The organism is Sphingobacterium sp. 1.A.4 (assembly GCF_002734245.1).
Classification (GTDB): Bacteria; Bacteroidota; Bacteroidia; order Sphingobacteriales; family Sphingobacteriaceae; genus Sphingobacterium; species Sphingobacterium tenebrionis.
On record NZ_PEAZ01000050.1, the window covers coordinates 1 to 43,700 of the forward strand.

38 protein-coding genes, 1 tRNA gene and 1 pseudogene are annotated in these 43,700 nt (G+C 38.6%); 21 read left to right on the top strand and 19 right to left on the bottom strand.

From position 1 onward, the window contains the following. Positions 1-230, top strand: a pseudogene (locus CRJ00_RS07775) (IS110 family transposase); the annotation flags it as partial. A 196-nt stretch (positions 231-426) separates the two neighbouring features. On the opposite strand, the gene CRJ00_RS07780 reads toward CRJ00_RS07775, so the two are convergent. Next, on the bottom strand, positions 427-1,128 hold the full coding sequence (locus CRJ00_RS07780) for a YjjG family noncanonical pyrimidine nucleotidase (RefSeq protein ID WP_099366310.1): 702 nt from the start codon (positions 1,126-1,128) through the stop codon (positions 427-429). A 119-nt stretch (positions 1,129-1,247) separates the two neighbouring features. Between CRJ00_RS07780 and CRJ00_RS07785 the strand changes: the two genes are divergently transcribed. From CRJ00_RS07785 to CRJ00_RS07810, 6 genes are all read left to right on the top strand, one after another. After that, positions 1,248-2,123: a sensor histidine kinase gene (locus CRJ00_RS07785; RefSeq protein WP_099366311.1), complete on the top strand. Its 876-nt coding sequence runs from the start codon at positions 1,248-1,250 to the stop codon at positions 2,121-2,123. Beyond that, the gene (locus CRJ00_RS07790) at positions 2,113-2,820 is read left to right on the top strand and encodes a response regulator transcription factor (RefSeq protein WP_099366312.1); all 708 of its coding nucleotides are present in this window, start codon (positions 2,113-2,115) and stop codon (positions 2,818-2,820) included. Before CRJ00_RS07785 ends, CRJ00_RS07790 begins: the two co-directional genes overlap by 11 nt. Positions 2,821-2,828: 8 nt before the next feature. Further along, entirely contained in the window at positions 2,829-3,344 is a 516-nt protein-coding gene (locus CRJ00_RS07795) for a hypothetical protein (RefSeq protein ID WP_099366313.1), read from the top strand. Beyond that, on the top strand, positions 3,344-4,381 hold the full coding sequence (gene hemE / locus CRJ00_RS07800) for a uroporphyrinogen decarboxylase (RefSeq protein ID WP_099366314.1): 1,038 nt from the start codon (positions 3,344-3,346) through the stop codon (positions 4,379-4,381). Before CRJ00_RS07795 ends, hemE begins: the two co-directional genes overlap by 1 nt. 241 nt (positions 4,382-4,622) lie before the next feature. Further along, positions 4,623-5,174, top strand: a complete 552-nt coding sequence (gene hemJ / locus CRJ00_RS07805; protein WP_099366315.1) for a protoporphyrinogen oxidase HemJ — start codon at positions 4,623-4,625, stop codon at positions 5,172-5,174. 70 nt (positions 5,175-5,244) lie between these two features. Further along, complete coding sequence (locus CRJ00_RS07810; protein ID WP_099366316.1) at positions 5,245-5,754, top strand: hypothetical protein; 510 nt, start codon at positions 5,245-5,247, stop codon at positions 5,752-5,754. A gap of 82 nt (positions 5,755-5,836) precedes the next feature. Here CRJ00_RS07810 and CRJ00_RS07815 read toward each other — a convergent pair whose 3' ends face one another. Then, positions 5,837-7,267, bottom strand: a complete 1,431-nt coding sequence (locus CRJ00_RS07815) for an NAD-dependent succinate-semialdehyde dehydrogenase (RefSeq protein ID WP_099366317.1) — start codon at positions 7,265-7,267, stop codon at positions 5,837-5,839. Between the two features lie 550 nt (positions 7,268-7,817). Here CRJ00_RS07815 and CRJ00_RS07820 point away from each other — a divergent pair. Both CRJ00_RS07820 and CRJ00_RS07825 read left to right on the top strand, forming a co-directional pair. After that, positions 7,818-9,095, top strand: a complete 1,278-nt coding sequence (locus tag CRJ00_RS07820; protein WP_144038121.1) for a hypothetical protein — start codon at positions 7,818-7,820, stop codon at positions 9,093-9,095. A 119-nt stretch (positions 9,096-9,214) separates the two neighbouring features. Continuing rightward, a complete protein-coding gene (locus CRJ00_RS07825; RefSeq protein WP_144038122.1) occupies positions 9,215-11,845 on the top strand; it encodes a hypothetical protein in 2,631 nt (876 codons plus the stop codon). Between the two features lie 134 nt (positions 11,846-11,979). Here CRJ00_RS07825 and CRJ00_RS07830 read toward each other — a convergent pair whose 3' ends face one another. Both CRJ00_RS07830 and CRJ00_RS07835 read right to left on the bottom strand, forming a co-directional pair. Further along, a complete protein-coding gene (locus CRJ00_RS07830) occupies positions 11,980-13,191 on the bottom strand; it encodes a bifunctional 3,4-dihydroxy-2-butanone-4-phosphate synthase/GTP cyclohydrolase II (RefSeq protein ID WP_099366320.1) in 1,212 nt (403 codons plus the stop codon). A gap of 34 nt (positions 13,192-13,225) precedes the next feature. Next, positions 13,226-13,615 (bottom strand): helix-turn-helix transcriptional regulator, encoded by a 390-nt coding sequence (locus CRJ00_RS07835; protein WP_099366321.1) that lies wholly within the window; start codon positions 13,613-13,615, stop codon positions 13,226-13,228. A 142-nt stretch (positions 13,616-13,757) separates the two neighbouring features. Between CRJ00_RS07835 and CRJ00_RS07840 the strand changes: the two genes are divergently transcribed. Continuing rightward, entirely contained in the window at positions 13,758-16,175 is a 2,418-nt protein-coding gene (locus CRJ00_RS07840; protein ID WP_180268449.1) for a TonB-dependent receptor, read from the top strand. A 29-nt stretch (positions 16,176-16,204) separates the two neighbouring features. Here the strand turns inward: CRJ00_RS07840 and CRJ00_RS07845 are convergent, their stop codons facing one another. Both CRJ00_RS07845 and CRJ00_RS07850 read right to left on the bottom strand, forming a co-directional pair. Continuing rightward, positions 16,205-17,668 (bottom strand): LptF/LptG family permease, encoded by a 1,464-nt coding sequence (locus CRJ00_RS07845; RefSeq protein WP_099366323.1) that lies wholly within the window; start codon positions 17,666-17,668, stop codon positions 16,205-16,207. 168 nt (positions 17,669-17,836) lie between these two features. Next, positions 17,837-18,214, bottom strand: a complete 378-nt coding sequence (locus CRJ00_RS07850; RefSeq protein ID WP_099366324.1) for an START-like domain-containing protein — start codon at positions 18,212-18,214, stop codon at positions 17,837-17,839. A gap of 332 nt (positions 18,215-18,546) precedes the next feature. Here CRJ00_RS07850 and CRJ00_RS07855 point away from each other — a divergent pair. Then, positions 18,547-18,620 (top strand) — tRNA-Met (locus CRJ00_RS07855). Between the two features lie 61 nt (positions 18,621-18,681). Here the strand turns inward: CRJ00_RS07855 and CRJ00_RS07860 are convergent. Both CRJ00_RS07860 and CRJ00_RS07865 read right to left on the bottom strand, forming a co-directional pair. After that, positions 18,682-19,794, bottom strand: coding sequence for a Fic family protein (locus CRJ00_RS07860; protein ID WP_099366325.1), 1,113 nt, complete (start codon positions 19,792-19,794; stop codon positions 18,682-18,684). 166 nt (positions 19,795-19,960) lie between these two features. Then, positions 19,961-20,725, bottom strand: coding sequence for a DUF3667 domain-containing protein (locus tag CRJ00_RS07865; protein ID WP_099366326.1), 765 nt, complete (start codon positions 20,723-20,725; stop codon positions 19,961-19,963). Positions 20,726-21,016: 291 nt separating this feature from the next. Between CRJ00_RS07865 and CRJ00_RS07870 the strand changes: the two genes are divergently transcribed. Further along, positions 21,017-21,367, top strand: coding sequence for a helix-turn-helix domain-containing protein (locus CRJ00_RS07870; protein WP_099366327.1), 351 nt, complete (start codon positions 21,017-21,019; stop codon positions 21,365-21,367). Positions 21,368-21,450: 83 nt separating this feature from the next. Beyond that, on the top strand, positions 21,451-21,741 hold the full coding sequence (locus tag CRJ00_RS07875) for a GNAT family N-acetyltransferase (RefSeq protein ID WP_099366328.1): 291 nt from the start codon (positions 21,451-21,453) through the stop codon (positions 21,739-21,741). Positions 21,742-21,774: 33 nt separating this feature from the next. Here CRJ00_RS07875 and CRJ00_RS07880 read toward each other — a convergent pair whose 3' ends face one another. The 9 genes from CRJ00_RS07880 to rplM all read right to left on the bottom strand — a co-directional run bounded on the left by CRJ00_RS07880 (position 21,775) and on the right by rplM (position 30,709). After that, the gene (locus CRJ00_RS07880) at positions 21,775-23,409 is read right to left on the bottom strand and encodes an ABC-F family ATP-binding cassette domain-containing protein (protein WP_099366329.1); all 1,635 of its coding nucleotides are present in this window, start codon (positions 23,407-23,409) and stop codon (positions 21,775-21,777) included. 1,041 nt (positions 23,410-24,450) lie between these two features. Further along, positions 24,451-25,053 carry an alpha-ketoglutarate-dependent dioxygenase AlkB family protein gene (locus CRJ00_RS07890; RefSeq protein ID WP_099366331.1) on the bottom strand — a complete coding sequence of 201 codons (603 nt, stop codon included), beginning with the start codon at positions 25,051-25,053 and terminating at the stop codon, positions 24,451-24,453. A gap of 3 nt (positions 25,054-25,056) precedes the next feature. Further along, positions 25,057-25,920 (bottom strand): methylated-DNA--[protein]-cysteine S-methyltransferase, encoded by an 864-nt coding sequence (locus tag CRJ00_RS07895; protein WP_099366332.1) that lies wholly within the window; start codon positions 25,918-25,920, stop codon positions 25,057-25,059. A gap of 65 nt (positions 25,921-25,985) precedes the next feature. Then, positions 25,986-26,729: an SDR family NAD(P)-dependent oxidoreductase gene (locus CRJ00_RS07900; RefSeq protein ID WP_099366333.1), complete on the bottom strand. Its 744-nt coding sequence runs from the start codon at positions 26,727-26,729 to the stop codon at positions 25,986-25,988. Between the two features lie 116 nt (positions 26,730-26,845). Next, positions 26,846-27,925, bottom strand: a complete 1,080-nt coding sequence (locus CRJ00_RS07905) for an AI-2E family transporter (protein WP_099366334.1) — start codon at positions 27,923-27,925, stop codon at positions 26,846-26,848. 119 nt (positions 27,926-28,044) lie between these two features. Further along, positions 28,045-28,881 carry a translation elongation factor Ts gene (tsf, locus tag CRJ00_RS07910; protein WP_099366335.1) on the bottom strand — a complete coding sequence of 279 codons (837 nt, stop codon included), beginning with the start codon at positions 28,879-28,881 and terminating at the stop codon, positions 28,045-28,047. Between the two features lie 161 nt (positions 28,882-29,042). Continuing rightward, entirely contained in the window at positions 29,043-29,849 is an 807-nt protein-coding gene (gene rpsB, locus CRJ00_RS07915; RefSeq protein WP_099366336.1) for a 30S ribosomal protein S2, read from the bottom strand. A gap of 18 nt (positions 29,850-29,867) precedes the next feature. Then, positions 29,868-30,254, bottom strand: a complete 387-nt coding sequence (gene rpsI / locus CRJ00_RS07920; protein ID WP_099366337.1) for a 30S ribosomal protein S9 — start codon at positions 30,252-30,254, stop codon at positions 29,868-29,870. A gap of 11 nt (positions 30,255-30,265) precedes the next feature. Further along, positions 30,266-30,709, bottom strand: a complete 444-nt coding sequence (rplM, locus tag CRJ00_RS07925; protein WP_094255220.1) for a 50S ribosomal protein L13 — start codon at positions 30,707-30,709, stop codon at positions 30,266-30,268. A 162-nt stretch (positions 30,710-30,871) separates the two neighbouring features. Here rplM and CRJ00_RS07930 point away from each other — a divergent pair, with 162 nt between their 5' ends. The 5 genes from CRJ00_RS07930 (at position 30,872) to CRJ00_RS07950 (ending at position 36,427) form a co-directional block, all read left to right on the top strand. Beyond that, entirely contained in the window at positions 30,872-32,578 is a 1,707-nt protein-coding gene (locus tag CRJ00_RS07930; RefSeq protein ID WP_099366338.1) for a tetratricopeptide repeat protein, read from the top strand. Beyond that, on the top strand, positions 32,556-33,341 hold the full coding sequence (locus CRJ00_RS07935) for a DUF4292 domain-containing protein (RefSeq protein ID WP_257213720.1): 786 nt from the start codon (positions 32,556-32,558) through the stop codon (positions 33,339-33,341). The genes CRJ00_RS07930 and CRJ00_RS07935 overlap by 23 nt, the downstream gene beginning before the upstream one ends. 108 nt (positions 33,342-33,449) lie before the next feature. After that, on the top strand, positions 33,450-34,727 hold the full coding sequence (locus tag CRJ00_RS07940) for a murein hydrolase activator EnvC family protein (RefSeq protein ID WP_099366339.1): 1,278 nt from the start codon (positions 33,450-33,452) through the stop codon (positions 34,725-34,727). A 75-nt stretch (positions 34,728-34,802) separates the two neighbouring features. Next, positions 34,803-35,012, top strand: coding sequence for a Sec-independent protein translocase subunit TatA/TatB (locus tag CRJ00_RS07945; protein ID WP_099366340.1), 210 nt, complete (start codon positions 34,803-34,805; stop codon positions 35,010-35,012). A gap of 113 nt (positions 35,013-35,125) precedes the next feature. Beyond that, a complete protein-coding gene (locus CRJ00_RS07950; protein ID WP_099366341.1) occupies positions 35,126-36,427 on the top strand; it encodes a lytic transglycosylase domain-containing protein in 1,302 nt (433 codons plus the stop codon). Positions 36,428-36,567: 140 nt separating this feature from the next. Here the strand turns inward: CRJ00_RS07950 and CRJ00_RS07955 are convergent, their stop codons facing one another. Together CRJ00_RS07955 and CRJ00_RS07960 are read right to left on the bottom strand one after the other, a co-directional pair. Next, positions 36,568-37,083: a phosphoribosyltransferase family protein gene (locus CRJ00_RS07955; protein WP_099366342.1), complete on the bottom strand. Its 516-nt coding sequence runs from the start codon at positions 37,081-37,083 to the stop codon at positions 36,568-36,570. 501 nt (positions 37,084-37,584) lie between these two features. Further along, on the bottom strand, positions 37,585-38,157 hold the full coding sequence (locus CRJ00_RS07960; protein ID WP_099366343.1) for a C40 family peptidase: 573 nt from the start codon (positions 38,155-38,157) through the stop codon (positions 37,585-37,587). A 480-nt stretch (positions 38,158-38,637) separates the two neighbouring features. Here CRJ00_RS07960 and thrA point away from each other — a divergent pair, with 480 nt between their 5' ends. From thrA to thrC, 3 genes are read left to right on the top strand one after another with little or no spacing between them, the layout of a single operon-like run. After that, the gene (gene thrA / locus CRJ00_RS07965) at positions 38,638-41,085 is read left to right on the top strand and encodes a bifunctional aspartate kinase/homoserine dehydrogenase I (RefSeq protein WP_099366346.1); all 2,448 of its coding nucleotides are present in this window, start codon (positions 38,638-38,640) and stop codon (positions 41,083-41,085) included. A 24-nt stretch (positions 41,086-41,109) separates the two neighbouring features. Next, entirely contained in the window at positions 41,110-42,066 is a 957-nt protein-coding gene (locus CRJ00_RS07970; protein WP_099366347.1) for a homoserine kinase, read from the top strand. Between the two features lie 11 nt (positions 42,067-42,077). Next, a complete protein-coding gene (gene thrC / locus CRJ00_RS07975; protein WP_099366344.1) occupies positions 42,078-43,412 on the top strand; it encodes a threonine synthase in 1,335 nt (444 codons plus the stop codon). The last annotated feature ends 288 nt before the right edge of the window (positions 43,413-43,700 follow it).

Here is a 43,700-nt window from a genome sequence, read left to right on the forward strand (position 1 = left end):
AGGGAAAGGGGCATATCTGCAAGATGGGGATGGGCCACGTCAGAAAGGTGCTGTACATGGCGGCAATATCCGCCATCAGGAGCAACACCGCCTGCAGTGAGCTTTATGGGAGGTTGATGGAAAAAGGAAAGCCATACAAGGTCGCAATCATAGCAGTGGTGAACAAACTGATCAAACAGGCATTCGCCATCGCAAAATCTGGAAAGGGCTACATCGCAAAAGCGGCCTAATCAGAATATTATTTGGAGAAAATTTAATTTATTATTTGGATATATACACAGTTCATTGCGAGGAGGCACGACGAAGCAATCTTTAGCTTGTCATCCTGAGCGTAGTCGAAGGATCTGTACGCTTATATCCGAACAGATGCTTCGACTACGCTCAGCATGACATTTGGAAAGATTGCTTCGTTCCTCGCAATGACGGTTAAAAAATCTCCTGCAATTCCTTCAGATCCACAATCATATACTCCACATCCTCCGGCTTATCCTTATCCCCTGGATTAAAAAATATCGCTTCCAAACCAGCGTTCTTCGCTCCGCGAACATCCGCATCTAAATTATCCCCTATCATCACCGCATGTTCCTTCTCCGCTTGCCCATTATCCAAAGCATGCTTAAAAATCCTAGGATCCGGCTTATTAATCCCAACAATCTCCGAAATCACGATCGTCTCAAAATAAGGGTACAACTTGCTATGCTCCAATTTCTTTTCACAGGCCTCTTTAAAACCATTTGAAATCAGATGCAACCGATACTTCCCCTGCAAATAAGCAAGAGTTTCATGCGCATGGGGAAATAAATTCGTCTTGGTCGGACAAATCGCCAAGTACTCCTCCTCAAAAGCCACAGGAAACAATCCTGGATCCACACCCAACTGACTAAACGTATCAGCAAACCTCAATTTCCTTAAGGTTGCCTTATCGATCTTGCCATGATGGTACAGGTCCCATAACCGATGGTTATTCACCGTATAGGTCTCAATAAATTCATCCGAATTCTGTCGCTGAAAAAGATCGTGGAAATTAAATTTATAATAGAGATCATGTAAGGTCTCTTCGGCGTTTCTATCAAAATCCCAGATAGTATGATCCAGGTCGAAAAACAGATGCTTTTTATCTTTGAACATGTACAAATATACAGGCTTTCCAAAGGGCAGTCAAACCTGTTTCTAAGCCTACTGTCATATTCTTTTGCGCGTTTTCGATTACATCCGTATTTAAGTACCTTTGCGGTTGGAATTTCATTATGAGGAAGGCATTATTTCTTTTTTATTTCTTGTTTTTTTATGCGATCACGCAATTGCTTTGGTGGGGATTCATCTTGATCAAATTTGAACCAGACCGGAAGGGTATGATCATTGGTGAAGGCTTGATCTTCTTTTTGATCTTTATCTGGGGTGCTTTTCGCCTTAAGAAACATGTTAGAAGGGAACATGAGAACAACCAACAACAGCAGAACTTCCTTTTGGCCATTACCCATGAGCTGAAATCGCCCTTGGCATCTGTAAAACTTTACATCCAAACCATTCTAAAACGCGATCTGGACAGGGAACAGCAAAAGGTCTTTCTTTCCAATTCCCTTAAGGATATCGAACGTTTGGACGACTTAGTGGAGAATGTGTTACTTACCACCAAGTTGGAGAATAGGGCTTACCAATTGCCAAAAGAAGTGTTCAACATGACGGAGTTGGTCGAGCAGGTGATCGATCGTTTGCAGAAGAACGCCTGTAAATCCCAGGTCATCAAAGCAGATCTGGATGAGGATATTGAAATCAAAGCGGATAAATTTGCGATTACGAACGTAATCACCAATTTGGTGGAGAACGCGGTGAAATATTCACCACCCTGCGCCACGGTCTCCGTCAATCTGAATAAACAAGGACAAAACCTGTTATTTTCTGTTGCCGATCATGGGGAAGGAATTCCCGATGACGAAAAAAAACTTATATTTAATAAGTTTTATCGCGTCGGCAGCGAAGCTACCCGTAAAACCAAAGGAACCGGTTTGGGGTTATATATCGTAAAAACAGTATTACAAAAACACAATGCTTCCATTCGGGTTAAGGACAATAAACCCTCAGGAAGTATTTTTGAAGTAACATTTGAAAACTATGCAAGCTAAACAACGTATACTTCTGGTTGAAGACGAAGAACATTTATTGGAAGCTATCAAATTGAACCTGGAGCTGGAAGGCTATCGGGTGACTACAGCTACGGACGGTAAAAAGGCCTTGAAACTATTTAAGGAGGAGCGCTTCAATTTGATCATATTGGATGTGATGATTCCAGAGATCGATGGATTTCAGGTTGCTGAAACCATTCGTCTGCAAAATTCTGAAGTTCCTATCATGTTCTTGACCGCCAAGAACAGTTCCGAAGACCGTATCACCGGTTTGAAAAAAGGAGCTGATGATTATTTGGTGAAACCTTTCAACCTGGAAGAACTTATTCTACGTGTTTCCAACCTGATCCGTCGTGGAATGAAAGGGGATGACCTGAAAGAACTTAATTCCTACACCATTGGTGATAAGACCATCTATTTCAATTCCTTCGAATTGCACCATGCAGATGGCAGCATTTCATCCTTGACCAAAAAGGAAACGATGTTGTTGAAATTATTGATCGAACGCAGGAATGAAGCTGTTTCACGTGAACAGATCCTCGAAACTGTCTGGAACTATGATGTTTATCCATCTACACGTACCATCGACAATTTCATCCTGACTTTCCGTAAATATTTTGAACCTGATCAGAAACATCCTATTTATTTCCATTCCATCCGTGGTGTGGGCTATAAATTCACGGACAACCAGAATTAAATTAGCAGATGACCAATAATGCACGTAAAATAGTAATCGCTATTGCGGTTGCTTTTCTATTGTATGCCATATATGCCAAGCATTATAATATTGCGGTTTACATATTTGGTGGGATCGCCTACCTGACCTGGAGTTATTTTAAGGAAGGTACGGTTTATCTAGCTACTCAAGCTTTCCATAAGCAGGATTACGAACGAACCAAAGCTCTATTGGCGGAGATCAAGAATCCCGATCAATTGCGCAAGGGACGTCGTAATTTCTATGAATTCATGATGGGAAACATCGCTTTGAAAGAGGAGCGGGTAGATGAGGCGGAATACCACTTCCAAATGGCATCCCGCTTGCCATGGCGAAAAGATAATGAAAAGGGCATGGTATTGATCAATCTGGCAAACATCAACCTGAGAAAAAAAGAATACGAACGGGTAACTACCTATTTGGATCTGGCCGAAAAGCTTAAGCTAACGGCGCGTCAGGTTTCCATCATAGAAAAAATCAGAAACGAAGTAAATAAACATATATAGTGAACAACAATTTAAAGAATGATCTATTGATCCGTGCTGCCTTATCGCAGCCTACGGAACGACCTCCTGTATGGATGATGCGTCAAGCAGGACGGTTCATGAAGGAATATTGGGAAATCAAGAACAAATATTCTTTCTTGGAGATGTGCAAAACACCAGAGATTGCGGCGGATGTAACGATGTTGCCGATCGATCTATTGGGGGTTGATGCTGCCATTTTGTTTTCGGATATTTTGGTTACGCCAGAGGCTATGGGAGGTGACCTTTCCTTCGAGCAGGGTGTAGGACCGCGTTTCGCAAACCCGGTTAGAAACCTTCAAGATGCAGAGAACTTGAATGTAGATTGTTTGGACAAATTGCAATATGTGGCTGATGCGATCAAGGTGATCCAACAACGTTTGGATGGAAAAGTGCCTTTGATCGGATTTGCTGGTGCACCTTTTACGATCTTGAGTTATTTGGTAGAGGGCGCTTCGTCCAAGGATTTTAAACGTACGAAGACTTTACTGAACAATGAGCCGGAATTGGCGCATTATATTCTTCAAAAAATTGCAGATGTAACGATAGGTTATTTGAACATGCAGGTTGAGGCGGGTGTAAATGCCCTTCAATTGTTCGATAGCTGGGCATTGGCGCTTTCTTGGAACGATTACCAAGAGTTTGGCCATAAATACAATAAATATATTTTGGATAATATTAATCGTAAGGATATTCCAGTGATCTCTTTTTGTAAAGGAAGTTCGGTATTTGCGCCTATTATGGCAGAAGCAAAACCGGATGTGGTTTCGGTGGATTGGAATGCTGATCTGTTGAATATCAAGAAATCTTTGCCTGCTGGAATGGCGGTACAAGGAAACTTAGATCCTTTTGTTTTGTATGCGGATAAACCGGTGATCAAGAAGAAGATCTTGGATCTTTTTGAAAGGATGAGAGGGGAAGATGGTTTTATTTTTAACCTAGGGCATGGTATTATGCCGGATATCCCTTTTGATAATGTGAAATACGCGGTAGAGGTTATCAAGGATTTTAGGTATTAGGCTTTCTCCTCGGGAGATTAACCGTCATTGCGAGGAGGTTTTTCTCCGTCATTGCGAGGAGGTACGACGAAGCAATCTTTAGCCATGTATGTCATCCTGAGCGTAGTCGAAGGATCTGTACGGTTGTATACGAACAGATGGTTCGACTACGCTCACCATGACATGGTTAAAGATTGCTTCGTTCCTCGCAATGACGTTATAACGGACTTTCTTTTCGTACCTTTGTAATAAATACTTAAAAATGCTTTATCTATACGCCAAGGCTATTCATATCATTTTTGTAGTTTGCTGGATGGCGGGCCTGTTCTACATGCCACGCCTTTTTGTTTACCACACCGAAGCAAAACAAAAGTCAGATATCGAATACCAAGTGCTTCATAAGCAGTTTAACATCATGGAAAGCAGGTTATGGTGGGTTATTACCACCCCATCCATGTATTTAGTAATCACCTCAGCCCTCGTCATGTTATATGTCAACCCCGGATTATTATCCATGGGATGGATGCATATGAAACTGGCCTTTGTACTCGGATTAGTAATCTACCATTTTATTTCCCAAAGGATCATGTATAAGCTTAGGGACGGAAATTCTACCTGGACCTCCACCCAGTTACGTCTTTGGAATGAAGTTTCTACCATTATCTTATTTGCGATTGTATTTTTGGTGGTATTGAAATCAACGATAGGTTGGGTATTTGGAGTAACAGGAATTATCGGATTAGGTGTTTTGCTGATGGTGCTGGTAAAGCTTTACAAGCGCTATCGAAAATCTAAAGGAGAAAAAGTAGATTAGGACTATAAAACGTAGGCTAGAACTCTGCACCAAAGACTAAAATTATAAAAAAGAGACTAAAATTATAATTATGAAGAAGCTATTGACCATTTTATTTTGTGGATTATTATTTATTGGAAGCAGTCAGGCACAGGAGCATAAATGGGCTTTTGGATTTTATGGCGATGTACAGATGGAAAGTCCAACTTATGATGGGAGTTTTGGTGTGCAAGGAAAGTATGATCTGACCAATTTTCAGGCTTTACAGGCCCAGGTTTATGGTAGAGGTGGATATATTGCCGTAGGTGCAGATTATTTGGTGAATGTATTTAACAAGGAAAAGTCTAATTTCAATATTTTTTTAGGTCCGGGTATTAGTCAGGATTTTTATACCTATGATTTTACGATCGATGGGGATGTAGAAGGACCTATTAGAAGAAAAGAGAATTATACGAATGCGATTGGACAGGTAGGGGTGAGTTATTATTTTCCCTCAGTTGATTTATCGATTTATACAGGGTATAAGTTGAAGTATCAATTTGCTTCGGAAGCGATAGATCCCAATTATGTAATGATAGGGGTGAGGTATCATATTTGGTAACGTCATTGCGAGGAGGTACGACGAAGCAATCTTTACACTAACCGAAAGATTGCTTCGTACCTCGCAATGACGGGTAAAGTTCCTACTCTCCGAAACACAAATACTTAATTTCCATATACTCCTCCAACCCATATTTCGAGCCTTCCCTTCCCAATCCACTCTGTTTCACCCCGCCAAAAGGAGCCGAAGCATTTGAAATCAAGCCTGCATTAATTCCTACCATACCAGCTTCCAATTGCTCCGCAACTCTAAAACATTGCTTCACATTTTCACTGTAGAAATAAGATGCCAAACCAAAAGGCGTATCATTAGCCATTTTTACTCCCTCATCCTCCGTTTTAAATTTAAATAGCGCACATACAGGACCAAAGGTTTCCTCACTTGCAATCAAGCTATCCGGGCTTACATTAGAAAGCACGGTAGGTTCATAAAACAAATCCTTGATCACTTTCCCACCGGTTTCAATCTTTGCCCCTTTGGCCAACGCATCCGCCACATGATGCTCCACTTTTTCCAACCCAGACTTATTGATCAAAGGACCAACCTGGGTCGTTTTCTTCATTCCATTTCCAACAACCAAATTCTTAACCGCGGCTGTCAACTTCTTACAAAACGCTGCATAAACATCCTCTTGCACATAAAACCTATTTATGGAAACACAGGTCTGCCCCGTATTACGAAACTTCCCAGCTATAGCTCCCTTAACCGCCAGATCAATATCCGCATCATTAAATACCAAGAATGGCGCATTCCCTCCCAATTCCAAAGATATCCTTTTGATGGTACTCGCAGCCTGCTCCATCAAAGTCCGACCAACTTCCGTTGATCCCGTAAAAGATATTTTTCTTACCAATTGACTTGTCGCCAATTCTTTTCCAATCCCTTTACTATCCTTTGAAGTGATCACATTAAACACACCTTTTGGAAATCCTGCCATATCCGCCAGCTTAGCCAAAGCAATGGCCGAAAAAGGGGTTTGAGATGCCGGTTTAAGAACCACAGTACATCCTGCCACCAATGCCGGAGCCACTTTCCTCGTAATCATAGCAAGCGGAAAGTTCCAAGGCGTAATGGCGGCCACCACACCAATACCTTGCTTAATGGTCTGAAGCCTGGCATTACCTGCCAAGGAAGGAATAGTTTCCCCATACGCACGTTTCCCTTCCTCAGCAAACCATTCCATAAAAGAATTGGCATAATCCACTTCTGTTTGAGATTCATTGATGGGTTTTCCACTTTCCAAAGTCATAATCTCCGCCATCTCATCCCGATGTTCATTGATCAATTCGAAAAGCCTTCTAACCAACTTCGACCTTTCGCCTACAGGAGTTGTTTTCCAGCTCTTCCAAGCCTTGTCAGCAGATTTAATGAATTTCTGACAGTCTTTCACGGTCAGATCCGGCAAAGAGCCGATGGGTTTTAAAGTGGCTGGATTGATTACTTCAAATGTCTTTTCAGAAGAAATAAAAGAACCGTTATGATAAGCTTTTTCGATAAAAAGTGAATTCTTCATGATGCTGTGATTTCTGAATACTTACTGAAATTTAGGGATTACCCTATATTTTCTGGATTCATTGTATGATTTATGGAACAGTGAAGGTAAAGTTTTGTTTCGAGCAGTATGTTGCAAAAAAGTAATATTATAAATCATGTACAAAAGAATTTAGGCTAACTTTTTTTATAGTTCGCTTCGGTGTTAAACCATACTGAAAGTATACCTAAAGTATATAAAATGTATGCTTTACCTACTTTCCGCCTACTTTAACCCTGCTTTAAACCTAATTAAACCACGATTCTAACCCAAATTCAAACATATTTTGAAGTCATAGGTTAGAAACAACCTCGAGAAAATGGATAATAAACGTTTTTAGATTATTAGATATTAGACATTAGATATTAGACTTCTGTAAGGCGCCCAAGGTCTATCATCTAAAATCTATCATCTATCATCTAATTTTTTTTGATATATGGATTAAAAAAATTAAGTTTAGATATCCAATTGTTAATTGCTGCTCATCTGTTTTTATAATCGGAGACTAACTAGGTAAAACCATTAACTTTTTATGAAAAAAATAACAATTTTTATTTTATGGTTTGTTTTATTTGGGTGCTCGTTGATGATAATTGCAGCGGCACAAGAAAATAAAGTTTTTCACATAAATCGTGACTCTTCAATTCAGCTTCGCATCGATCCTAATAATTTAACTTCAGATTTTGAATCAGAGGTATTTGATTCCACTAAACTAGTTTATTTAGAAACCATTCCAGAATCTGAATTTAGAGATGTGGATAATTTATTTATTACAGAAGACGAATATGTGATATTTGAAAAAAGGTCTTCCACCATATTTATATTCAAGAAAAATGGTAAGTATCAAGCTAAAATCGAATTTCTAAAAATTCCCGGAGTAAAAAAATATTTATCTTATCCTTGGTATTTCAATGAAAATGATAAAAGCATAAACTTTTTCAATAATGAAACTGAATTAATTTATTTGTTTGATTTAGAAGGTGAACAACTTAAAGTTGTACCAGAAAAAGATGTTTTTATTGATCAAAGAAAAATGGTTAATAGAATATCTCTAGATTTAAAGTATAGGTCAAATATTCAAGAAGAATTTTATGACTTATTTATTGTAAGAAAAAATCTAGATTCAATTGATTCATTGAAATTTATTAACCGGAATAAGGTTTTTATAAAGCGCAATGATATCTTAAGGAAGGGTAAGCATTTTTTGAATAATAGGCTCGATAGGAGTCTTTTTATAAGAGAATTCGATCTTAGTATTTATGAAATTGATTCAAATGCAAATTTTCATCAAAGATTTGAAATTATTTTGCCTTTAGAATTTAGCCTACCAAATGATTTTTTATACAATAAAATTTATGATGGTAAGAGAATTAATTTTATGGTTAAAAACATGAATCTAATCTATGCATTAGATTATGTTTATTCCTATCAAAATTTGTGGGTCATGCGATTCAGTTCAAAACAGGCTATTTTATATAATTCCAATAGTAAGGTTTTAACCGATTTAAATTCAATTGAAGCAAAAGATATACAAAAGTCTGGAGCTTATAACCAAATTTTAGGAATGGATAAAAACATTGTTTATACATCAATTAACTTTGATTATTTATCGATGTTGAAACAACAAAGGAAAGATTTGGAAAAATATACTGAATTATCTCAGAAAGAACCTAAAAATATGTTATACCAAAAACAAAGACAATTTTATGAGAAAGTAGTAGTGAAGGAAATGACAGATGATTTGAAGAAAATTAGCGAAATGAAATTTCATAATCCCATTTTAAGGCTCTCTTATTTAAAAATGAATTAGTCGTTCCAAAAGGATATTGTCCTATGAGAAATAGCTTTCTTCTGATTTGTTTCCTATGCTGTTTAAGCAAGTTTAGCTTCGGGCAAGAACCAAGATCAATTAATTACAAATTACAGGCTTTGGTAATTGATAAAAATACAAACGAAGGGATACTTTCCGCTTCCGTTGTATTATACGATGCATCAGGAGAAGAGTTGTTAAAATATGGACTAACCAATGGCAAAGGCTTAATTATATTTGAAAATCTACCTAAAATCAAAGAGGCGACACTTTTAAAAATCACCCATGGAAGTTATGAACCAATTGAAATAAAATTCCAGAGTCCAGATGTTCCGAATGTATTGGACTTAGGAAATATTAAAATGAAAGAGCGGATTAGAGAGATTGAGGAGATTGCCATAAACCTTCCCCCTGTTTTTATGAAGAATGATACCTTGATCATTAATCCTGCTGGCTTCAAATTAAAAGAAAATTCAGTGGTTGAAGACCTGTTGAAAAAGGTTCCTGGCATTGTGGTCTGGGCAGATGGGGAAGTGACTGTTAATGGAAAATCAATTAAAAATGTGCTCGTTGATGGAAAGCCCTTTTTAGGAGGGGAAACCATTGTAGCTACTAGAAATTTGCCAAATTCTGCTGTTAAAAATGTGAAAGTTTATGAAAAAAGAAGTTTGAATTCGGACGAAGAGGGCCCACTCGAAATGGATATCTTGCTAAAAAAGGGAACAGGAATATTTGGTAATATCGGATTTAGTTATGGGTATAATGATAGGAGGGAAGGAAATTTGACGTTAAATTACTTTAATAGAAAACAACAATTTAGCTTGGTTGCAGGGTTGAATAATTTAAATAAAGAAGCCAACACTGTTGCAGAATTTTTGAAGGCAAATATCTATATGGCCGGAGGCAATGATCAAACCTCCTTTATGAATGCCGTATCCCAAGTAGGTGACAATGAGTTTAAAATGATTGGATTAAAAGTGCAAAGCTATTGGAAACCGGATTTCTCTACCGATATGGAAGGATATTTCCGAAGCAAAGAAGCTTTTATTAACCAAGATATTCTAGAAGATAGGTATTTAAATGGTGAATTGACGCAACAAACATTTGAGAAAAGTACACAAAATGGTTTACAGGAGCGGGTATTTTTAAAGGGAAATACAAAATATGAGTTCATCAATCATATGTTAACATTTAATATGGATGCTGCCCATCATCGTAATAGTTTTGAAAATAATATAGACCGTGAAATTGTAAATCCTATTACTGGACCATTGTCAAAATTAAGAAATAGGGTAAATCAGGAAAGTGAAGGGAATAACTTAAATATTAACGTAGATTGGAACTTAAAAAAATTCAGCGATCAATCGGTCAAATACCAATTTAATTATTTCGATGATCATACAGAACAATTGAAATGGAACAGGTTTGATGATATACATGTAAATACAACCACGGAATTATTACGTTCAAGATTCATAAATAGTAAAGTGTTTAGAAACAATATTTCCAGTTCAAATTCCCTGAGTATTTTAAGGATCCCAATCCTTTCGAGGTTTAATTGGGATAATAATGTCGCATTCAAATTTTCTAAAGCTGATCAGATTGAGGATAATCTATCACCTGAAGATCAGTTTTTTTTGGAGAGAAATAGTTGGATGAGTTATGATGAAAATCAACAGGAAATTAAATGGGATTCAAAATTAAAGTATAAACGATCTATCCATAAAGCTACTGCGAGATGGGATCAATATCATAATTTTGGTGTGAATGTGGGTATGATGAATTTCTGGCGGAATAATAATTCAACCAATTCCTTTCGGGATTTATCAAAGCGATTTCTAAAACCCGTACCGGAGCTGTTTTATTCCTATTCCAAAAATATCCTCCTTAAACAATATAGAGTCGATCTGAAATACCTTATGGATTATGAAATTCCTTCTTTGAATAATTATGTCGACTTGATAGATTCAGCAAATTTTAATTTCAATACCTTAGGAAATCGAAATCTAGTTCCACAAACCAATCATAAATTCACCTTACAAGTCAATCTTAGCGGGTCAAAATCAAAGTTTAAGCATGATTTTACTGTAGACTTTATGCTCCGTAAAAATCAACTTCTAGATAGCGTAATTTATGGTCAGAATGGTCGTGTATTGAGCACAAAAATCAATGGTGAAGGATTGCCGTATTTTACTGTTAAATACAATTCGACATGGAATGGGTTTCTTTTTGGAAAAACTACCAATGCCATATGGAGGCTTGATTACCTGAATAACCAGGAATATGGCTATCAGAATGGTGTGAAGAATTTCATTCATTCCCATACCATATCTAATTTCCTCCTTGCGCTGATTACCCTGAATGAGGCGTTAAAATTAAATTTAACTAATGGTTTGCTGATCAGTAAATATAAGATCAACGAAAGAAACAATGGTTATTTAAGTAATCAATTGAAAGGAGATATTATTCTTACTTATCCGAAAGGATTTACTTGGGTAAATAATGTCTATTTGATTTCTCAAAAAGCTACTCGCTTTCCTATGAACAACCAAGTAATCATCAATTCTGCTCTTAGTTACCGTTTTTTAAAGAAAGAACAGCTCGAGATAAAGGCAAGTGTGTATGATTTACTCAAGCAGCGAAGTAATATCAAAACCTTTTTAACAGATAATTATATCCGCAACATAACCACCAATAACCTTGAACGTACTTTCACCTTAGGATTAGCGTATTATATCCGAAAATTTTAAGTAAAAAAGGAGGCTTTTTAAAAGCCTCCTTTTTTACTTAAAATTTTCGGAAAATAGACATTAGATTATAGATTATAGACAAATATAAGTCGCCTAAGGTCTATAATCTAACATCTATCATCTATCATCTAAAATTAAAGATTACTCAACGTATGACCCATACGGTCTCTTTTTGTTTTCAGGTATTCCGTATTATAAGGATTCGGTTCGATTTCGATCGGAACATTATCCACAATCTCCAAACCATAGCCAATCAATCCGGCACGTTTGGTAGGATTATTTGACATCAAACGCATTTTGGTTACTCCCATATAACGCAATATCTGTGCACCAACTCCATAATCCCTAAGATCAGCTTTAAAACCTAACTGCAGATTGGCATCCACCGTATCCACGCCTTCTTCTTGAAGCTTATAGGCGTGCAGTTTATTGATCAGGCCGATTCCTCTGCCTTCCTGGTTCATATAAACAATAATTCCCTTACCTTCTTTTTGGATCATCTCCATGGATTTGTGAAGTTGTGGTCCACAATCGCAACGGCAAGAGCCGAAGATATCCCCAGTAACACAAGAGCTATGGACACGAACCAAGATCGGCTCATCTTCTGCCCATTCGCCTTTATAAAGAGCTAAGTGCTGCTCACCAGTATTCTTCTGAGTAAAGGCCTTCATTTTGAAATCTCCCCATTCGGTTGGCATCTCAACAGAAACCTCTTCTTGGATTAATGTATCATGTTTCAAACGGTATTCGATCAGATCCTCAATCGAGATGATCTTCAGGTCAAAACGCTCTGCTACTTTGATCAAATCAGGTAGCCTTGCCATTTCGCCATCATCCTTTAGGATTTCAACCAATACCCCTGCAGGTTCAAAACCAGCTAAACGCGCTAAATCCACGGAAGCTTCGGTATGACCGGTTCTACGCAATACACCGCCATCCTTCGCGATCAACGGGAAGATATGGCCTGGACGACCTAATTCTTCTGGACGAATATTGGGATCGATCAATGCTTTGATGGTTTTCGAACGGTCGGATGCAGAGATACCTGTGGTACAGCCGTATCCTTGAAGATCCACAGAAACCGTAAAGTTGGTTTCATAAACGGCAGTATTTTGGTTAACCATTAAACCCAGATTAAGCTCACGACAACGTTCTTCGGTTAAAGGTGCACAAACCAATCCTCTACCATGGGTAGCCATAAAATTGATCACTTCAGGTGTGGCATTGCGTGCAGCAGTAACAAAATCGCCTTCATTCTCACGGTCTTCATCGTCTACTACGATAATGACTTTTCCGGCTCTGATATCCTCGATTGCTTCTTCAATCGTGTTTAATTTAATATCCATTAGTTTTAAATAAGTGTACAAAGGTAACGGTTAATTAGGACTTATTTATAAGTAAGTTGTCATAAATATGCCCTCGGGCGTCTTTCGGGAGTACATGGAAATGGGCCTGATAAACCTTACTGAAATGATGGGCATATTTGAAACCTATGAGGAAAGCGATTTCCTTGATCTCCAAATCCGTATTCACCAACATATCCTGCGCACGATCCATCCGGCATTTGCGTAAATAGCGCATCACGGTTATGCCATAAACCTGTTTGAAAATCGTTTTAAGTTTGAATTCATTGATCCCAAATTGACGAACAAGAGTAACGATATGTATATCTTCATGGCTATTTTCCTCTAAGTATGTTTTTATTTCTTTGATTATTTTCAAATCGATGTTTGAACATTTCAAATTCCTGGTATCCTTACTTGCCTCCATCCGTATTATTATCCCTTTTTTGTTATTGATGGGTAAACAAATCTAATACTTTTGTGGTGTTATTTATAATTATTCTAAATAATTTACTGAAAATTACATCACCTTGGGGAATAGAAATTTTATTATGCTAATACGTGTCAATATGCAATTAAATTTAAAATTAACAAGCTTTCTGATTTTCTTCACGCTGTTCTCGAATGCACAGACTGGTATCAAAGGTGTAATTTCTGATAAGGAAGGACAACCCTTAAGCCAAGTGAGCATCTTGTTCCTAAATGCTTTGCAACAGCTAGAAAAGGAATGTTACAGTACAGAAAACGGAAGTTTTTCACAAACCATAGGTCCTGGAAAATACCATTTACAGATAAGTCATCAGGGGTATGAAACTTTATATATTGACCATGTGCTAGTTGAGAAAGGCTTTGTAGACCTTGATACCCTATATCTTTTTTCCGCATCCCAGAAAATAGAAGCCATCACCTTAAAGGCTAGCCCCAGATTAATAGAACAACGTGCTGACCGGATGGTAATGAACATCGAGAACTCTGTACTATCTGATGGAATGACGGCCTTGGAAATATTGGAAAGAGCTCCTGGAGTAAAAGTGAGTGATGATGGGGAGATCCAGATGCGGGGTAAGAAAGATGTCGCGGTGATGATCAATGGGAAGTTATCCTATTTATCCCAAAAGGAATTGACAAGCCTATTGAGAGGAACTTCCTCGTCTTCGGTTAAAAGCATAGAGTTGATCAAAAATCCTTCGGCAAAATTTGATGCGCAAGGAATGGGCGGATTGATCAATATCGTTATGAAAAATCAACGTAAAAAAGGGTTCAATGCTACGATCAATGCCTTTGCTGGTGCTGGAAGAAAATTAAGGAATGGCAGTGGGATTAACCTGAATGTTCAACGGGATAAATGGAACCTGTATTCGGCCTATGATTATGCCTTTCGTGGGGAGGAAGAGTATAGGCAATTTGACCGGTTCTTTGAAAAGCTTCCTGCGGAGTTACAAGCAAGGGTATCCAAGCAATATTCCGTGACGGAAGAACCGCTGAATACCCACAACGCTAAGTTTGGGCTGGATTATATTCCTTCATCTAGCCAACTCATCAGCTTGAACTGGACTGGAAATTTTGGAACTAATAAGAACCTGAACCAGGGCTATAACAATATTTTATTTGAAAAGGGGGAATTGATTTCTAATTCGTTGACGGATAATTCAAACATCAGTACCTGGAATAACCATAATGTGAGTTTGGGCTATGTAAATCGAATAGGAGAAAAGGGACATGAAATAACGGCTGATCTTGATTTTCTCCATGCAGCCTATGATGCCGATCAATTATTGATTTCTGATTTTCAACGGACCACATTTCAACAACCCTTTATCTCCAAACGGAAAAACCAAACGCCTTCTGTTACCAAGCTTGCTGTAGCCAAGGTCGATTATCTTCACCAATTAACCGTAAACCAGAAGGTAGAGATAGGATGGAAGAGTAGCGTGATGGAAGCAGACAATAATGCGATCAATGATACATTAGAAGGTTCGTCATGGATTAGAGATCTGGGCACCAGTAATCATTTCCTGTACAAAGAGCAAATCCATGCTGGATATCTGAACTACCAATGGAAAAAGGAGGGATGGAGTTTGCAGGCCGGTATTCGAGCGGAAAAAACCTTGGCTGATGGCTTGTTATTAACCACTTCGATACAACATAAGCGGTCTTACCTGAACTGGTTTCCAAGCGCGACATTGGCAAGGCAATGGAGTGCTCAACATCAAACCCAACTATCATATAGCAGAAGGATCAATAGGCCCGATTACGATGACCTCAATCCATTTCGATATTATGTAGATGCTTTTGTTTTTTATGAAGGAAATCCACTGTTACAACCCGAAAAAGCCCATGCTTTTGAACTGAATTATGGCTATGGACGTCATCTAAATATTTCCTTTTTTTATACCGAAGTAGCAGAGGTGATGACTTCGGTGCTGACACAAATCCCTGAAAAGAATATGACCATCCGTTCGGTTGCTAATATTGAAGGCTTCCGTAATATAGGCACGAATATCAATCATAGTTATCAACCATTGAACTTCTGGACCAGCATCAATAATGTGCTGATCTATCAAAACCATTATTTTGGAGCGTTCAATAAGGAAGTTATCGATAATAAAGGCTGGTCTTTAAATTATCAATCCAACAATTCCTTTAAATTGCCGAAAGCTTGGCAATTAGAGATCAATGGGCAATATTTATCGCCCGAATCGGACGGAGTTTATAGAAGAAAGTCGATGGGATCCGTATCCATAGGCGTTCAGAAGAAGTTGTTGCGCGAAAATCTGACCTTAAAATTGAGCGGAAATGACGTTTTCAAAACGATGCGGTACAGGACGGCTTCGGAAGTGGGGGCAGTTCGCATGAATCAGCACTTTAACCTGGATTCCAGGACTTTTATTTTTTCCGCTACTTTTAAGGTCGGAAAAGATTTTACAAAGGAACGGAGATCAGGGTCGGAAACCGATGAGATGAAAAGGGTTAGAGGGGGTAGTTAACGTGTTTTTATGTTGCAAAAGCGACCTTCCTAAGAGGAAAGGGTCGCTTTGTCTTTCTTTTTATTAAAGAGGCCTACGACTTTTTTCCAGATGGCCTCCGCTTTGTTCTTATATTGTTCCGCATCGAACAAGGCCGAATCGGAGGTGGATTTATACGTTAGGAATATAGCCAATGGCGTAAGGACGATGATGGCCATCCACATGCCCCACATTGGGGTCAAGCTGGCATCTTTCGCTGCTTTCTCCGAGATGGTTGCAATAACGTGGTAGATTAGGAAGAAAATAATCGCCATGACAACAGGCAATCCAAGACCACCTTTTCGGATGATGGCACCCAATGGGGCTCCAATACCAAATAACAGTAAACAGGACACCGCCAAAGTGAATTTTCGGTGCCATTCGATATCGTATCGGATATCCTTCTCGGCAAAGAACTGGTAGTCATTCATCCTTAGATCAGCATTCTCCTTGATCTGCCTCGCTTGCGACAGAGCATTGCTGATGGCCGAACGGCGCATGTACTCCTGTTCAATATCCGCTAATTTTATTTTGGTATTGATCGTTTTCGGTTTGTTTTCCTGATAGTAATTGGCAAAGAAGTTAATGTACCGTTTGCTTTCCACGGAGTTAATCTTCGCCACACTATCCAAGGATACCCTATTGGAATCTGAATAATGCCTCAATTGTCTGAGGTTAAGCATCTGATGATGATCCTTGAAGAGTTCTTTATCCGTATTCCCCATCTGGAAACTTTCCATATCGAATTTTTGGGTCGTTTCCTTGAATCTGAAACGGGTAAATTGCTGACGGGGGTCGTATCGTTTCGCGTCTTTTACATTGCTGTCTTCATAACGAACACCATCTTTCAATTCCAATAACATGTATTTATTGTCGGCAGAGTTCTGGATATAGCCTTCTTTCGCGAAGATCACATTATTGGCCGAACCACCTGTGGCGTGTTCATAGATCATGAGGTCGTAAAGGACGGTACCTTCCTCATTTTTACTTTTTGCGCGAATGGAATAACCAGGGATCGTATTGTTGAATACGCCCGGTTTGATCAGGAAATCGGCTTTTTTCTTACGGACATCGTACAGTAGGGAACCCATTTTTAGGTTGACCACGGGAAGGATGTAATCGGAAAAGATAAAAGAGCCGGCACTGAAAAGTCCTACCACAATGAATAGTGGAGTCATGGCTTTCCGGAGAGAAACCCCAGCAGCTTTGATAGCCACCAATTCGTAGCTTTCGCCCAGATTTCCAAAGGTCATGATCGAGGATAACAACATGGAAAGTGGGAGTGCCATGGTTAACTGCACGGCCGCCTGATAACTTAATAGTTCGAGGATTACATACCACTGGAAACCTTTTCCGATCAGGTCATCGATGTACTTAAAAAGAAACAACATCAATAGTACAAACATCACAATGAAGAAAGTAACCATAAATGGTTTGATGAATGCTTGTAATATGAGGGAGTGAATCTTCTTCATGTTGCTAATAATCCTTGATATGGGACATCTTTGCTAAGTCTGATCCATGGATTTCTGCAAAGATACATTTTTTATGAACGTATTTTTGTTAGGAAAAAGTTAATAGGGATAAGATATGAAAAAGCCTGAAAGGAATAGGTTTTCATTTCAGGCTTTGTTTGGATATAGTTATGCGCCGATGACGCTCTGTAGATAGCCAATGGAATTGTTCCAGATTTGTTTTCTGTCTTCCATATTGTCTTCTTTTACGTAGTCCGTAACTGCGATAGCTACATCATTGGTCAATTCGTCCTGTATGATTTCGATTTCGAAGAAATAAGGTTCGTCATCCAACCATTTAAATTTCACGCTTTTGTTTTCTTTGACAGACACCAGTTTCGCACGGTGGGATTCATTGTCCCAAACGAACTCGTAAATTCCATCGTGGTAGTTTACATCATCAGCAAACCATTGTGCCAGTTCATTCGGCTCCTGTAGATATGGGAAAAGAATTCTAGGTGATGAATTCAACACATATTCAAGGTGTAGTTTAGTTTTTTCTGACATAATTTGTTCTCAGTAGTTCGTTTTATAAATGTTGTTAGTAAAAAAAGTAGGCCCCCAATGCTATCCTACTTTTTGTAAGTATAATCAATTAATCGCTTATTAAAAAAATAGTGCACATCTTTTTTTTAACAGTAAGTGGCTTTTCAACAATTATGCCTAAAGTAATAAGGGGGTAATGTGGGTTTAATGGTTGGGGAGGTGGATTTTTGCTATCTTTTTGATTATAAAGAGGTTTAGGGTTTTAGGGGGTTGAAAGTTTATTTTTAGGGATAATTTTATTGAAATTTTCTTTGAAAGTTGTTGCTTATTACTATCTTTGCATACCGAAAAACGGCGGGGTAGCTCAGATGGTTAGAGCGCAGGATTCATAACCCTGAGGTCGGCAGTTCGATCCTGCTCCCCGCTACTAGATAAAGGAAAGTCCAAAAGGCTTTCCTTTTTTTGTTGGGGTGCTTTTCGGCAGGTCATTATTGACCTTCTAAAATATGTATCAAATCATTATTGATATAAAAAACTTCTCGTCCTTCTTTTGACGGAGTGAGTATTCTCGCTCCAACAAGTTCATTGACATATTTTGTCAAAGTTGTTCTGGAGGATACCTGGAGTATGTCGCCGATCAACTTTGGTTTGATATATGGTTGACTAAACAGCAGTTCATTTACTTCTTTATTATACCATTTGATATTCGATTTGCCGTATTCCAATGTAGTTTCCATCTGATCCAGTATACCGTTGATGAGTTGATTGGTTAAAAGTGCAGTTTTTTCTACAGCTTCCAGCATAAAGAGTACCCATGGTTTCCAGCTCCCACGCTGAGTTACGGCACCTAAATTATAATAATAATCATCTTTATGGACAATAATGTACTTAGAAAGATACAGTACAGGTTGCTCCAATAAACCTTTATTGACCAAGTAAAGTAAATTTAAAATCCGGCCAGTACGACCGTTTCCGTCTGGAAATGGGTGTATGGCTTCAAATTGATAGTGTGCAATACACATTTTAAGTAATGGATCCGTGTCGGACAGCTTTTCATCATTCAGGTAGTCCAATAGATTTCCCATTAGTTGTTCTACAAGGCCGACACCTCTTGGAGGAGTGTATATAATCTCTCCTGATCTAAATTCGCTTTGTCCACGTTGAATGACCGTTAGGGAATGTGCTGGGCGTATGCTGCCAGATGTATTTTTGATTTGTTGGAAAATAGCAATTATACTTTCAAGATCGATATTGTTTTTTTTCTTTACACGTTGATATCCCTCCCAAAGCGCTTCCCTATACCTCAAAACTTCTTTTGTAGCAGGGTTCGCATTTTTTTCCTGGACGGTATCCGATACTGCTTTATAAAGTTCGTCTTCTGTTGTAAAGATATTTTCTATAGCAGATGATGCTTTGGCCTCTTGGAGGGCAATCGTATTGACCAGCATATAGGGATTGGGCAGCCGTTGTACATTACTATTTACGCTTGCCAATGCTCGAGATGCCGTGACCAGTTTTTTCAGAATATCTACGTCATCAGCAATGTTCTGCGGAGGCAGGAGCGGAAGATCATTGAAAGGTTTTGTTCTATCGTATGCCATATATGTTCAATTTTAGACTGATACTGGACACATGTACAAAATAAAGAAATAAAATGGACATATTATTATGATATGTCCATTTTTAATAAAAAAATGGACGCATTTTAATTAAGTGTTCATTTGGATGATTGTAAAACATCGTCAGCTATTAGCAAAAGTAGTTGACTTATAGATTGATGATATCAAAATAATTCATGAGGGAGATATACAGGGATGCCAGCACAAAATTCATCCCAATAATCTTGGCGATTACAATCCACAATCTGGACCGTTTCTCATGCATCATTAGAAAACCGAAGATGCTGCCAAATAAAAATAAAAAGGGGATCATAAAAAATGTAAGAAACAGATTGACCCCATCCTTAGAAAAGTTAATTTGGAAAACCACCATGAATAGGTTCAATACATTTATCAACAAGAGGATAATATTGAGTTGCGCAGCGATATAGGTGTTGGCAAGGAAATGTTCCCAATAATTGTATTTATGTTTATAAAAAGTAATCCAGGTTATCAGACTGGTAATGGGAATCATTAGAAAAATGAAAACACTAAAATATTTTCCAAGGAATCCGTGTCCGATGAGTTGATCAGCATGTGCAGCAGGTTGAATTTTATCGATCCATAAGTGTATGCCTTTAATGATCAAGGAACAAATGGTCGTCATGATCAAGACAAATGCGAATGGCCGAAAATAGGGTACACGTTTTCCATCAAGGTAATCCTTAATCATTACGCCCGGCTTTGTGAAAAGGCACTTTAAAGTATAGAAAAAGCCTTTATCCACATGGAAAACGGAATGCGGGATATCATGTAGGAAATAATGCGCATCGATTCGGTGTTCATGGGCGGATTGTCCACATTGGGGACAATAATTTCCTTTGAAATTAAATTGGCAATTTAGGCATACGGCATTTTCCTCTCGATGTGGCATAAGGTTATTTAGTTAGTCAACTAAATATAAAAAAAATCAAGCTAGAAAGGAGTTTTTTCCTTTCGGAAATAATAGATAAAATTCATTTCTCTTGAATCGAACTCCTCATAAACCTGACATTAGTTAATTATTAAGGATTTCGTGTTCAGAACTAAGGCGGCTGAATTTTTTACAGCATATCGATATAATCATTCAATAAATTAATAAAAAATATATTATAATTCCTTTAAAGATAAATTAATTCAAAATAAGTAATATTGGGTAATTAAATACGGACTTAATATTTGAATTGTGAAATATCTAGAATTAAACGAGCAGATTATAGCCCACTTGATACAAGAGAAACCATACTTAGATATGGATTTTACATTGACAAAATTAGCAGATAGCCTGGATACCTCCCTTTATCATTTAGAAAAGGCCTTGAAACTACATTTTGAAGGTTCGATTTATGAATATATTAACCAGCTTCGGATAGAATACTTTATATCTCAAATTGACCGGATAAATGCAGGTGAATTAAATATTATGGCTTTAGCTTACGAATCTGGATTTAGATCAAAATCCTCATTTCGTAATAATTTTAGACAAATACAGGGAATCTCACCCACAGCCTATATTCTCAAGCATATAAAAATTTAATATTCTTAGGCATGTTAAAATTTAACAACCAATTTACTGTTGAGTTGTTAAATTTTTGGTAATATTATTAAAAACCAAATGCTATGGAAATAATAAACAATGAAACTAACCTACAATTCGAATATAGGGAAGGTGGTGAGATCGCACGATTGGAATATCGCTTTTATAAAAAAGATATTGCTTTGATGCATACGGTAGTTCCGGATAGCATGATGGGAAAGGGAGTTGCTTCTGCCTTGGCAGAGCAAGCATTTGCATTTGCCAAGGCGAAGAATAAAAAAGTCATGGTGTATTGTCCCTTTGTTGCGAAGTATGTCCAAAAGCATCCAGAACTAAAAAATCAAATTGATAGAGATTACCATCCGAATCTATAAGGTCAATCTATTAGCTCATTTTATAAGGTGAACTTATAAGCTCAATTCCCTTTCAATCCCTATCTCTTTCAAAAAGACCTCATCATGCGAAACCAGCAGTAAAGTTCCTTGAAATTGCTTGATGGCTTGCGTAAGAATAAGGATATTCTGAAGATCAATGTTATTGGTTGGTTCATCCAAGACCATGATATCTGGTGCTTGATTGGAAATATTCAGACAGCACAATAACAATCGCATTCTTTCGCCTCCACTTAAGGACAGACAGGATTTATCCCAAGTTTGCTTATCAAAAAGAAAACGATTCAACCGAATTTTCACCTCATGTTCCTGAAGGCCAGCATGATTAAATTGTTGTGCCATTTCATAGATGGATTGATTGGCCCTGATAAGAGAATATTCCTGATCAACATAGACGTATCTTTTGCTATTGGAAAGGAGCTTTCCCTTGGATGGTTCCAAAATACCTAACAAAATCTTGATCAAGGTAGTTTTACCGGAGCCATTTAATCCTTTAATAGCAATTCTTTCCCTATGCCGTATCTGAAAGGAAAGTTCTTCATTCCAAAGAAATCTTCCGTTATTACTGCCTTCAGAATCATTTATAACATTTATTCCATCATTCGAAGGAATCTTATAATTAATTTCCTGCGCTTCTAAAAGTAATTTACCACGGTAACTATCAGAGTTTTCAAACCCGAATTGCATTTGATCTATTTCGGGGAGTATACTCCTTAAACTGGTTAATTGGCTTTGGATACCCGATATTTTTTCTTTATGTACCGATTTCAGTTTCGAGGAACTGCCCTCAGCTTTATTTCGAAGGGAATTCATCATGATCTTTGGCATTCCAGCACCTTCCTGTTTCTTTTTGCCCCGTGCATTCAATTTATTTTGCCTTTCTATCGCCTCTTTTTCTTTTTCCTTGGCCTTGCGGAGTTCCTTTTGTTGTGATTGTACCTGATGGTTCAGCGCATCCAATGCAATTCCTTTTTGCTCGGCATAAAAACTGTAATTGCCACCGTATAAGCGAATCCCATCACGGCTTAGCTCTGCTATTTGTGGGATCAACTCCAATAATTGTCTATCATGACTAACAATCAAAAGAGTTTTGTTGGTTTTTTCTACAAAATCATAGAGTAATTTGCGGCCATCTTGATCTAAATGATTACTTGGCTCATCCATCAGAATAAATTCTGGCTCCTGGATTTCTATACCCGCTAAAAAAACCTTGGTCTTTTGGCCACCGCTCAGACTGCCTAATTTTCGCTCTAAATCAAGTCCAGATAAGCCCCATTTTTCTAAAGCTTGTTCACAGCGATCTTCCAAAGGCCAATCATCTTGAAGAAGTTCCATGTTTTCCGCTGTCGCCTCTCCCTGCAGGATAGCATGTAAAGCGCGCAATTTACCAGAAATACCCAATGCCTCAGCAATACTTAGTTCATGGTATTCATCATGGGTCTGCGGAATGTAGTACGGTTTTGAAGAACAGCTTATCATTCCTGAGGACAAGGGAAGTTTACCAGCAATAATCTTTAGGATACTGGATTTTCCTGCACCATTGTTCCCGATAAGGGCAATCTTATCATTTTTATTGATAATGAAATTGATGTTCTCGAACAGAACATCTTTATTTGGATGTATATAAGTTGCTTGTTGTAATATAAACATAAATCTTTTCGCTAAGGGGTGAAATAATGAAATGAGAGCTCGCTAAAGAGCTAACGGAATCAAATGCGGAAAGATTTATTTATTACATATGGAATTATTTCGTGTGCTACAAAGGTAGCTATTTAATTTAAAATCTGAAAACCGTCAGATTTAGGCGTTCTCCATCGTCCTGATTGTCTAAGCATTTTCAATCGTTCGGAAAGTCAAGTTTATCCGAGGTCCATGCTGGGCAAATGAAAACCCAACTACAGAAAAAGCACGATACCAAGAATAGAAACTGCTACGAGGTTATAGAAGAAAGTCCAAAATTAATAGTCGTAGTATATTAGGATGAGAACTAATAAAATGTAATATAAAAATATATGGATGTTTTTTATACTTAAATATTAATAAATTTATAACCAATAAATTATGAGAAGATATAAAATTACTCTACCATCATTATTAGCAGTCTAAAATATTGAAGGATGTAGTTATTACCGTGATAATATTTGTTTAGTGCATTATATAGTTTGTGTATGTTGCGATCATTGGTATTGCTTATGGGGTTGTAAAAAGGAGGATTTTTGCTATAAATAATAAAAACTAAGTATCTATTAATAATGAAAAAAATATCTCCATTTATTGTTTCTTATGTTGCAATTCTGCTTAACGTATGCTACTTAGGCTTATGGATTTATGCGTTTAATAAATATGATTTATATGAGGATAAAGTTAGTTTTTTTAAAAAATTTATTCCTTTTTCTTATTTCGAATTGGTTTTGATAGCCTTATCTGTATTTTCAATAATTGTTTTTGCAAGAAGTAAGGTTCCAATAAATAATGTTTTGTTAATTGTGCAAATAGGATTTACAATTTTATTTATATGGCAATTTCTTTAAAATGTTGAGTCCCTATATTTAATAGAAAACACTTTGACATTGTATATTTTTAACTAATGGACTATTTTTATTTACATACATGTTAAGGAATCTGTAAGAGCGACTGGTAAAAGCGGAATCAGTAACCTTCAGAATATCAGTTTTCCATCGTCCCGAATGTCTATAAGTTCTCTATCGTTCGGAAAGTCAAGTTTATCCGAGGACCATGCGGAACTTTGGTAGGAGGGAGCCGATGTAACCAATGAGTCTGCGTCTGGTCTTTCATGATCAATAAACTGCCATTTTCAAGGTTGATATCAATTTTTTCCTTGCTTTCTTTATGCTTGAAGCTGAACTTCCTTTCCGCCCCAAAAGTAAGGGAAGCAATAGCACCATTTTTTTTGAGATCTTTTTCGCCATCACTATGCCAAGCCATACCTTCCGATCCATCATGATAGAGATTCAATAGGCAAGAATTAAAGGTTTCTCCTGATGCTTTTTCAACCAGCTGCTTAAGTTCCAATAAAACATCAGTCCAAGGCAGGGCAACTTTTTGAATGCCTGAATAGGTATATTCAAAACGCCGATCTCCATACCAGGCAACCTTCCTTTTCGTTTCGATATGCTTTCCAAAAATCACTGCCTGATCAGGCTTCCATGCAATTTCATGCCATAACGCATCATAAAAATAGCGCTGTTTATCTGTAATAACACCGTAATAATGAACCGTACCATCATAGGGCAACAAATTCTTTTCAGGATCTGCGAAATTGAATAACATCATATTTTAAACCGAAGGCTGATTTTCTGGATATAATTGCGCTTGTTCCCATCCAATGATGGCAGATTTCCGGATCGGTTCCCATCGATATCCGCCCAGCTTACCAGAACCTTGGATCACCCGATGACAGGGGATCAGAAATGCTATCGGATTTTGTCCAATGGCTGTTCCTACTGCTCTCGATGCTTTTGGATGGTTGATCTTATCGGCAATTGACTGATAGGTCCTTAACTCCCCAGAAGGGATCTCCAATAACGCTTGCCAAACCTTTAATTGGAAAGGGGTGCCTTTCAAATGCAATTTGATGTTGGAAAGCGAAGCTTCCTCACCATTGAAAATCTTCATCGCATCCTTATGGAAGGATGTTTCCATTTCCATGAATTCCGCCTGCTTAAACCTCGATTTAAGGTCTAGCAAACCATCTTCACCTTCCGATACAAAGGCCATATAGCAAAGCCCTTTTTCGGTTGAACCCAACAGGCACATCCCAAATGGACTAGACTGGTAGCTGTATTTGATCAGCAATCCTTGGCCATCGTTCTTGAAAGTAGCCGGACTCATACCTTCAATCTGTACAAAAAGATCGTGTAACCGACTGGTACTGCTTACACCGGTTAGGATATGCGTGTCAAAAAGATTGTGTTCTTTTCCACGCAATAATTTCTTCGCATAATCCAATTGCAAAAATTGAAGAAACTTCTTCGGACTTGTGCCTGCCCATTCACTAAACAGCCGCTGAAAATGATAGGGACTCAAATGTACATGTTCGGCCAGATCCTCCAAACTGGGTTTTTGTTGGAAATTATCTTGTAAATATTGGATAGCTTTTGCAATCCGATTATAATTAATCTCTTGTTGTGTTCTTTCCATACTCAAATTTCCAACCTTTCCCACAATTATAAAATCCGATTCTTGCTAAATGTTTAGCTAAAAACTTATTTAGCCAAGTATCCACCATCCACTGGATAGTAAGATGCTGTAACAAATGATGATTTTTCTGATGCCAACCATAAAGTCAACTCCGCTACTTCCTCTGGTTTACCTAAGCGTTGGAAGGCATGTTGGGTCTCCAAAAATTTCAGACTTGCCTCATCCATCGCATTATCAACCAATGGGGTAGAAATAAATCCAGGCCCAATGGCATTGATACGAACGCCTTTGGTGGCATATTCCCAACCTGCGGCCTTAGTCAATCCAACAACACCATGCTTTGCAGCTACATAGGCCGAAGAGTTGGCAAAGCCAACAGATCCTAAAATGGATGCCATATTGATAATGCTACCACCTACTTTCTCAATTTCAGGAATCTGATAATGCATACCATAGAATACACCATTCAGGTTGATGTCAATTACTTTCTTCCAGCCTTCAATCGATAGGTCAGCCACTGCTGCGGCATCTCCACCGATTCCTGCATTGTTCACTGCGATATGTAATGCGCCAAAATTTTCGATGGCAGCTTCCACAATTTTCTTATTGTCTTCCGGAGAGGCAGAATCTGCTTTGATGAAGATCACATTTCCTTCTCCTAAATTGTTGATCAGTTCATTGCCCAATTTATCATTGAGATCCGATATCACCACTTTGGCACCTTCTTTAACAAATAATTCTACAATGGCTTTTCCAATACCTGAGGCTCCCCCAGTTACGATGGCTACTTTGTTTTCAAGTTGTTTCATAAGTATTGCTTTCTTTATATTCCTAATTTAAGCAACTAATATTTAGGAATATATGATATTCATCACTGCGTTAGATGATTATGACTTTTCAAGGAAGAATGCTGAACAAGCTTACATTACTTTGATAAATCCCTATTCGTAATCTCTGATGAACCGTCATCCAGAATAATAGCCGACCCTCTTCCATATTCATTGCTATACACCTTGATCAAAACACCTACCGAAGAAAGGATCAAAGGACCAAAAATCAAACCCAACATGCCGAACATTTTTAATCCCAATAACACCCCAAATACAGTTATCAATGGCGGAACATTGCCTAGAGTCTTCAGGATGGTAAATCGGAGGATATTATCGATACTTCCAATTAGGATTAGACCATAAAGTAATATACCAATGCCATTTCCAGTCTGTCCAGAAGCCAGAGTAATGATGCCTAAAGGAATATAGATGGTCATGGTACCTAATACCGGTACAATGGATGCTACTCCTGTTAAGATGCCCATCAAAATGAAATTATCCACATCAAAGATCCAATACCCCAGCATAGCAACTACCCCTTGACATGCCCCTAGGATTGGAATACCGATCGCATTCGATCTCACCATGGAATCTACCTCATGCCAGATCTCATCCTTACTCCTTGGAGAAAAGGGAATAGCTTTAATGATATATTCTTCCATCTTGCGACCATGAACCTGCATGAAATACAGTACAAAGAAGGTCACCAATATATTAACACCAACCTCAGCCACGGAATTCAATATGCTGGGCACATATTTCGTGAACCGTTGCAACATCGCCAATAAAGCCTCATCAGACATGTCTATATCCTTTAGAAAAGGCTTGTCTGCCATGTATTCTTTCAACAGGTTGAACTGAGAAACGATCTGGTCCGTATTCCCTAAAAAAGAAGTGATCTGCGGAATCAGGTAATCTACGATCGCCCATATCGGCAAAACAATAAAAACAATGGATAAGAGAATGAACATAATGCTGGTCAGCGTTTTGTTGCCCCTCCGAACTTCCGTTAGGTAAAAAAAGTTCTTTCTAAATAAAATATATAAGGTGATGGCACCAAGAAATCCTGGCAAGTAGTAAAAAAGGTTCTTGAAAATAATGATACCGATCAGGATAATAATCAATATTAACATGATCTGGTTGATGGAATTGTTGTTGATTTGCTTGATTCTCATATTGCGCGATTTCCTAAGCAATTTAAGCAAATCTTAAGGAATTCTTGCCAAGAAGAATCTTTTGTATAAAAAAAGAGCTCCATCTCTAAAAGATGGAGCTCTTCTGTATAAGATAAAGCTTATGCGCCTAATTGAACGCGTTTGAAAGCTGTAACTGTTAATCCTTTAGCTACGGTATCTAAGAATTGAGCAATATTTTTAGAAGAATCTTTTACGAACTCTTGGTTCAATAAAGTAGAATCCTTGTAGAATTTGTTCAATTTACCTGCAGCGATTTTCTCAACCATTTCTTCTGGTTTACCTTCCGCACGGATTTGGTCTTTAGCGATCTCTAATTCACGCTCGATAGTTTTTGAATCTACACCATCTTTATCGATAGCAACTGGGTTCATAGCAGCGATTTGCATAGCTACGTCTTTTCCAGCTTCTTCAACACCATCAGCATCAGCAGAAAGTCCTACCAATACACCTAAACGGTAGTTACCGTGGATGTAAGCAACAACTTTCTCAGCATTTACAGCTTCGTATTTAGATACTTCGATTTTCTCTCCGATTTTACCAGTTTGGTCGATCAATAAATCAGCGATTTTAGTTCCACCGATTTCTAATGCTTTTAGGTCTTCCAATGAAGCAGGTGCGTTGTTTAATGCAACATCAGCAATTGATTCAGCGAAAGCGATGAAGTCAGCATTTTTAGCTACGAAGTCAGTCTCACAGTTTACTTCAACAACGATACCTGATTTACCATCAGCTGCTGCTTTAGCAATGATTACTCCTTCGTTAGAGTCACGGTCTTGACGGCTAGCTGCAACTTTAGCACCTTTTTTACGAAGGTAATCTACTGCTGCTTCGAAGTCTCCATTCGCTTCGATCAAAGCTTTTTTACAATCCATCATACCAGCGCCAGTTTGTTGACGCAATTTGTTTACATCTGATGCAGAAATTTGTACTGACATAGTATATTTTTTTTTAAAATTACGATTGAAGTGTTAACATTCCGTTCTTGAAAGAATAACAGTATGTTAATTTAAAAAAAACCGGACAGACAGGGGAGGTAAAAGGAAGCTCATCTTCCAGAAACCAACACTTGTCTATCCGGCTTATCTAATAGAATATATTATTCTACGTCTTTTGCTTTACGAGTGCGTTTTCCTGGAGTAGCTTCTGTAGCTTCACCATTGTCAACTGCTGCTTTTGATGCTGCAGCTTCTTTTTCCGCGTCCTCTTCTTTATCGCGCTTGCGCTCTTCTAAACCTTCTGTGATTGCTTTTCCGATTACACTAGCGATTAAGCTGATGGATTTTGTCGCATCATCATTCGCAGGAATTGGGAAGTCAATGTTCGTAGGGTCAGAGTTTGTATCAACCATTGCAAAAGTAGGGATGTTCAATTTCATCGCTTCAGCAACAGCAATATGCTCTTTCTTAACGTCGATGATGAACAAAGCTGCTGGCAAACGGTTCAAGTCTGCGATACCTCCTAAAAGGTTCTCTAACTTGATACGCTCACGTTGAATCATCAATTTCTCTTTTTTAGACAATACATCGTAAGTGCCATCTTTTTGCATCTTATCAATGTTTGACATTTTCTTGATTGATTTACGTACTGTCGCGAAGTTTGTAAGCATACCACCTAACCAACGTTCTGTTACGAAAGGCATGTTAACTGCTTTTGCTTGCTCAGCGATAATTTCTTTTGCTTGTTTCTTTGTTGCTACAAATAATACTTTACGACCTGATTTTACGATTTGTTTGATAGCTGATGCAGCCTCATCCAATTTCGTAAGAGTTTTGTTCAAGTCAATAATGTGGATACCGTTGCGTTCCATGAAAATGTACTTAGCCATTTTCGGATCCCACTTACGAGTAAGGTGACCAAAGTGAACACCTGCATCCAATAATTCTTGATATGTTGTTCTTGCCATTTTTTGATCCTCCTGATATTAACGTTTACTGAATTGGAATCTTCTACGTGCTTTACGACGTCCTGGTTTCTTACGCTCAACCATACGGTCATCACGTGTCATCAAACCTTTAGCGCGTAATGCAGGTTTTACTTCTGGGTTAAGCTCTACTAACGCTTTAGCAATTGCTAAACGTACAGCTTCTGCTTGACCTTTAACTCCACCACCTTGAACATTAACGTTGATGTCAAAATTTGCAAGAGACTCTGCTACCAATAAAGATTGGGTAACAATGTACTGCAATGGTAATGTTGGGAAATATACTTTGTAATCTTTACCGTTTACCGTGATATTCCCGTTGCCAGCTGTTAAGTAGATGCGGGCAACAGCAGTTTTTCTTCTTCCTGAAGTGTTAGTTGTTGACATAGTCGTTCTCCTTAAAATTTAACTGGTTTTGGATTCTGTGCCTCATGCTTGTGCTCAGTTCCAGCATAAACATAAAGATTCTTGAATAATTGACGTCCTAAACGATTCTTAGGTAACATCCCGCGTACCGCCTTTTCGATGATGCGCTCAGGGTGTTTTGCCATTAACTCTTTTGGAGAAACGAAACGTTGACCACCTGGGTAGCCTGTGTAGCGAACATATACTTTGTCGCCCAACTTGTTTCCAGTCAATCTAATTTTGTCTGCATTGATAACAATCACGTTATCTCCACAGTCTACGTGTGGGGTGAATGAAGGCTTGTGTTTTCCACGGATCACTTTCGCGATCTCGCTTGCCAAGCGCCCCAAAATCTCGCCTTCAGCGTCAACAACGATCCACTCTTTGTTAACGGTGTTCTTGTTAGCAGAGACAGTTTTGTAACTTAACGTATTCACTTGCTTTTATTTAATTAATTAATATTTTTCTAATCCTTCTGTAATCACTACAATAAGGTCTGCAAAGGTAAGATATTTGTTTTCAATTTCCAAAATAAATTCCTACCTTGTTTTTGGTAGTTTTGTCTTTTATAAGCTGAAACCCTTAATGGAATATAACTAATGGAGAAAATATTGTTGCGCAGGCTTTGGATGGTGAGTATCTTGTTGTTGCTAGGGACATTCGTGTTTGCTCAAGACTTGAAAGATAATAAAGAATACAAAGAAAAGCTTCAAGCCATTGAAGCTAAATTAAAGAGTGGCGATATCCCCGCTGCTTTGGCCGGAATTGAAGAGGTTCTTCAGAAATATCCCAAAGGTGCCGAGATGTTCTATGCCAAATCATTATTGTACGCCCAGGCTAGGAATTTTGATGTGGCCATTCCTGCTGCTCAACAGGCTGTGAACAACGATCCAGACAATCTTATCTATAGAAATCACTTATTGGAACTGTATAAAAGTAGTGGCGATCTGGATTCCGCTATCGGTCTAATAAATGAAGTTCTTGAAAAGAATGATAAATCCCCCGCAATCTTTCGCGAGAAAGTGATGTTGCTGCATGCGGCCAAACGATCAGATGAAGCATTGGATGTCATCGAAATCAGCAATGGTAAATTTGGAGAGTCTGATACCTTGGATGTTTTGAAGGCGGAGATCCTGATGGATATGGATAAGGATGCGGAAGCTGCAACAATCCTCAACAAATGGAGACAAAAGAAATCCCCAATTAGACAAGTTTATAGTGCACTGGGTTTTCTGAACCTTGAGAATAATAAACCAAATGAATCCGTTAAGATTCTGATGGAAGGTTTGGAAAATACGAAAGATGATCTGCTTTACTTTGATCTTGCCGACGCCTATGTAGATTTAAAAAAGGAAAAACTTGCCTATGACGCCCTCAAAACAGGTTTTCAATCAAGTTCCATCGGTTATTTTGATAAACATCGGGTGATGTACAATGTCATGTCCATCAACCAAAACCTCAATCTGGACCAAAAGCAAGAATTGGCCAATATCCTGGTGCTAAAGCATCCACGCGTAGCAGATACCCATATGTTCAAAGGGGATGTGTTATGGCAAAAGGGAGAGCTGGACCAGGCGAAATCCCTATACCTTACCGCGGTCTCCATGCAGCCGCAATTAATAGACGCCTGGCGAAAGTTGGTGGAATTGAACATTTCCTCGGGCGATACGGATCAGGCCATCCGAGATGGACAAGAAGGCCTTAAATTAAATCCAGGTAATGTCATGTTGACCTACTATATTGGTGTCGCTCATTTGGTGAAGAAGGATTTTGAGAATGCAAGAAAATATTTAGAAACGGCTTTGAACCAGAGCGAAAATGAAAACGCCTTCATACAGTCTACCATCTACACATCCCTAGGTGATCTTTACCACGAATTGAAAATGACCTCAGCCTCGGATGTCGCTTATGAGGAAGCAATCAAATTGGATTCTACCAACGTAGGAGCTATGAATAACTATGCTTATTACTTAGCACTCCGTAAATCCAACTTGGATGTTGCGGCTAAATATGCTGCCAAAGCCAATGACCTCAACCAAAAATCTGGAACTTTCCAGGATACCTATGCGTGGGTGTTGTTCCAGCAGGAAAAATTCAAGGAAGCCTTGTACTGGATAGAGCAGGCGGTTAAGAATTCCGAAGGATCTGCCGTTCTGTTCGAACACTATGGGGATATCCTCATGAAACTAGGCCGTAATAAGGAAGCAATAAAACAATGGGAAAAAGCGTTGACCATGAGCGACAATAGTTCCGTAGATAAAGAAAAAATAAAACAGAAGATTAGTGAGAAGAAATATATTGAATAAAATCAGCCTCCTTTTGGTATTGGCGGTGCTGATGAATGCCTGTGGAAGCAAGAAACAAACGGTAAAAACAGACCCTAACTTGCCAAAGGCAAGCAATAATGAAGAATTGCTCCGAAATTTTGAATTGAGCAATCTTGATTTCCACACCTTCAATGGTCGTGCAAAAGCAAAAGTCGTGATGGGTAAAGAAGATCAAAATGTGACCTTGAATATTCGGATCGATAGGGGTAAAGCCATATGGATTTCTGTTACGGCTTTATTAGGCATCGAGGCTGCCCGGGTGATGATCACGCCAGATAGTGTTAAGATCATGAATAAATTACAAGGGGAGTATATTAAGAAACCATTCTCCTATATCTATAAATACACCAACCCAGGGATCTCCTACAAGATGTTGGAAGATATACTCGTGGGTAATATCTCGGTGGAGATGTTGCGGACCGATCAATTGCAGGTAGCAACTTCTACGGATGATATACAGATCATCGGTGTGAAAGAAGGATTGACTTTCCATTATGGGGTAAATGCGCAGAATAGACCATTTAATTTTAATTTAATGGAATTGGGGAAGACAAATAAACTGGAAGCCAATTATTCAGACTATGCCATGATCGGAGCCTACAATTTTCCGCAGCGTTTCACGTTAAATGTGGAGGGATCTGGTGCAAAGGTTTCAGCAGATATGGCTTATAATAGGGCTGAATTCAATATTGCGAACGAAATGCCCTTTAACGTACCATCAAAATATAAGGTTATCAATTAATTATAAACCTCATTTAATAAAGAAATTATAGTTTTTTTTGTTTTCGTATTGTGTATATCCTTATTTTTGGAAGTTTTAACAAAACGACAAGATAGAATTTAGCGGTTCATGGATTTTAAAAAGATTGTATTAAGCATATTTTCCCTGTTTTTTTTAATTAGCCTTTCCTACGGACAAAGTAGTGTGGAGTTGAAGAAACAGCGGGAAAGAATAGACAGAGAGATTGCCCAGCTACAGAAAGTATTGACAGCCAAAACTGCCGAAAAGTTACTTTCACAACGTGAAGTTGCCGCGCTAAGTAAACAATTGGACCTTCGCGAAAATAAAATCGGAACCATCAATAGCGAACTTCGGATCATCAACAATAATATTGCATCCAATAATAAGATCGTTGATAAACTGAAAGAAGAGCTCGAGAAAATGAGGCAGGATTATGAAAAGATGATCTTGTTCGCTTTCAGAAATAAGAACGGATACAATAAGATGATGTTCATATTCGCATCAAAAGATTTTAACCAAGCTTTTAAACGTATTAAGTACCTTCAACAATTTACCGATGCCCGGAAGATTAAAGTGTCAGAAATCGAAGGACATAAAAAGGAGATCGAGTTAAAGTTGGCGCAACTTCAGCGTGATAAACAGACTCAACAGAACCTATTAAAGGAACAACAAAAGGAAAGAGATATTATCGCGAAGGATAGGGCAGCCCATTCTTCGGAGTTGAACAAATTGGCAAGCGAAGAACGTGGTTTCCGCGGACAGCTGACCAAAAAGCAACAAGAAAGAAAACGTATTGATGCAGCCATGAAGGCAGCGATCGCCCGTGAGGTTGAAGCCGCTCGTAAATTGGAAGAGGAGCGTCGTAGAAGAGCCGCAGAAGCAGAAGCTAAGAAATCCGGTACAACGGTAGCAGAAGCCGAAAAGAAAATCGAAAAGAAAACAGGATCGTCAGTCTTGAACAATACGCCAGAAGCAGCTAAATTATCTGCTGGATTCTCTTCGAACAGAGGTAGACTTCCTTGGCCAGTTTCACAAGGTAATATTGTTCGTAATTATGGAAATGTAGTGGTAGAACGGAACGTTCATGACTTCTATGATTATATCCGTATCCGAACATCAGAAGGAGCTCCGGTTAAGGCCGTCTTTGAAGGAACCGTTATCCAGGTATTGAATATGGGTGGAACCGCGGTTGTCATCCAACATGGTGAGTATTTTACCGCATACTCCAACCTGAAATCAGCATCTGTTCGTAAAGGACAGAAGGTTTCTACAGGTACGGTAATCGGTTCCGCGGATTCAGATCCAGACGAAGGTTATTCCTTCATGGATTTGAGTATTTACAAGGGACAAACCCCTGTAAATCCGTCACAATGGATAGCAAGATAGTTACAGGGATTTTGTGATTTTATCGCTATATTTGTTAGATTTACATTAAGGAAGAATTAGTTAATTATTAAAAATATGTACACATCAGGATTATTATTTTTAGGTACAAACGAGATTATCATCATCGTGGTCGTAGTGTTATTGTTATTTGGGGGGAAGAAAATTCCTGAGTTGATGCGTGGATTGGGTCGTGGCGTGAAAGAATTCAAAGATGGCCAAAAGGAAAATCCAAACGCTAAAGATGAAGAATCAACAGAAAATAATACCAACAAAACACAAGCTTAATTGTGCTAGTTGACCACATGTAATAAAGGTTCTATAAAACAGAAATTGTTTTATAGAACCTTTTTGTTTTTAAACGAAGAACTAAAATTAAGTTTAACAGTACTTTACTGCGTATGAACAAAAAGATTAGTTTCCTAGTCACTTTAGGCCTAGGTGTTTTTCTAAATCTAGGCCAAGCCCAAGAAATAACCACAGAAGGATCTGCATTTTCGGATAATATTCAACAGGCATTTATAGTCCAAGTTGAAAAGGGAAAAGAGGAAATCATGCAACATTTGGATTCCATTAAATCCGTAAATGGACATGCCATCGAATTCAGTAATGAGGATATACTCATAGCACAACGGATTCAGCGCATCCAGAAAACAATCCCCTTGGAATACAATGAACGGGTTAAGGCTTATCTGGATAAATATATCTCCAGAAATTATAAGCCTTATATGGAGAAGCTATTGGGTTTAGGCCAATATTACTTCCCGATATATGATAAGATCTTTGAAGAGCAGGGGATACCTGAAGAGGTGAAGTATCTTTCCGTGGTGGAGTCTTCTTTGAATCCACATACCGTTTCTACTTCTGGGGCAGTTGGTCCTTGGCAGTTTATCTATGGAACAGCCAAGATCTATAACTTAGCCATGGATGGTAGTTATGATGAGCGGAAAGATGTTTATTCTTCTTCTTATGCTGTTACAACTTATCTAAAGGAAGCTTATGATGAATTTAACGATTGGTTGTTGGCATTAGCCTCCTATAATTGTGGTAGGGGCTGTGTAAGGCGTGCTATACAAAGGTCTGGACTCTCCAGTCCGAGCTATTGGGAATTATCTCCATTCTTACCTAAGGAAACCCAAAATTACATTCCTAAATATGTGGCCATGACTTATGTGCTGAACCATGCAGAGTTGTATGGTTTGCAACCACAGAAGACTAATCTGTTAGCGGATAATAAGGTGATGATGTTGAACAAATCCATCAGTTTGGATAAGCTTGCTGGGAGTTTGGGATTGTCTTTGGAGGTGTTGAAGGAGTTTAATCCTGCTTATAAGAAAGGAACAGTGTATGCTTCTAATGAAAAACCAAGAAGATTGGTTTTACCTTATCAGGCAAACTTTTCTGATTCTTTGATATATGCTGCATTGAATAACCAGATTGTAGTTCCGGAAATAAAACAGGAATATGCGGTTGATGCTAAGTTCTCAAAAAATATTGCTGCTGCTAAGAAGTCGAGTGTTAAGACAAAACCGAATACGGTATTAAGTTATGTTACTCATACGGTTAGGAAAGGGGATACGTTGTCGGATATTGCACAGAAGTATCGCGGGGCAACGGTAAGTAGGTTGAAGTCGGATAATAACCTTAGAGGCTCTAATTTAAGGATTGGCCAGAAGCTGAAGGTTTATAAAGGAAATAGTTAAATTTAAGGGGATTTTTCGCGTCATTGCGAGGAACGAAGCAATCTTTCGATTAGATCAAAGATTGCTTCGTCGTACCTCCTCGCAATGACGAATGTACCTCCTCGCAATGACGAATGTACCTCCTCCCAATTACCTAAGAATTACGACAAATATGCCGCATCCTCCGTATTATCATATTCCTCCAATTGAACTTCCACATGCTCCTTAAGAATAGTAGAAAGTTTCAATCCATAATAATCACTAAAAACAGGGAACTGATGATGACTGCGGTCAATTAAAACAGCAGTACGCATTCTTTTCAACGGAACATTAATAAACACTCCCAAGCCATACGCCAAAGTCCTACCACTATTCAAAACATCATCAATAAGAATAACCACCTTATTTTTCGCAGTTTCCAAAGGAACATCCGTAGTCGACTCCAAAGAACGTTTGGTCTTCTGTATATTCACCTTGATCAACTCAATGGATTTATCCGGAGCAATCTCCAACAATAGCTTCTGAAGACGCTGAGCAAAAACATACCCACGATCAGCAATACCCACTAAAACAATGGCAGGTTCATCAAAGTTGTCTTCGATGATCTGATAAGCGATACGTTTAGACTTCTGAAGGATTTGATCTTTGTTTAATATAAGTGTTTTCTTAGACGACATGCTACCTTTTTTGTTCAGCGGTAAATTTAATAAAACTTTATAAAAATCCCCATGATCTCAAATGGAATGTTGTTATTTTGGATAATGTACCTTCTAGGTCGTATATTGGGGGACCAGAAATAAATTTGTAAAGGATGTTTTATGGTTAGCTTCGCAGTAAAACCATACTGAAAGGATACTGAAAGTATGTAAAATGTATGCTTTACATACTTTCTTGTTGGTTTAACCCTGCTTTAACCCTACTTAAACCACGATTCTTACCCTAAATCAAACATATTTTGAAAGCTTTACATAAGAGCCATCGCCGGAAAATGGATAATAAAGGATAAGATTAAGGCGGGAAGATTGCTTCGTCGTGCCTCCTCGCAATGACGGGGCTGTCGTACCTCCTCGCAATGACGGAGATAGAATGAAATTATCTATTAGCTATATAAAAAAATAAAGTCCGAAAGTAAACACCTTCGGACTTTATTTTTTAAATATTATATATTAAAAATGGAACTAATTCAAATTTCCTTTTTCGTTGTTATTAGCATCAGCAGTCATCATTCTAGCGTTATCCAATTTCGGACGACCACCGTTGTAATAATAGCGTTTCCAATAAGCTTCATTTAGATTACTCACCATTACGCCTTTCGAAGAAGAGGCATGCGCGAATTTATCGTCTCCTAAATAAACACCTACATGCGTTATATTTCTACTTCTGATTTTGAAGAATACCAAGTCTCCTGCCTGTAATTCATTCTTACGGATAGGCGTTACATTATCGTATTGATTACGGCTGTTGTAGCCAATGGTCGTGTTGAATACATTTTCATACACCGCCAAAGAGAATTTAGAACAATCGATACCTCTTTTGGAATCACCTCCAAGACGGTAAGGAGTGCCTAACCACTCGTAAACAAATTGATAAAGTTTGGTATTTGTCGTCGCGTTTACCGCAACACCCATGATTTGGGAGAAGTATTCTTTTGCTAGATTATCCGGGTCTGAGGATCTTTGGTTAGTTTGAGCCTGCGAGAATAGACATAAGCCTATGAAGAGCATCACTGCCACTAGTTTCTTTGTTTTCATTAAATCGCTTTTATATACAACCTTTTAGCTCCTCGAATCGTCCAAAATTTATGACATTTTTCAAACGAGCTGAAGCAAATGTAAGACATACTGTATAGAATTCAAAACATTTTTTGATTCTTTTAACAAAGTTTTAACATATTTAACACTTCTTCTTTGTGGATAACTTTTGACAAAATCAAATTTATTTAGGCAGGTTTGAATAAAATCATCTCTCAATTGTTTAAACCAGTATTTTAAAAATATTTTAACAAATCCTCTTGTATGTAATAATATTTATAATATATTTGAAAAAACAAACAATAAATTGATGTATAACAGCACTATTATTATTACAATTATTATTACCACCGGGAGAAATCTAGCGGAGGAATGATTCTATTGTATAGTAATTAGTACAGATATAAGAAGCCTTCCTCATCCAGGAAGGCTTTTTTTTGTTGTGTATCAATGCTAAACAGTAAAAATAAACCCAAAAAAATGAAAGTTTTAAAATTTGGCGGAACATCCGTAGGTTCCGTAGAAAGTATTCAAGCCGTACTTCAGATCGTAAAGAAATCTTATGATGCTGGCGAAAAGCCTTTAGTTGTATTATCGGCCATGTCAGGAATCACTAATCTATTGACCAAGATGGCTGAAGATGCGGCAGAAGGGAAACCTTTTCAAGACGATCTTAAACTGATGGAAGACCGTCATTTTGAAGTCGTCAAAAAATTGATCGCTGTAAAATACCAAAACCCGGTCCTCACCAAACTTAAGCTCTTGATCAATGATCTGGAAGATCTTCTCCAGGGTATTGCTGTATTAAAAGAGTTGAGTGATCAAAGTAAGGACCTCATTGTTTCCTTTGGCGAACGTTGTAGCAATTTTTTGGTGGCCAAGATCATGGAGCAGGAAATACCGGTTTCCACTTATATCAATGCTTCCCATTACATAAAAACAGATGATAATTTTGGAAATGCACATTTGAATGAAGCCCTGAGCCATCAGCTTATCCAGGCTTTAGCATTAACCCACACTGATAAATTGTTGTTTGTAACCGGTTTTATTGGTTCCAACGACAAAGGCAGGATCACTACTTTAGGTCGTGGTGGTTCAGACTATACCGCTGCTATTTTCGGATCGGTGTTGAACGCTACAGCCATCGAAATCTGGACCGATGTTAATGGTATGCTAACAGCAGACCCTAGAATTGTAAAAAAGGCCTTCTCCTTACCGATTCTCTCTTATACAGAGGCTATGGAGCTTTCTTATTTTGGGGCAAAGGTAATCTATCCACCTACCATGGTGCCTGCCTTTATGAAAAAGATACCCATCGTTATCCGAAATACTTTCCAACCGGAATTTCCAGGCACGGTCATTCAGTTTGAAAGTGGAAAGTCCAATTTTCCTATAAAGGGAATTTCCTCTATTGCTGATGTATCCGTGATCAATCTAACCGGGAGTGGTATGGTAGGGAAATCCGGATTCAGTGGGCGTTTATTTACACTGTTGGCCAGAGAACAGATCAATGTCATTCTCATTACCCAATCATCGAGCGAACACAGTATTACCTTTGCTGTCCATCCCAATGATGCAAGAAAGGCCGTTAACCTGATCAAAAACGAATTTGAACTGGAATTAATGGCGAATAAATTGAGTGTCCCGGTACTGGAAGATGGACTTTCCATCCTCGCTATTGTAGGGGAAAACATGAAACGTACGCCTGGCATGTCCGGCCGGCTTTTTCATGCTTTAGGTAGGAACGGGATCAATGTGCGGGCAATAGCCCAGGGTTCTTCCGAATTCAACATCTCGGTAATTATCAATAATGAAGACCTATCCAAGGCTTTAAATGCAGTACATGATGCTTTTTTTGCTGAATTGAAAAAGACCTTGCATGTGTTCAATATTGGAACGGGAAACATTGGTTCCACGCTCTTTAAACAGCTACATGAACAACATGATTTTTTATTGGATCAAAATGATATTGAAATCAAAGTGGTCGGCATTTCCAATTCCAGGAAAATGGGCTTTAACCCGGAAGGGTTTGATTTGGGAAATTGGCAGGAAGAATTGGAAAACCAGGGGGAGGTCGCTGACTTGGGCACATTTATCGGCCAAATGAAAGCCCTTAATTTACCGAACTGCGTTTTTATTGATAATACAGCCAGTAAATTGCCTTCCACTTATTATGAGGAGATCTTCAGATCTAATATTTCCGTTGTTACCTGTAATAAGATTGCAAATTCAGGCGATTATGCCCAATATAGACTATTACATGATACCGCGAGAAAACATGGTGTAGATTTCTTTTACGAAACCAATGTTGGCGCAGGATTACCGATAGTACGGGTATTGAAAGATCTCATGATGAGTGGCGACCGCATCATCAAGATTGAAGCGATCCTGTCGGGCACCATTTCCTATATTTTCAATAATTTTAAAGGGGATGCTTCTTTTTATGAGGTGGTGAAAAAAGCTCAGGAACTGGGCTATACCGAACCGGATCCAAGAGATGACCTGGGTGGAATAGATTTTATGCGGAAAATGCTCATCCTTGCAAGGGATGCAGGTCATGCGATAGAATCGGAATCCGTAAAACTAGGCAATATCCTGCCGGAAAGTTGCCTTCAGGCCAGTTCTGTTGATGAGTTTTATGCGGAGCTATTAAAGGCGGATGAATTTTTCAATAAAATGAAATCGGAAGCTGCCAAGCAGAATAAAGTGATTCGCTATATTGGAACATTGGAAAATGGTGAAGTAGCCATCAATCTGCAGATGTTGGATGATAAACATCCATTTTATGCGCTTTCTGGATCTGATAATATTATTTCCTTCACTACAGAACGATATAAGGATAGACCTCTTGTCGTTAAAGGGCCTGGGGCAGGAGCGGAAGTAACAGCAGCAGGCGTTTTTGCTGATCTGGTGAATGTTGGTGCTTAATCATTGAAAATTAAAAAGAAAAAAATGTCTCAATTAATAAAAAAAGAAGTTCGCGTTTTTGCACCGGCAACAGTAGCCAATATGATCTGCGGTTATGATATCTTGGGTTTTGCGGTAGATAGTCCTGGAGATGAAGTATTCATGAAAAGAACGGAAAACCCAGGGGTGGTCATCCGATCAATTGAAGGAGATGATGGGCGATTGCCTTTAGATCCGGATAAGAATACGGTTTCGGCCTGCGTAAAAATGTATTTAGCACATCTTGGTCTTGAGAAAGAAGTGGGTGTGGAGATCGACCTGATCAAGCATATGCCAATCGGGAGTGGCTTAGGTTCAAGCTCAGCAAGTACGGTGGCTGGATTATTTGCCATCAATACCTTAATGGGGAACCCATTGAGCAAAGAAGAATTGATGCCTTTCTGTATAGAAGGCGAGCGTTTGGCTTGTGGCCATGGGCATGCCGATAATGTAGCGCCAGCATTAATGGGGGGCATTACCCTTATACGCGGTGGGGAGGGATTGGATATCATCAAATTGCCTGTGCCGCAAGAATTGGTGGCGGGAATCGTATTTCCACAGGTCGATGTGCCTACTCGGGATGCCAGGCAACTGATCAAAGAAAAAGTGGCGTTGAAAGATGCCGTAATCCAATGGGGAAATATAGCAGGATTGGTTTCCGGTATTTTTATGTCAGATTATGACTTGATTGCCCGGTCCATGCAGGATGTACTGATCGAACCAACCCGGGCCATTCTGATTCCAGAATTCTATGAAATGAAACGCATCGCGGAGGAAGCAGGGGTTTTGAGTTTCGGTATCTCCGGTTCTGGACCTTCCGTTGTGGCCATTTCCAAAGGCCATGAGGCTGCCCAGAAGGCGGTGGATGCTATTCAGCAACATTTGAATGAACAAGGTATTGAGAGCCTTCAATTTGTTTCCAAAGTGAATGTGGAAGGCCCTAAAGTATTATCCCAATCCTAATTTTATTGAACATGAAATATTACAGTACAAACAATAGCGATTTAAGGGTATCTTTTCAGGATGCTGTTTTCCATTCCTTACCTCAGGATAAAGGCTTATATATGCCAGAAAACATCCCGCAACTGGATCCCTATTTTATCCGAAATATCCAACAATATTCTTTTCAGGAGATCGCTTTTACGATTGCGAAAGCCGTAATAGGTACGGATATTCCAGAGAACGACCTAAAGCGTATCGTGTATGATGCAATAGATTTTGATGCTCCTGTTAAATTCTTGAGCCCTGAAGCTGCGGTTTTGGAATTATTCCATGGACCATCCTTTGCTTTCAAGGATTTTGGCGCCAGGTTCATGAGTCGGATCATGGGCTATTTCTCCAAAGATGGCGATCAATTATTGGATGTGTTGGTGGCAACTTCGGGTGATACGGGTGGCGCGGTTGCATTGGGGTTCTTGGGGGTGGAAGGTACGCGTGTTACGATCCTATATCCGAAAGGGAAGGTTTCTAAGGTGCAGGAAGATCAGTTGACCAAAAACGGAAACAATATTAGGGCTTTGGAGGTGAATGGCAGCTTTGACGATTGCCAGGCTTTAGTAAAACAGGCTTTCAATGATCCTTTATTGAATAAAGAACTGCGGTTGACATCTGCCAATTCCATAAACATTGCTCGATTGTTACCTCAGACGTTCTATTATTTTTGGGCCTATGCACAGTTGCGGGCACAGGGAATGAAGGAGGTGGTGTTTGCGGTGCCAAGTGGCAATTTTGGGAATATTGGGGCTGGGTTGTTGGCTTATAAGATGGGCTTGCCGGTTCATCATTTTGTGGCAGGAACGAATGTCAATGATACGGTTCCACGTTTTTTGGAGACGGGTGAGTATGATCCGAGATCTTCTAAACAGACCATTTCGAATGCCATGGATGTAGGGAATCCGAGCAATTGGGTTAGGATTTTGGATATGTTTGGGGAGGATAGGGAATCTTTGAAAGAATTGTTGAGTTCCTACGCTTTTGATGATGAGGAAACAAAGGCTGGCATGCAGGAATTGTATGAGGAGTTTAAGTATGTTGCCTGTCCGCATACTGCAATTGCGTATCTAGCGGCTAAGGCTTATCGGAAAGTTCATCCGGGAGAATATGCTTCGGTATTTTTATCTACTGCGCATCCTTGTAAGTTTCCTGAGGCGATTGCGGAGGAGATATATAAGGATGTGAAATTTCCTAAAGGTGCAGAGGATTGGGCAGGAAAGGAAAAACAGGTAACGGAATTGGATGTTAATTATGAGGATTTTCGGAGTTATTTGTTACACTTGCCCCGTCATCGTAAGTTTGTAGAAAAGTTATAGGAATTAAAGAGACAGAATATAATTTTGTATTTCATTTAGGATACAGCGAGAGAGGGAGTAAGATTTTTAATCGTCATTGGTCCTTGAGAGACCCTTCGCAATGTTAATCCCCCTCTCTTATTCCTATCATAAACTTGGACAGTTCATTAGGCCAGGAGCCTGTTTTTACGATTGATAAGTTATGATAAGAGCTGCTGTGATCCACAAATATGATATACAAATATGGTAACAGGTATTGATTGTTCAAAGGATTATTTTGACATTTCTGTCCAATCGGGAGAGAAAGAG

Coding starts and splice junctions, on each gene's coding strand:
- rpsI (WP_099366337.1), bottom strand. CDS start 30,254: ATGTCAACAACTAACACTTCAGGAAGAAGAAAAACTGCTGTTGCCCGC.
- thrA (WP_099366346.1), top strand. CDS start 38,638: ATGAAAGTTTTAAAATTTGGCGGAACATCCGTAGGTTCCGTAGAAAGT.
- CRJ00_RS07830 (WP_099366320.1), bottom strand. CDS start 13,191: ATGGATATTAAATTAAACACGATTGAAGAAGCAATCGAGGATATCAGA.
- rpsB (WP_099366336.1), bottom strand. CDS start 29,849: ATGGCAAGAACAACATATCAAGAATTATTGGATGCAGGTGTTCACTTT.
- CRJ00_RS07900 (WP_099366333.1), bottom strand. CDS start 26,729: ATGAAACAACTTGAAAACAAAGTAGCCATCGTAACTGGGGGAGCCTCA.
- tsf (WP_099366335.1), bottom strand. CDS start 28,881: ATGTCAGTACAAATTTCTGCATCAGATGTAAACAAATTGCGTCAACAA.
- CRJ00_RS07820 (WP_144038121.1), top strand. CDS start 7,818: ATGAAAAAAATAACAATTTTTATTTTATGGTTTGTTTTATTTGGGTGC.
- CRJ00_RS07785 (WP_099366311.1), top strand. CDS start 1,248: ATGAGGAAGGCATTATTTCTTTTTTATTTCTTGTTTTTTTATGCGATC.
- CRJ00_RS07875 (WP_099366328.1), top strand. CDS start 21,451: ATGGAAATAATAAACAATGAAACTAACCTACAATTCGAATATAGGGAA.
- CRJ00_RS07850 (WP_099366324.1), bottom strand. CDS start 18,214: ATGTCAGAAAAAACTAAACTACACCTTGAATATGTGTTGAATTCATCA.
- CRJ00_RS07860 (WP_099366325.1), bottom strand. CDS start 19,794: ATGGCATACGATAGAACAAAACCTTTCAATGATCTTCCGCTCCTGCCT.
- CRJ00_RS07955 (WP_099366342.1), bottom strand. CDS start 37,083: ATGTCGTCTAAGAAAACACTTATATTAAACAAAGATCAAATCCTTCAG.
- CRJ00_RS07970 (WP_099366347.1), top strand. CDS start 41,110: ATGTCTCAATTAATAAAAAAAGAAGTTCGCGTTTTTGCACCGGCAACA.
- CRJ00_RS07930 (WP_099366338.1), top strand. CDS start 30,872: ATGGAGAAAATATTGTTGCGCAGGCTTTGGATGGTGAGTATCTTGTTG.
- CRJ00_RS07840 (WP_180268449.1), top strand. CDS start 13,758: ATGCAATTAAATTTAAAATTAACAAGCTTTCTGATTTTCTTCACGCTG.
- CRJ00_RS07945 (WP_099366340.1), top strand. CDS start 34,803: ATGTACACATCAGGATTATTATTTTTAGGTACAAACGAGATTATCATC.
- CRJ00_RS07835 (WP_099366321.1), bottom strand. CDS start 13,615: ATGGAGGCAAGTAAGGATACCAGGAATTTGAAATGTTCAAACATCGAT.
- CRJ00_RS07810 (WP_099366316.1), top strand. CDS start 5,245: ATGAAGAAGCTATTGACCATTTTATTTTGTGGATTATTATTTATTGGA.
- CRJ00_RS07780 (WP_099366310.1), bottom strand. CDS start 1,128: ATGTTCAAAGATAAAAAGCATCTGTTTTTCGACCTGGATCATACTATC.
- CRJ00_RS07940 (WP_099366339.1), top strand. CDS start 33,450: ATGGATTTTAAAAAGATTGTATTAAGCATATTTTCCCTGTTTTTTTTA.
- CRJ00_RS07950 (WP_099366341.1), top strand. CDS start 35,126: ATGAACAAAAAGATTAGTTTCCTAGTCACTTTAGGCCTAGGTGTTTTT.
- CRJ00_RS07865 (WP_099366326.1), bottom strand. CDS start 20,725: ATGCCACATCGAGAGGAAAATGCCGTATGCCTAAATTGCCAATTTAAT.
- CRJ00_RS07795 (WP_099366313.1), top strand. CDS start 2,829: ATGACCAATAATGCACGTAAAATAGTAATCGCTATTGCGGTTGCTTTT.
- CRJ00_RS07845 (WP_099366323.1), bottom strand. CDS start 17,668: ATGAAGAAGATTCACTCCCTCATATTACAAGCATTCATCAAACCATTT.
- CRJ00_RS07895 (WP_099366332.1), bottom strand. CDS start 25,920: ATGGAAAGAACACAACAAGAGATTAATTATAATCGGATTGCAAAAGCT.
- CRJ00_RS07890 (WP_099366331.1), bottom strand. CDS start 25,053: ATGATGTTATTCAATTTCGCAGATCCTGAAAAGAATTTGTTGCCCTAT.
- CRJ00_RS07790 (WP_099366312.1), top strand. CDS start 2,113: ATGCAAGCTAAACAACGTATACTTCTGGTTGAAGACGAAGAACATTTA.
- CRJ00_RS07880 (WP_099366329.1), bottom strand. CDS start 23,409: ATGTTTATATTACAACAAGCAACTTATATACATCCAAATAAAGATGTT.
- thrC (WP_099366344.1), top strand. CDS start 42,078: ATGAAATATTACAGTACAAACAATAGCGATTTAAGGGTATCTTTTCAG.
- CRJ00_RS07905 (WP_099366334.1), bottom strand. CDS start 27,925: ATGAGAATCAAGCAAATCAACAACAATTCCATCAACCAGATCATGTTA.
- hemJ (WP_099366315.1), top strand. CDS start 4,623: ATGCTTTATCTATACGCCAAGGCTATTCATATCATTTTTGTAGTTTGC.
- CRJ00_RS07960 (WP_099366343.1), bottom strand. CDS start 38,157: ATGAAAACAAAGAAACTAGTGGCAGTGATGCTCTTCATAGGCTTATGT.
- CRJ00_RS07815 (WP_099366317.1), bottom strand. CDS start 7,267: ATGAAGAATTCACTTTTTATCGAAAAAGCTTATCATAACGGTTCTTTT.